Annotated in this window: 47 protein-coding genes and 1 riboswitch (2 of these 48 running past the window's edge); of the genes, 26 read left to right on the top strand and 21 right to left on the bottom strand. The window is 39.0% G+C overall.

Annotation, left to right across the window (positions count from 1 at the left end):
* Positions 1 to 703: the 5' portion of a peptidyl-prolyl cis-trans isomerase gene (locus ACYQ3A_RS08640; RefSeq protein WP_459896899.1), read on the bottom strand. 581 nt of this gene lie to the left of the window's left edge; only the first 703 of its 1,284 coding nucleotides appear in the window; the start codon lies at positions 701 to 703; its stop codon lies beyond the left edge, outside the window.
* A 54-nt stretch (positions 704 to 757) separates the two neighbouring features.
* A complete protein-coding gene (locus tag ACYQ3A_RS08635; RefSeq protein WP_459896898.1) occupies positions 758 to 1,726 on the bottom strand; it encodes an ADP-ribosylglycohydrolase family protein in 969 nt (322 codons plus the stop codon).
* 82 nt (positions 1,727 to 1,808) lie between these two features.
* Here ACYQ3A_RS08635 and metG point away from each other — a divergent pair, with 82 nt between their 5' ends.
* On the top strand, positions 1,809 to 3,386 hold the full coding sequence (metG, locus tag ACYQ3A_RS08630; protein ID WP_459896897.1) for a methionine--tRNA ligase: 1,578 nt from the start codon (positions 1,809 to 1,811) through the stop codon (positions 3,384 to 3,386).
* A gap of 34 nt (positions 3,387 to 3,420) precedes the next feature.
* On the opposite strand, the gene ACYQ3A_RS08625 is transcribed toward metG, so the two are convergent.
* Positions 3,421 to 5,523: a hypothetical protein gene (locus tag ACYQ3A_RS08625; RefSeq protein WP_459896896.1), complete on the bottom strand. Its 2,103-nt coding sequence runs from the start codon at positions 5,521 to 5,523 to the stop codon at positions 3,421 to 3,423.
* 59 nt (positions 5,524 to 5,582) lie between these two features.
* On the opposite strand from ACYQ3A_RS08625, the gene ACYQ3A_RS08620 reads away from it, so the two are divergent.
* From ACYQ3A_RS08620 to ACYQ3A_RS08605, 4 genes are read left to right on the top strand one after another with little or no spacing between them, the layout of a single operon-like run.
* Positions 5,583 to 6,365, top strand: coding sequence for a sugar phosphate isomerase/epimerase family protein (locus tag ACYQ3A_RS08620; RefSeq protein WP_459896895.1), 783 nt, complete (start codon positions 5,583 to 5,585; stop codon positions 6,363 to 6,365).
* Positions 6,334 to 6,867, top strand: a complete 534-nt coding sequence (gene def, locus ACYQ3A_RS08615) for a peptide deformylase (RefSeq protein WP_459896894.1) — start codon at positions 6,334 to 6,336, stop codon at positions 6,865 to 6,867. Before ACYQ3A_RS08620 ends, def begins: the two co-directional genes overlap by 32 nt.
* An 18-nt stretch (positions 6,868 to 6,885) precedes the next feature.
* Positions 6,886 to 8,499, top strand: coding sequence for an NAD(P)H-hydrate dehydratase (locus ACYQ3A_RS08610; RefSeq protein ID WP_459896893.1), 1,614 nt, complete (start codon positions 6,886 to 6,888; stop codon positions 8,497 to 8,499).
* On the top strand, positions 8,492 to 10,441 hold the full coding sequence (locus tag ACYQ3A_RS08605; RefSeq protein WP_459896892.1) for a sensor histidine kinase: 1,950 nt from the start codon (positions 8,492 to 8,494) through the stop codon (positions 10,439 to 10,441). Before ACYQ3A_RS08610 ends, ACYQ3A_RS08605 begins: the two co-directional genes overlap by 8 nt.
* On the opposite strand, the gene ACYQ3A_RS08600 is transcribed toward ACYQ3A_RS08605, so the two are convergent.
* From ACYQ3A_RS08600 to ACYQ3A_RS08565, 8 genes are all read right to left on the bottom strand, one after another.
* Complete coding sequence (locus ACYQ3A_RS08600) at positions 10,438 to 12,018, bottom strand: DEAD/DEAH box helicase (protein ID WP_459896891.1); 1,581 nt, start codon at positions 12,016 to 12,018, stop codon at positions 10,438 to 10,440. The two genes, ACYQ3A_RS08605 and ACYQ3A_RS08600, sit on opposite strands and share 4 nt — an antisense overlap.
* A complete protein-coding gene (locus tag ACYQ3A_RS08595; protein ID WP_459896890.1) occupies positions 12,015 to 12,422 on the bottom strand; it encodes a DUF8076 family protein in 408 nt (135 codons plus the stop codon). The genes ACYQ3A_RS08600 and ACYQ3A_RS08595 overlap by 4 nt, the downstream gene beginning before the upstream one ends.
* A 21-nt stretch (positions 12,423 to 12,443) precedes the next feature.
* Positions 12,444 to 15,185: a DUF1156 domain-containing protein gene (locus tag ACYQ3A_RS08590; protein WP_459896889.1), complete on the bottom strand. Its 2,742-nt coding sequence runs from the start codon at positions 15,183 to 15,185 to the stop codon at positions 12,444 to 12,446.
* Positions 15,182 to 15,697 carry a hypothetical protein gene (locus ACYQ3A_RS08585; RefSeq protein WP_459896888.1) on the bottom strand — a complete coding sequence of 172 codons (516 nt, stop codon included), beginning with the start codon at positions 15,695 to 15,697 and terminating at the stop codon, positions 15,182 to 15,184. The genes ACYQ3A_RS08590 and ACYQ3A_RS08585 overlap by 4 nt, the downstream gene beginning before the upstream one ends.
* On the bottom strand, positions 15,694 to 16,911 hold the full coding sequence (locus tag ACYQ3A_RS08580; RefSeq protein WP_459896887.1) for an HD domain-containing protein: 1,218 nt from the start codon (positions 16,909 to 16,911) through the stop codon (positions 15,694 to 15,696). Before ACYQ3A_RS08580 ends, ACYQ3A_RS08585 begins: the two co-directional genes overlap by 4 nt.
* Entirely contained in the window at positions 16,902 to 17,807 is a 906-nt protein-coding gene (locus ACYQ3A_RS08575) for a PglZ domain-containing protein (protein WP_459896886.1), read from the bottom strand. The genes ACYQ3A_RS08580 and ACYQ3A_RS08575 overlap by 10 nt, the downstream gene beginning before the upstream one ends.
* Positions 17,797 to 19,182, bottom strand: coding sequence for a hypothetical protein (locus ACYQ3A_RS08570; RefSeq protein ID WP_459896885.1), 1,386 nt, complete (start codon positions 19,180 to 19,182; stop codon positions 17,797 to 17,799). Before ACYQ3A_RS08570 ends, ACYQ3A_RS08575 begins: the two co-directional genes overlap by 11 nt.
* Before the next feature lie 77 nt (positions 19,183 to 19,259).
* A complete protein-coding gene (locus tag ACYQ3A_RS08565) occupies positions 19,260 to 20,243 on the bottom strand; it encodes a DUF499 family protein (RefSeq protein WP_459896883.1) in 984 nt (327 codons plus the stop codon).
* Between the two features lie 325 nt (positions 20,244 to 20,568).
* Between ACYQ3A_RS08565 and ACYQ3A_RS08560 the strand changes: the two genes are divergently transcribed.
* Positions 20,569 to 21,153 (top strand): flavodoxin family protein, encoded by a 585-nt coding sequence (locus tag ACYQ3A_RS08560; protein ID WP_459896882.1) that lies wholly within the window; start codon positions 20,569 to 20,571, stop codon positions 21,151 to 21,153.
* Positions 21,078 to 21,878, top strand: a complete 801-nt coding sequence (locus tag ACYQ3A_RS08555) for a DUF72 domain-containing protein (protein ID WP_459896881.1) — start codon at positions 21,078 to 21,080, stop codon at positions 21,876 to 21,878. Before ACYQ3A_RS08560 ends, ACYQ3A_RS08555 begins: the two co-directional genes overlap by 76 nt.
* Here ACYQ3A_RS08555 and ACYQ3A_RS08550 read toward each other — a convergent pair.
* The 8 genes from ACYQ3A_RS08550 to ACYQ3A_RS08515 all read right to left on the bottom strand — a co-directional run bounded on the left by ACYQ3A_RS08550 (position 21,852) and on the right by ACYQ3A_RS08515 (position 29,936).
* Positions 21,852 to 22,667: a metal ABC transporter permease gene (locus ACYQ3A_RS08550; RefSeq protein WP_459896880.1), complete on the bottom strand. Its 816-nt coding sequence runs from the start codon at positions 22,665 to 22,667 to the stop codon at positions 21,852 to 21,854. The two genes, ACYQ3A_RS08555 and ACYQ3A_RS08550, sit on opposite strands and share 27 nt — an antisense overlap.
* The gene (locus ACYQ3A_RS08545) at positions 22,667 to 23,509 is read right to left on the bottom strand and encodes a prohibitin family protein (protein WP_459896879.1); all 843 of its coding nucleotides are present in this window, start codon (positions 23,507 to 23,509) and stop codon (positions 22,667 to 22,669) included. Before ACYQ3A_RS08545 ends, ACYQ3A_RS08550 begins: the two co-directional genes overlap by 1 nt.
* Complete coding sequence (phoU, locus tag ACYQ3A_RS08540) at positions 23,496 to 24,197, bottom strand: phosphate signaling complex protein PhoU (RefSeq protein WP_459896878.1); 702 nt, start codon at positions 24,195 to 24,197, stop codon at positions 23,496 to 23,498. Before phoU ends, ACYQ3A_RS08545 begins: the two co-directional genes overlap by 14 nt.
* A gap of 17 nt (positions 24,198 to 24,214) precedes the next feature.
* Positions 24,215 to 24,676: a hypothetical protein gene (locus ACYQ3A_RS08535; protein ID WP_459896877.1), complete on the bottom strand. Its 462-nt coding sequence runs from the start codon at positions 24,674 to 24,676 to the stop codon at positions 24,215 to 24,217.
* Positions 24,676 to 25,659 (bottom strand): NAD(P)H-dependent glycerol-3-phosphate dehydrogenase, encoded by a 984-nt coding sequence (locus tag ACYQ3A_RS08530; RefSeq protein ID WP_459896876.1) that lies wholly within the window; start codon positions 25,657 to 25,659, stop codon positions 24,676 to 24,678. Before ACYQ3A_RS08530 ends, ACYQ3A_RS08535 begins: the two co-directional genes overlap by 1 nt.
* Positions 25,660 to 25,661: 2 nt before the next feature.
* Complete coding sequence (locus ACYQ3A_RS08525) at positions 25,662 to 26,003, bottom strand: putative Se/S carrier protein (RefSeq protein WP_459896875.1); 342 nt, start codon at positions 26,001 to 26,003, stop codon at positions 25,662 to 25,664.
* A gap of 13 nt (positions 26,004 to 26,016) precedes the next feature.
* Positions 26,017 to 27,483, bottom strand: coding sequence for a glutamate--tRNA ligase (gene gltX, locus ACYQ3A_RS08520; protein ID WP_459896874.1), 1,467 nt, complete (start codon positions 27,481 to 27,483; stop codon positions 26,017 to 26,019).
* 359 nt (positions 27,484 to 27,842) lie between these two features.
* Positions 27,843 to 29,936 (bottom strand): heavy metal translocating P-type ATPase, encoded by a 2,094-nt coding sequence (locus ACYQ3A_RS08515; protein WP_459896872.1) that lies wholly within the window; start codon positions 29,934 to 29,936, stop codon positions 27,843 to 27,845.
* A gap of 370 nt (positions 29,937 to 30,306) precedes the next feature.
* Here ACYQ3A_RS08515 and ACYQ3A_RS08510 point away from each other — a divergent pair, with 370 nt between their 5' ends.
* From ACYQ3A_RS08510 to polA, 12 genes are all read left to right on the top strand, one after another.
* Complete coding sequence (locus ACYQ3A_RS08510) at positions 30,307 to 32,832, top strand: homocysteine S-methyltransferase family protein (protein ID WP_459896871.1); 2,526 nt, start codon at positions 30,307 to 30,309, stop codon at positions 32,830 to 32,832.
* 65 nt (positions 32,833 to 32,897) lie between these two features.
* The gene (locus tag ACYQ3A_RS08505) at positions 32,898 to 33,419 is read left to right on the top strand and encodes an adenine phosphoribosyltransferase (RefSeq protein ID WP_459897448.1); all 522 of its coding nucleotides are present in this window, start codon (positions 32,898 to 32,900) and stop codon (positions 33,417 to 33,419) included.
* Positions 33,420 to 33,583: 164 nt separating this feature from the next.
* Positions 33,584 to 35,530 (top strand): transglycosylase domain-containing protein, encoded by a 1,947-nt coding sequence (locus ACYQ3A_RS08500; RefSeq protein ID WP_459896870.1) that lies wholly within the window; start codon positions 33,584 to 33,586, stop codon positions 35,528 to 35,530.
* A gap of 77 nt (positions 35,531 to 35,607) precedes the next feature.
* Positions 35,608 to 38,040, top strand: a complete 2,433-nt coding sequence (gene gyrA / locus ACYQ3A_RS08495) for a DNA gyrase subunit A (protein ID WP_459896869.1) — start codon at positions 35,608 to 35,610, stop codon at positions 38,038 to 38,040.
* Positions 38,033 to 39,313 (top strand): serine--tRNA ligase, encoded by a 1,281-nt coding sequence (gene serS / locus ACYQ3A_RS08490; protein WP_459896868.1) that lies wholly within the window; start codon positions 38,033 to 38,035, stop codon positions 39,311 to 39,313. The genes gyrA and serS overlap by 8 nt, the downstream gene beginning before the upstream one ends.
* 14 nt (positions 39,314 to 39,327) lie before the next feature.
* On the top strand, positions 39,328 to 39,762 hold the full coding sequence (locus ACYQ3A_RS08485) for a prepilin-type N-terminal cleavage/methylation domain-containing protein (RefSeq protein ID WP_459896867.1): 435 nt from the start codon (positions 39,328 to 39,330) through the stop codon (positions 39,760 to 39,762).
* Positions 39,759 to 40,151: a type IV pilus modification PilV family protein gene (locus ACYQ3A_RS08480; RefSeq protein WP_459896866.1), complete on the top strand. Its 393-nt coding sequence runs from the start codon at positions 39,759 to 39,761 to the stop codon at positions 40,149 to 40,151. Before ACYQ3A_RS08485 ends, ACYQ3A_RS08480 begins: the two co-directional genes overlap by 4 nt.
* A complete protein-coding gene (locus tag ACYQ3A_RS08475; RefSeq protein ID WP_459896865.1) occupies positions 40,151 to 40,711 on the top strand; it encodes a PilW family protein in 561 nt (186 codons plus the stop codon). The genes ACYQ3A_RS08480 and ACYQ3A_RS08475 overlap by 1 nt, the downstream gene beginning before the upstream one ends.
* A gap of 129 nt (positions 40,712 to 40,840) precedes the next feature.
* Complete coding sequence (locus ACYQ3A_RS08470) at positions 40,841 to 42,181, top strand: pilus assembly PilX N-terminal domain-containing protein (RefSeq protein WP_459896863.1); 1,341 nt, start codon at positions 40,841 to 40,843, stop codon at positions 42,179 to 42,181.
* A gap of 93 nt (positions 42,182 to 42,274) precedes the next feature.
* A complete protein-coding gene (gene bioA, locus ACYQ3A_RS08465) occupies positions 42,275 to 43,600 on the top strand; it encodes an adenosylmethionine--8-amino-7-oxononanoate transaminase (protein WP_459896862.1) in 1,326 nt (441 codons plus the stop codon).
* Between the two features lie 42 nt (positions 43,601 to 43,642).
* On the top strand, positions 43,643 to 44,989 hold the full coding sequence (murC, locus tag ACYQ3A_RS08460; protein WP_459897447.1) for a UDP-N-acetylmuramate--L-alanine ligase: 1,347 nt from the start codon (positions 43,643 to 43,645) through the stop codon (positions 44,987 to 44,989).
* A 1-nt stretch (position 44,990) separates the two neighbouring features.
* Positions 44,991 to 47,510, top strand: coding sequence for a DNA polymerase I (polA, locus tag ACYQ3A_RS08455; protein ID WP_459896861.1), 2,520 nt, complete (start codon positions 44,991 to 44,993; stop codon positions 47,508 to 47,510).
* Here polA and ACYQ3A_RS08450 read toward each other — a convergent pair.
* A complete protein-coding gene (locus ACYQ3A_RS08450) occupies positions 47,507 to 47,827 on the bottom strand; it encodes a NifB/NifX family molybdenum-iron cluster-binding protein (protein WP_459896859.1) in 321 nt (106 codons plus the stop codon). The genes polA and ACYQ3A_RS08450 overlap by 4 nt on opposite strands.
* Before the next feature lie 158 nt (positions 47,828 to 47,985).
* On the opposite strand from ACYQ3A_RS08450, the gene ACYQ3A_RS08445 reads away from it, so the two are divergent.
* From ACYQ3A_RS08445 to ACYQ3A_RS08425, 5 genes are read left to right on the top strand one after another with little or no spacing between them, the layout of a single operon-like run.
* Positions 47,986 to 50,337 carry a TolC family protein gene (locus ACYQ3A_RS08445; RefSeq protein ID WP_459896858.1) on the top strand — a complete coding sequence of 784 codons (2,352 nt, stop codon included), beginning with the start codon at positions 47,986 to 47,988 and terminating at the stop codon, positions 50,335 to 50,337.
* Positions 50,334 to 51,515, top strand: a complete 1,182-nt coding sequence (locus ACYQ3A_RS08440) for an HlyD family secretion protein (protein WP_459896857.1) — start codon at positions 50,334 to 50,336, stop codon at positions 51,513 to 51,515. Before ACYQ3A_RS08445 ends, ACYQ3A_RS08440 begins: the two co-directional genes overlap by 4 nt.
* Positions 51,472 to 52,170: an OmpA family protein gene (locus ACYQ3A_RS08435; RefSeq protein ID WP_459896856.1), complete on the top strand. Its 699-nt coding sequence runs from the start codon at positions 51,472 to 51,474 to the stop codon at positions 52,168 to 52,170. The genes ACYQ3A_RS08440 and ACYQ3A_RS08435 overlap by 44 nt, the downstream gene beginning before the upstream one ends.
* Positions 52,163 to 53,668, top strand: coding sequence for a TackOD1 domain-containing metal-binding protein (locus ACYQ3A_RS08430; protein ID WP_459896855.1), 1,506 nt, complete (start codon positions 52,163 to 52,165; stop codon positions 53,666 to 53,668). Before ACYQ3A_RS08435 ends, ACYQ3A_RS08430 begins: the two co-directional genes overlap by 8 nt.
* A complete protein-coding gene (locus ACYQ3A_RS08425; RefSeq protein WP_459896854.1) occupies positions 53,665 to 54,996 on the top strand; it encodes a glycosyltransferase family 2 protein in 1,332 nt (443 codons plus the stop codon). Before ACYQ3A_RS08430 ends, ACYQ3A_RS08425 begins: the two co-directional genes overlap by 4 nt.
* Here ACYQ3A_RS08425 and ACYQ3A_RS08420 read toward each other — a convergent pair.
* Positions 54,986 to 55,936 carry an NAD-dependent epimerase/dehydratase family protein gene (locus ACYQ3A_RS08420; protein ID WP_459896853.1) on the bottom strand — a complete coding sequence of 317 codons (951 nt, stop codon included), beginning with the start codon at positions 55,934 to 55,936 and terminating at the stop codon, positions 54,986 to 54,988. The genes ACYQ3A_RS08425 and ACYQ3A_RS08420 overlap by 11 nt on opposite strands.
* Positions 55,937 to 55,977: 41 nt before the next feature.
* Here ACYQ3A_RS08420 and ACYQ3A_RS08415 point away from each other — a divergent pair, with 41 nt between their 5' ends.
* The gene (locus ACYQ3A_RS08415; protein ID WP_459896852.1) at positions 55,978 to 56,649 is read left to right on the top strand and encodes an O-methyltransferase; all 672 of its coding nucleotides are present in this window, start codon (positions 55,978 to 55,980) and stop codon (positions 56,647 to 56,649) included.
* A riboswitch (molybdenum cofactor riboswitch) is annotated at positions 56,649 to 56,770 on the top strand. (Overlaps the previous gene by 1 nt.)
* A gap of 61 nt (positions 56,771 to 56,831) precedes the next feature.
* Positions 56,832 to 57,671, top strand: the 5' portion of a protein-coding gene (locus tag ACYQ3A_RS08410; RefSeq protein WP_459896851.1) for a porin. Its footprint extends 351 nt past the window's final position; 840 of the gene's 1,191 nt are visible here — the first part of the coding sequence; the start codon lies at positions 56,832 to 56,834; its stop codon lies off the right edge, out of view.

Here is a 57,671-nt window from a genome sequence, read left to right as displayed (position 1 = left end):
TCTCTGCCAATTTCGAAAGAACGTAATATGTAACTGCTTCTCTAAGATTTTCCTGTGATGAATTCTTAGAAAGGATAGGCTTCACATCTTTGTAGTGAACGGTTATTCCATCGTAGGTTGCAACAATATCGTTTAGCATGTAACTATCCTTCTGCTTAAATTTAATTTCCTTCTCTATTTCTTCTAAGATCTGATTTCTCTTTGATTGGAACTTTTGAGCCTCAAGGTTTATTCTGATAGCTTTTTTAAGCTCTGGTGTAACTTTCTTTCCTTTGTAGTATTTCTCGATGGCTTTCTGGAGCTCTTCATCTGAAACCTTTACATCTCCAACTTTTGAATTCAGATACCTGTAAGCAAGTTGCTTTATCTTGAACTTTTCAAGTCTCTTTTTTACTTCAGGGTTTTCTAAGAATCCTTTTTCCTGTGCATAAAGAACTATCAATTGTCTATCAACTATCTTTTGAAGCAGTTTTTCTTTTCCCTTTTCTCCAAAGTAATACCGTTTCATAACCCATTTAGGGATTGAATCTTCGATTCTTTCGTAATAAGCAACGGTTATCGTTTTACCATCAATTTTTGCCAGAGGTGTTTCTGAAGTACAAACCGGTTCTTTTTTAGAAATTGTCTCTGAACTGTTATTGCTGGGATTTGAGCAACCAGCAAGGAGGGAAATGACGGTTACAGCGGTTAGAAGCTTCTTCACAACAACCTCCAATATCGAGAGATAAGAACATTCTATCACAAATAAATAAATTGCTTAAATTCTCATCTTGTCAACCAGTTTTTTTACCACAAGATCAAAATAACTGCTGTCTTCTAAGGACTCTATCCAGTCCTGAGGAATGGCTGAAACTCCGAGATAACCCCCAACAATCCCGCCTGTGATGAAGGCAATCGCGTCTGTATCGCCACCGAAATCTCCATAAGAGTTAACAGCTTTAAGGATGGCGTTTCTAAAATTCCTGCTGTTTTCCATAGCCAGAAAGAGTGCTATTGAAAAGCTCTCAGGAGCAAAACTTCCATTTCCAAGAAGCAGTATGAGGTCATCAATAGAGTCGATTTCCTTTAATATTGCCTGAGAAACCATATCAAGATAAGCTCTAACCATCTCTGTCTGGGCAAAGCTTTTCAGGATTTCAATAAATCCAAACCTGTCTTCTTTTGTGGCAAAAATTACTCTTCCACCGATAACTTCAGACACTGCAACCGCCAAAACCCCTGCCGTATCGAGAAGGGCTTCATCATCATGGGTTATTGAAGCTATTCTTATCCCATCCTCATAGGCATCGTAACTGCTATCCCACCTGAAAATCCCTGCTGCAAAGGCTGGAATTGCTCCATCAATATCGGCACTCTTTACCCTTGCCTCAGTTGGATCTACTCCACCAGCATAGGCAAGAGCTGCGTTAACGTGGGAACCTGCAGGATACCTATGGGACTTCTCATCTTTCACCCATTCAATTAACTTCTCTATGTAGAGCTCCTCATCGAAAATTCCCTTTTCAGCGTAAACCTCAAGAGCAATGAGAAATATCTGGGTTTCGTGGGAATACTGACCTTTTTTAAGAAAAGGACAGACAGAAAGAGGCGATGGCTCTGCAAATCCTATGATTGGTCTCCCATAGGCTTTCTTCACAGTCTCTCTGTCCATCTCCTCAACAAGAGTTCCCAAAGCGTCTCCAATTGCAGCACCAAGGACAGCACCTTTTATCTTTTCGTAAAGCATTTTCAAACTCTCCCGAATGAATTAGGATTTTATGAGTGGGAATTATAATTATAGAATCACAATCCAAAATGGAGGTTTGAAGTTGGAAAAGTTCTACGTTACAACACCAATTTACTACGTCAACGATAAGCCACACTTAGGGCATGCATATACAACAACTGCTGCAGATATCATTGCAAGGTTTAACAAATTCTTAGGAAGGGATGTTTTCTTTTTAACAGGAACAGATGAACACGGGCAGAAGATTCAGCAGGCTGCCGAAAAGAGGGGAATGACTCCAAAGGAGTTTGTGGATACTCTTGTCCCGAAGTTTAAGGAGCTCTGGGAGAAGCTCAACATTTCCTATGACCACTTTATAAGGACAACAGACCCTGAACACATAAAAGCTGTTCAATACATCTTCAAGAAATGTTACGAAAACGGAGATATTTATCTTGGAGAGTATGAAGGCTGGTACTGTATCCCTTGTGAAACCTACTACACAGAAAAGGATCTTCTTGAAGGTAAACTTTGTCCAATGTGTAAAAGGGAAGTTGTAAGAGTCAAAGAGGAGAGTTATTTCTTCAGGCTCAGCAAGTATCAGGACAAACTTCTGGAACTCTACGAGAAGAATCCAGATTTTATAGCTCCCGACTTTAGAAGAAACGAAATCGTTAACTTTGTGAAGCAGGGACTTAAAGACCTATCTATCAGCCGAACAAGTTTTACATGGGGAATTCCTGTTCCGATTAACGAAAAACACGTCATTTATGTCTGGTTTGACGCCCTTACAAACTATCTGACAGCAGTTGGTTATCCAGAGGATACAGAGAGATTAAATCACTACTGGCCTGCAGATCTTCATCTTGTTGGAAAGGATATCCTCAGATTCCACACAGTCTATTGGCCTGCTTTCTTAATGTCTGCCGGACTTGAAGTTCCGAAGAGAGTGTTTGCCCATGGCTGGTGGACTGTCAACGGCGAGAAGATGAGTAAATCCAAAGGAAACGTTGTTGATCCATTTGAACTTGTTGAGAAGTTTGGTGTTGATCAGGTAAGGTTTTTCCTCTTTAGAGAGGTTTCCTTCGGACTTGATGGAGACTTTACCTATGAAAAGCTTGTTGCAAGGATAAACGGAGAGTTAGCAAACGATCTCGGAAACCTCTTTAATAGAACTCTTTCAATGCTCAAGAAGTACAAAAGTAGCATTGTGCCGGAGCCAAAAGGCGTTGAAGATGAACTGGATGTTAAACTGAAAAACAAAGCCCTTGCAACCGTTTCAAAACTAAATGAGCTCATACCAAAAGCAGAACTTACAAAAGCTCTCGACGAAATCTGGCAGTTCGTCTCTTTCGTAAACTTCTACATTGACAGAAGAGCTCCCTGGTCACTGAACAAAGAAGGAAAAGAAGAGCTCGATAGAGTTCTCTATAACATGGTTGAGGCGTTAAGGTTCATAACTGCTTTTGTGTATCCTTACATGCCTTCTTCTGCTGAAAAGATGGCTGAGATGTTGAAACTCGGTAAAAAGGCTGAAGATTTGAGGATTTCAGAATTTGAAGAGTGGGGTGGAATAAAGCCAGGAATTGAGCTCGAGAAGGGAGGTATTCTCTTCCCAAGGGTTGAGTACAATCCAGAGACTGGAGAGGTTTCAATAGCTAAGACAAAGAAAGGCAAATAAATGGTTTGAGGGGGATTTATCCCCCCTTTTTCTGTTACCACTCCAAGTCAAACCTTAAACCTTCGTAATAAGAGTTATTATTCCCTACTGTTCCGACCAGAGAAAGCTTACAGAATCTCCCAGGTTTTAACGATATGACAATCCCTCCTTCTTCACCTACATAACTACCAGAAAACCGCAAAAGTCTATCGTAGAGGAGCTTAATTTCCGGTTTTAGCCTATCGATTCGTTTTAGTCCTGTTTTTAATTCCCTCGAGACAGTCAGTTTGGCAAATCGGACATCACTTTCCCCAGGTCTATAGATGTAGCTATCATCTCTATGGTATTCTCTTAGACCAAAAGTGCGAAAGGCTTTTGAATAAACCCTATAAAGTCCATAAAACCTTAGTCTATAAATATTAAATTTCCCTGAAATGAAACTTCCCCAGCTATTATCGGTTTCTGTTCCATATTCTTTCAAATAACCAAATTTCATATTTTTGCCCGTATAACCGAAGGAGTAAATCGAGTTAAATTCGCTCCTGTTGGTCCTATAAAGGTAAGAGAACACAAAATCCTTATAAGGAACTGTCAGGTAGAGGTAGTGAAACTTTGAGCTTCCTTTTAAAGTTTCTCCGTGCTGCTCGAAGAAATAGCCTCCAGAAACTATTCTGCTAAAAGAAATCCCAGTCAAGTTTTCAGAGACAAAACCTAAGATTGTTAAATTTTGAAGACCAAGAATTAGATTTTCCCTGCTATAACTTACTTCCTCAAAGTGCCACAGCTTTCCATGGTTCTTGCTGTACTTGAAATTGTCTGCTGTATTTCCCCAAACAACATAGTCAATCTTTGAGTCCTTTCCTGTTGAAACCTTCAGTTTCAAGTTGTCAGATTCCAAAGTTAGCTTGTAAGTTGAGTGCCAAAAGCCAACGTGTCTTGCTTCTTCCCACCCTTCATAACCGTTCTGGGGTCGATAAAACCTTTTAGAAAAGTTCCCATATTCACCAAGGATGTTAAAGTAATTTTTAACTCCTATATTAAAGCTGTTACTGTTATATCTAAGAGGAGACGAAATGCCCCACCTATAGCCACCGTAAAAGAGATATGCTCCACTCTTTCCAACAGCAGTCTGGAGAAACAGAGAACCTTTAAAGAGAGGATAATCAACTTCCCCTCCCACTTCGTTACCTATCAGTTTACCGTTTGAGTTTTCTAAGTGAAGTCCATAAATCTTGAAATTAAACCGGTTAAGTGAAAAACCATAAGAAGCTTTTAGAAACTGAACATCAGAAAATGAAGGTCTGTATAAAAGACCAATCTTTCTTAACCCTTCTCCAAAACCGTAAGAGGTAAAGTTCTTATCACTATAACCACCAGAAAGTGAAAAATTACCGTAGTCAAGTTTGGCATATATGGCAGGATTGCCATTTTCAAGAGCTCCAGAAAGGAAAAAAGAAAGATTTTCATTTAATTGATAGGATAATGTTCCTAAAACAGCATTTTTGTTTATACCACTACTATTCCCCATTGCATCAGAAATCCTTAAAACGGAAAGGTTAAATGTGTAGGAATCTTCCTTTAGCTCAAAGGTAGGACCAAAAACATCTACGTCATCTTCTTCTTCACTGTTAAATAGAAGGTAATTTCCTTCATACCCTGCAATCTGGTTCCACGTAAACGATAGAGAGTTATTCAACTTGTACGTAAACTTTCCACCCCAGAGATAGTCGTAGAGCAGTGGAAAAAAGTTAAACTGCTGCTTTCCAGCGGTTAAGGTTAGCTTTTCCAGAATGAAGTGCTGCTTTTCAAGGTAGAGTTCTTTTACATTAAAAGTTTTAATACCGCCACTAAACAACTTATCCTCTTCTGAAGAAAAGAGAGAAATGTAGGGAGATTTTGTGTTTCCAGAGGTTATGGAAAGTTTAAATTTTGCAGTGTTTTTTATGGTAAAGAGGTTTTCTATATCCAACTTGTAAATTAGACTGCTCTTTTTTTCATTCCATCTCTCATATCCCGATTCTCTTCTATAATTCCCTTTAAAGTTACCAGTGATAAATCCTGTCTCTCCTTGAAATTTAAAGTCTGTATTAGAACTTTCTGCATGGGTAGGAATGAAAAAGAGAAGAGCAGGGACAATGAAAATAATTCTTGATTTCATTTGTCCTCCGGAATAGCTTGGACTCTATTCAAATTCTACAATAAAGTGATGGAGTTGAAATGAAGATTGTGGGTCACGTATCAGGCAGAGAACTGGTTAAGGGATTTGACACCGCCAGAAGGATAATTGAGTTCGGCATTGGAGTAGAACTCCAGCTAACATCTAAAATCCTTGACTCTTTTAACTTAAAAGAGTATGGGAAATTGCGAAAGTTAGCAGGAACAAAACCTATAACAGTTCATGGTCCTTTTTTGGATCTGAATCCAGGAGCTACTGACAGTTACATTCTGGAAGCTACAAGGAAAAGATTCGAGGAAACTCTTATTGCAGCAAAGGTATTAGAGGCTGAAACTATTGTTTTCCATACAGGTTTCCACCCGGCTAAAACTTACCCAATTTACGATACGTGGCTTAAAACTGCCGTTGAAACATTTAAATACGTAGCAGAAAGAACTCACTGCAGAATTGCACTTGAAAATGTCTTTGATGAAGTTCCAGACCACCTTGAAAGACTTCTTGAGCAACTTCCCGAAAACGTTGGAGTGTGCATAGACATCGGGCATCTCAACCTCTTTTCGAAAGAGCCTTTAGAAGTCTGGATTGAGAAATTCAGAGATAGAATTTTTGAGTTTCATGTCCACGATAACAGTGGAGAAAATGATGAACACGGGAAGATAGGAAGCGGAACTTTTGATTTTGACAGTTTCTTTAAACTGTTAAAAAAGATTCCTGATAACTATATATTTAACCTTGAGAATAAAAGACCTGAAGATGTAGAAGAGAGTTTAAAAGTAGTAAGGAGGATGATGAATGATCAGAGAAATACGAATCTACCCAGATGAAGTTTTAAAGAAAAAAGCTGAAACCGTAACAGATTTTAACGAAGAGATCAGACAGATCGTTAACGACATGTTTGAAACAATGTACAAAAGGGGTGGCGTCGGGCTTGCCGCAAATCAGGTGGGAATTTTAAAGAGGATAGTTGTCATCGACCTACACTCTGGGAAGGAGAATCAGGGAAAAGAACAGATTGTTCTTATAAACCCTGAGATAATTGCCCTTGAAGGAGAAGAGGTAAAAGAGGAAGGATGCCTCTCCCTCCCTGGACTCTACAAGAAGGTAAAGAGAGCTGCATACGCAAAGGTTAAGGCTCAGAACCTTGATGGTGAAGAGTTCACAATAGAGGGAGAAGGACTCCTTGCAAGAGCATTTCAGCATGAAATTGACCATCTTAACGGAATTGTCTTTATAGACAGGCTTTCACCACTCCAGAAGAGGCTTGCACTTGAAAAGTACAAAAAACTTAAAAGAAGCTATGAAAGGAAAATGGCAGTGAAGAAGTAACCGAACGAGGAGGGAGAGATGAGGGTAACAACAGCGGAGGAGATGAGAAATCTTGATAAGGAAACTATTGAAGTTCTTGGGATACCAGGCATTGTCCTGATGGAGAACGCTGCAAGGGGTGTCGTATCTGTAATTTACGATAAAGTCAAGGGGAATTCTGTAGTTGTTGTATGCGGTAAAGGCAACAATGGTGGAGATGGATTAGCAATAGCGAGAAATCTCTATAATCTGGGATACGATGTTGAAGTTATCCTGACTGCTGAGATAGAGGAACTTAAGGGAGATGCGAGAACGAATGCAGAAATTCTTTCAAGGCTTCCAGTCCCAGTTCACGTTGTAAAGGATTCCACAAGGCTTGTTGAAGTTTACTCTCTTCTGAAAGAGGCAGATTTTATAGTTGACGCCATATTTGGAACGGGTCTTTCAAAACCTGTTGAGGGCTTTTATAGAGATCTGATTGAAGTGATAAACAAAGCAAATAAGACTGTTGTCTCTGTTGACATTCCATCGGGACTCTCTTCAGATACTGGAGAGATAATAGGCACTCACATTATAGCTAATATCACGGTTACCTTTGGTTTCCCAAAGATTGCCCACATACTGCCTCCTGCCTGCTACTATGTCGGGGAGCTATTTGTTGTCGATATCTCAATTCCAGAGGATATCCCGTTCCTGCTCGGTCCTCAGAGGTACATACTGACTTTTGATGAAGTCGCTTTTACCTATCCAATCAGGGAGATAATGAGCCATAAGTACACCTATGGCCACGTTGCAGTTATTGGAGGTTCGGCTGGAAAAACAGGAGCTCCCTGTATGAGTGCGGAAGCTGCTTTAAGGACAGGTGCTGGACTTTCAACGGTCATAGTCCCAGCCTCACTTAACACAATATTCGAAGTTAAATTGACAGAAACCATGTCAATTCCTGTTTCTGATGCCGGTAGAGGATACTTTGGAATAGACACTCTCGACAGAGTTGTTGAAACCGTTGAAAAAGGAAAGTTCTCAGCAGTTATTCTGGGACCAGGTCTTGGAAACGAACCAGAAACCTTTGAATTCGCCCGCAAAGTTGTAAAGGAAGTAACCAAACCCCTCGTAATTGACGCAGACGGTATTAACGCTATTGCTGAAAATCCTGAGATACTTAAAGCTAAAGAGCAAGAGATAGTCATTACTCCCCACATTGGAGAGTTTTCAAGACTTACAGGACTTTCAAAGGAAGAGATACTCAAATCTCCACATGAAAAAGCAAAGGAGTTTGCCCAAAAGTTCGGTGTAACAGTTGTCCTCAAAAGCGGAAGAACCGTTGTAGCGACACCAGATGGAAAGGTTTACATAAACGTTATAGGAAATCCTGGAATGGCTACAGCGGGAACGGGAGACGTTCTTTCCGGGATTATTGGAGCTCTTCTTGGAATGGGAGTAGAGGCTGAGGATGCAGCCAAATTTGGAGTATTCTTGCACGCCTTAGCTGGAGACATCGGAGCTCAAGAATTAAGTCAGGAATCACTGAAAGCTTGTGACATTATAGATTTTCTTCCCGAAGCAGTTAAGAAAATAAAGGAAAGAGAGATTAATCCTACAAAGCACAGAGAACCTTTTGTAACAAATATTAGAGAGATAGTAGGTGTTTAGAAAAGTCTTTAAGATTCTCCTTCTCTTTGTAGGAATCATTCTTATAGGTTACTTTGGAATTAGCTTTATCTCCTCCTTTTCGGGGGAGTTCTACCTCAACAATCCCGTTTTTCACATTCTTTTTATCTTTATACTGATACTGCTGACAGTTCTCTTTGCAATTTTCATCAGGAATCTGGTTCTCTTCTTTTTTCCCCACTTTAAAACAAACTTGAGGCTTAAAATTTTCACCGCTTTTGTTCTCTTAATTTTGGGACCTGCACTTTTTACAATTTTCCTCTCAAGTGGTGTTGTAAACAAAGGTCTTGATAGGCTTTTGAGAATTCAGGTAAAGAGAATTGTGGGAATCTCAGAAGAGACTTCAGATCAGTTTATCAAATTCATAGCAGATGACCTGAAGAGGAAGATTAATCAGCTTTCCCATAGGAGAGTCACGTCTCATACACTGAAAGTTTACGGAATAGATGGATTTCTTAGAGCCAATGGAAAAATAGTCAGGGTTGGAAATATACCAATTTCTAAAGAGGAGATAAAGGCTTTAAGGAAATTTAATAGTTACTCCTACATAGATAAGAAAAGCAAAGAGATAATTGTCTGTCAGAAAAATTCAAATCATATCTACTGTGTTTCAAAAGAACTACCAGAAACTTTAGTGAAGAACATTACAAAAATAAAAGAGCTCCACACCAATTATGAAACACTTGTAACCTATCAGATTCCAATAAAAACTCTCTACACTTTAGCCTTTGGAATGATGGGACTTGCTGTCCTTTTCGGAGCTCTATGGTTTGCAAGGTACTTTGAAAAGAGAATAACAATTCCTATTGAGGCTCTCTATAGAGCAACTCAGAAGATCTCTAAGGGCGATCTTAACGTAAAGGTGGAGGAAGAAGCTTCAGACGAACTCAAACACGTTATAACAGCATTCAACTATATGGTCGAGCAATTGAGAGCTCTCAAACGATCCCTTGAAGAGAGCCGCCGATATATGGAGAAAATCCTCAACAATATCTCTCCAGCTATCATAACGTTTAACCATGAAGGAGTTATAGTTTCGTGCAACCAGTCGGCAAAGAGACTTTTCGGACTCCCCAACAAGAACAAAGGGAATTCCGTCTGGAATCTCCTTTCCCAATATCCGGAACTCAAAAAAGTAGTGGAACAGATGATAGAGTCTGGAATCAGGAAGACGGAAGTCAGAGAGGAAATAGGTGGCAGTGAAAAGTTCCTTGCAGTTGAACTTATAGTCTCTCCTGAAATTTCTGATAGAATCCTAATTGTGGAGGACGTTACGGACTTAGTTAAAGCTCAGAAAGCTCAGGCGTGGAAAGAGGTGGCAAGGAGAATTGCCCATGAAATCAAAAATCCACTTACCCCGATTACGTTAAACGCTGAGAGGATAAGACGGCAGTTCAAGAAAAGGAACCCTCAAATTGAGGAAATTATTGATAAAGCTGTAGATTCCATACTTGCCGAAGTAGAGGTTATAAAGCGTCTTATAGATGAGTTCAGAAGATTTGCAAGACTACCTCTTCCTGAAAAGAAGATTACAAATATCAATGAACTGATAAGAAGCACAATTGAACCTTATGAAAACAAGATCAAAATAAACTTCAATCTCGAAGACATTCCCCAGATTCCTGTTGACAGAAGTCTTATGAGGGAAGTTTTCACAAATCTTATAGATAACAGCATTGAAGCAGGAGCTACTGAATTTAACGTTTCCACAACAACCAAGGATGGTAAGGTTTTTATTGTATTCAGAGATAACGGACCCGGAATTCCTGAGGAGATAGCGGACAAGCTCTTTGTTCCTTATGTCTCTACAAAAGAAGAAGGTTGGGGACTGGGACTATCGATAGTCAAGAAGATAGTTGAAGATCACGGAGGGAAGATCTACACAGTTGATAGAAATACCTTTGTTATTGAGCTTCCAGTTTAGTAATTTAGCTTAATCATTTCAACTTTCAGAGCCTCTTTTTCAAAATCTGCTAACTCTTCTTCTAAAAAAACATCTCTCTCAACAAAATTTGCAAATATAACGTATATTTTAGAATATTCCTTTGACGGTGACTTACGAAGGATTCTACCCATTCTTTGTATCCATTGTCTCACACTGCTTGTACCAGCCACAATGATTCCTGTTTCCGCTGCAGGTACATCAAATCCTTCATCTAAAGCCTTACATGTTACGAGGATATTTATTTCTCCATCTTTGAACTTAGATATACTATCTAATCTATCCTTTAGATTCATTTCAGAATGATAGACACCAACGGAGAAATTGTTTTTCCTCAGGAATGCATAAATATACTCTGCAAACTTTATCCTTTCGTGGAATACAAGTACTTTTTCCGAGCGTAAATTTTCCTTACAAAACAACCACTCTAAAGCATGCAATTTAGAAACTGATTCATGAATTATTGATTTTCTCAGGTTCAATAAACCAATGTATCTTCGGATATTCTCATCACCGGTCCGCACATGAAGCTCATTCAACTTTCGAATAAACTCATCATGAGGTAGCTTTCTTAATTCTGGATAGCACAACTTTAAGAAATTCCTTAACTTTTTAACTTCTTTCGTTAATCGCCTGTATTCCAAAATCTCCGTAGGAGTAAGAGTTACCATTACTTTTATGATCTTGTATGGAGGAATGATACCATCTATCAGAGCATTATTATATGTGTAAGAATAAATTACTCTGCCGAGATTTGGTACAAGTTTCTCTTCAAATCCCCAATCTCCATGACGTTCTGGTGTAGCTGAAAGCCCTAAAGTGTAGGAAAACGGAACTTCAAATATTTTTGAATTTTCCTTACTACCGTATCTATGACATTCATCGGCAATCAAAAATATGTCATTACCCTTATAAAATTTCTCGTAATGCTTTTTTAAACATTCTCTTGCAGAGTTTATAACGTAGATCACTAAGAGTTTATCTTTTACGTTTTCTTTTTCTTTTCCGTAAAATACGCCTATTTTTTCTCTTGGTATATGAAGCTTGTCCGTTATCTCAATTAACCACTGATCAAGGAGGATTGTCGTAGGAACAACGATAATTGTTCTCAGACCTCCATCCCTGTATGCCTCCGAATTAAATAACTCTGAAATAAGAGAAAGAGCAAAAATTGTTTTTCCTGCCCCGGTAACTACTTTAACAATTCCTTTTCCTCCATTTTCCCACCAAGCTTTCTTAGCCTCTTTTTGCCATCTGTAGAGTTCAATTGAAAGCTTCCAAGGGAAATCTATAAGTTTTCCAGAGAAAAATTCCTTTACAACCGATCTACATATACCACAATTAGATCTGTCACATGTTTTTTCAAAGTTCCTTATAGAAGCTAACCTTGTTAATGCTTTTTCCAGATTAGATGTAATCTCTGTGGAAATTTGTTCTGATTTAACAAGTTCCCAACCTGCTTTTTCAAGAAAGAAAGCTGTATCATCGAGTCCAAATGTTTTAGCCCTTCTTGCCAGATGATGGAAGTACCATCCTTCCCAATTGTTGAAATTTATCATGACTGCAAGTTTAATGGTGCAATGAAGTGTTTTAAGTCCTTTTGTTTTACTCTACCAAAGATTGGATAAAGTCTAAACCGCTTATTTTTGTAATTTACCACTGGTTTTTCAGAGTCTTCTATAATCTCAATTTTTCCATCAATAACAATCTGAATTATGTAATAATTTCTTGTTAAGAAATTTGCAGCATCTGTTAAAAGATGCCAGACCTTTCTTGAGAGTCTATCAGGATTTTTCGAACGGTAAAGCATTTCCTCTAAACCATAAACTGCAAAGTCACGAGGTAATTTTTTCTCTCTATAAACCTGTCTTAAGAATTCAACTATGCTCATTCTATCCTTAAAAAGTTCATTTTTACATTCCTTTTTCTCCAATATGTTGAAACCTATATCCATTCCACTCATTTATCCCCCTTTTCAATTCCATCATTTAAACCACTTAGGAAGATATTTTAATAAATCTTCATAAGTTTTATCGTTTTCTATCTCATAAAGAAATTTAAGGGTCTGAATCACAGATTCAGAAGCCCAAAAATTTTTCTCGTCGTCGCTTAAAGATTTTTCAAACTTGATAATCGTGCCTTCTTTCCAGAGATTATACAAATAATGAACTCTATCGATAGCGGAAAGCTCCCTTTTTAATTTTATGATTTCTGCTCTTTCTTTTGGTGTTAGAATTAAAAGCTGATTTCCTTCCTTTTCCACAAGTCCTGATTCTAAAACTTCTTTCATTGGAATATTTCTCATTCTTAGTGCCTTACTTAAAGAATCGTAGGATACACTTGTTTTCCCGGCCATATAGAATAAATACACCGCTGTAACTGTATCCGTTTCTGCTGCTACCTGATTGAAGCGAGTATGCAAAAGTTGGGAATCAACGATCTCTCTTATTGAAGATAAGGCTTCCTCTATAGATATCCTTTTACCTTCCTTGTAAACTTCAGGATAATATTTAGAGTAAAGTTCAAGGCATTTTCCTATGGTTATGACAAATATATCTTCCTGCGTCTGGTTCCTTTTCCTTGATTCCAACCGTTTTATCTCATCCTGAACCTTGAAGTAAATCTCATCTTCTATCTGTGACCAGTGTTTCCTTTCTGGTTTTTCAGTTCTTTTCCTACAAACAATAACCATGTCGTAGCGGACATTTGCTTTCTGGAAGATGTGAGTTGAAGTGCTTTTCTCCGATTGAACAGGATAGATGGCTGAAATGTAAAAGCCAGCATTGAGAACCGATTGTAAAACAGCACCCCATGCTTTTTCTTCCTGATGGTGAAATGTAAAAACCATCAAACCGTTATCTTTTAGTTTTCTATGTGCCTCTTTAAAAATAGCTGTTAAGCTCTCAACAAAGTCTTTTTCGTCCTTACCCTGAACTTTGTTGACGACTGCTTCTGTAGCGTTTGGAACATGCTCACTTCTAAAATGCTCATACTTATCTTTTAAAGCCAACCGAAGCCATGCGTAAAAGAATTCTGAAAGTTCTGAGTACATTACGTTACCATAGTAAGGTGGATCAGTTATAACTGCATCAATTGATTTATCGGGAATATTAAGGAAAGAAGAATCACCACAAGTTATTAGTACATTAGCATTGTTGTCTTTAAAAAGGTTTCCAATCTCTCCTATAATTTGATTTTTCATCGATTTTTCTAAAGTTCTTCCTCCTAAAATATACTTTTCAAAAGGTATTAAGTTGAATCTTTTTCCAGATAAAATCTTACTAAAGATGCTTACAAAGGTTCCGAGACCATACTTACAACCCCACAAATTATTTTCTACAGGATTAATAGAAGGATGATACGCATGTTTACTAAACAATTCTTTGAGCTTGTTCGCAGTTCTATTATACTCACAAAGCATATTTTGATAATTTAAGTCATCTGAGAATGCAACTATCAATAATTCTCTGACGTTTTCATCTATATCTAGTTCTAAAATTGCTTTTAAAAGTTTTCCAAGACTCAAAAGTTGTCTCTCATTAAACATATCTTTCCAATATTTATAACCATGATTCTCTATAAGCCTTGGATATGTTTCCTGTCCTTTGGGAATTTTCGTATCAGGAATGTACTTTCCAAGCCAAATTTCTTCTACACTTTCAAACTCTTCCTTTGCTTTTCCAAAAAGATTTAAATCAAAATCATCAGCCTGCTTATAACTCTTTCTTCCGCAATATGGACAAAAGTATTCAACTGCATAAAGCCTTTCTCTTGGCTTCCCAGTTTTCTTTATCGTTTCCACGATAACGCTTTTTTGTCCACAGCCAGGGTTTGGACAAGTGTAATATTTTCCCTGAACATTTCCACTCTTATCTGGATTAAATTCTTTCTCGCATTTTGGACATTTTGTATTTTTTCTGTAATCATCAACAACAAAAATATTTCCACAATCTGGACAGATTACATGGTAACCTTTCTTGTCTCTTGTTCTTGCAAGCATATAACCTCTAAAAAGCGGAACTTTCGTTCCACAGGCAAGGCAGGGAACTTCCTTTATCCAGAAGTAATACATCGTATCTGCAAAGATGTTTTTTCTTATCCTCATTGGGTTCTCAAACCAGTACTGCTCATAAACTTCCCCTGGGTCATTTGTAATCTTTAACTTCTCAATTACTTCTTTTAAAACGTCCTCGGGCTTTCTATTATGAATCTTTGCGTATTCTTCTAAACAATGCGGACAAACGGTCTTATAATACCTTTTAATTTCATCAGCAACCTGATTTTCCAGTTTCTTAAAAGACTTCTTCAAGTCGTCAATATCAACTGGCTCAACAATCTTTTTGACCAAGAACCATGCAACAGGATTTAAATCCTGAGCAACTACCTTACAGCCTGTTCTCAATGCTTCAACAACGGTAGTTCCTCCACCCATCATAGGCTCTAAAACAACTTTACCACCAAAGTCAACATCTTTCAGATACAAAAGCCATGGATTTTTAAGTTCTTCCTTCGTTACTTTTCGCCATCCACCCTTTACCTCGTCAAAAACCTTCGTGTTTTCATCAACAAGTGTGTAGAGCATAATTGTTCTGAAAACACTTCCAAGTCTCCTTGCCCACCATTTATGAATAAAAAGTACAGGTCTATACTTTTCCTTTGCATGTGCCTCTCTTTCAGCTATCTCGTTAACCTGTTCTATGGGAAAATCTCTTTCAATTGGTTTCATGCTATGCCTTCTTCTCTTAACTTTTCTAAAGCTTTTTCAATTTCGTTATCATGAAAATGGGGTTTTACGGTCCTCATGAGTCTTTTTATTTCAGAGTCGTCATTAGTTAACTTGGCAAAATAAAGAACAGTGCCAAATAATTCCATTTCTCTTACATTCTTTTCTCCAATAAGAGAGAGAACTTTAACTACCTTCTTAACATCTTCATCACTTTCTAAATTCTTTAAATTGCTCAAGAAATTTTTTCCCGCCCCTGTAATCTTAATCTGATAGCCATATCCCTGTGGATTGTAGTCAATACTTATCAATCCAACATCATGAAGATAATCTATATCATTCGCTAATTCTTGAGAAAAGGGTCCGTAAAGATAGAGCCTGTATTTATATCCGAGATTAACCTTTAATCCTTCTTGGAGGATGTAAATACCTTTCTGTAAGAATGTTTTACCTACCGCCTTACCAGTCTTATTTAACAATTCCAATATGGTTGCTAATCTTTCCAGGGTGTTCATTGTATCCTCCTCCTTTCTCTGTCGAGAAACTCTTTAACGTACTGTGATATTTCTTCTCTTTTTTCCGACGATGAATATATACGCCTCTTTTTTATAGGTTTCAAGGACTCAATAAGTTTTGAGACGTCGTGCAAAAGTTTTAGTTCACCGTTTAATAATACTCCTATGTCAGATTTTTCAAATTTATAAGGAGATTTATCCGCTCTGTCGAAATAAAAATCGGTTTCATTAAAATTTTTCTTTAGCTCAGATTCCAACCAGTTCCATAAAACCTCTTCTTGAGGAGAGGGATGATCTGAACTTTCTATATCAATTTTCCTAAAAAAACCTCGCTTGAGGAAAACTCTTTCGAAGTGTGAGTTAGAAATGAACGCCCAACTAATTAAATGATAGTCATTGAATCTTAGATATTTATCAACATCTTCAGGAAAATGTTCTAATCCTTTTGACTGAAGATATTCCTTTATCAACAAGGATAAATGAAAGTCAAAAATTCTACGATTCTTATGATAGTAAACCTCTGTAAACATAAAGTATCTTGCAAGTAAAAACTGCTCAAGTGCATGTATTCCACCTTCTTCCCAATATAAATTACGTTCATCATCATAACACAGAGTTTCTAAGATCCGTTCCAAGTCGAATCTTCCATACATTACACCTAAGAAATACGAATCTCTTAACAGGTAATCCATCCTGTCAATTCCGGCCTGTCCAGTGAGTAAAACAGCAAACAAGTTGTCTAAGGAAGAACTCGGTTTTCCTTTTCCAGTAATGATAAAAACGATTCTTTCGATGGCCTCTTCTCCTAAATCATTTTTGATAAGTTCTGCTATTTCTGTTTCTTCAATGATTTTCTTCCCCATCAGCTCGTGATCGATTCCTTCTCTAAAAAGTCCCATATCCTCACCCACATGAGAGAAAGGAGCATGACCTATATCATGCAATAATGCTGCTAACCTAAATACTTTCTCATCCATTTCACTTATATCTAAACTTTTCAAGAGTTTGAGTCTTTCAATAATCCGCGAAGAAAGTAAAAGAACTCCTAAGGAATGTTCGAATCTTGTATGAATTCCACTCGGGTATACCCATGAAGTTGTCCCAAGCTGGTGAATAAATCGTAGTCTCTGGAATGGAAAAGTTTGAATAATCTTAGCCTCTAAATCATTTAGCTGAATAAAACCATGAATAGGATCTCTGATATTTAACCCCACTTTTCCACCTCCAGCACAGGCACAAAACATTCCATAAGGCTTAAGCCACCATGTATGTAAATACTATATTTCCCGGAAACAGGCCATGAATAACGAGACTTTACTACATAGTAACCATTAAATCCTTTGATATATCCTTCTCTTTCTAAATCTCCATCAACTTCAATTTCGTCCATTCTTATAAATCTTTTACCACCAAACGTCTTCTGGAGTTTTTTCTTCACTATATCTTGAACAGAAAATATGAAGCCTGCTTCAGTTCTTAGGTATCCGTGATCAGAAGTGATGATCAATTTTTTGGTTTTAACTTTTCTCAGAATTTCAAGAATTATTTTTTCAGTGGTTTTATACATTTCTTTAAGAGAAGAAATTACAGTTTGTCCCACCTTTATCTTATCAAGCATTACATCTGGAAAATAAGACCAGATTAATTTTTCATCGCCAGAAAGCCGTATATTTTCTGGATTATTTATGTTTAAAAATTCACTAATAGATTTTCCTATTTTCTCTCTAAAAATCTCTGTATCTGAGGGTAGAGCTGATAGGTTTAAACTATGCTTTACTTTATACCCTTCAATTTCCAATTTCCTATGAAGGAGTATACTTTCTCTTAGACTCATTCCATCCATTACCACAATCACTTCATCTTTGTACATTTGAAAAACGTTTTTTCTATTTAAACAAGCTTTTGCCAACAGATCATAAAATTCCCAGTATGCTTTTAGAATAAATTCTTCAAAATCTTTCGCTTCTTCTTCTCCTTTATAATAATAATCTTCGATACTATTTTCTTTATTGGATGTACTGAACCATATTTCTAAAAGTTTTCCCCCTATAATCGAAACCGGATCTTTACTTTCAATTAGCTCAGCAATAAAAGTATTTTCAATCTTCATCCTCCTCTCTCCAGAGCACTATTTCCGCCGAGATTTCACATTCTTCCTGGGAAGGAAATTGCTTAATAAATTTCATAATTTCCTTCTTTGAAATGTTCTTTCTGAATTTGTACTTAATAGAAATTTCCTCGAATTCATCTTTTTCGCTCGTTCTAGCTTCTACTTGACTAAGAATTACTCTCGGAGAATTCCCTCCAAGAGATAACTTTTTTCTGTTTCTTCTGTTTACTTCTTGTGGCTCAACAAAAACACTGTGATCTTCTGGGTTATTAGTTTCAGAATCTAACTTGGGTAGAACAGAGTATAGATTTTCATCCTCTTCTTTTTCAACTTCAGGTGCATATTTCGGATGAATGATAACGTAAGATGGTTCTATACTTCTTGGTGATTCGTCGATGTACCACTTACCCCTTTCACCTTGAATTATTATTCTTTTATCTTTGTGTAAGTTTCTTATAGCCATATAGATAATTTCTTCATCCAAAATAAAAGGATATCTCCTGAATTTTTTAAAGTTGTTAACAATTTCTTCCACTCTTACACCGCTTGGTTTATCTTTTATTTCATCAACAATGAAATCAGCACACAAATCCGGATCACTATTTGCTTTTTCTCTTATAGAGTTTACATCTGGAGTTATACTAATTGTTCTAAAATGCAGTTCTCCTCCACGATCCACCCACTTTATCATATACCCATAGAAGCCTCTTAACTTATCTGAGATGTTCTTTCTTTCTTCATCAATAATTCTTTTCAGCTTTTCTTTTTCTTCTTTTTCCTTTATCTGACCCGCTAAACTTTCTGCTGCTTTTAATCTCTTCCCTTTTTCGAGTACTTCAAAAGAAAAAACGGAATTTACCTCAGGTAGTATAAGTATATATGTATTCTGCCATATCTTTCCCTTGTAAAACTCATTTAATTTCTTAGCTAGCTCATCTTTCCTTGCTAATGATTCCGTCCATATAATAATCTTGGTTTTGCCATTATCAGGAATTTCTTCAAAACCATAAATAAAAACTCTGTTTTCAAAAACATCTTTTTTGATTATTTCCACAATCTTACTTTTGACACTGTCTTCATCTACCTTTTCTCTTTCTTTTTCAAGCAAAGCATAAATGTTAAGTTCGTGCTTAAATGAATAAATTCCATTCTTCCTATGAAGGTAATAAGGTTTTCCATAGATGTTTTCCAAATCCATTAGTATTGAATTTAAAGTGTGCCCTTCCGTCGGACGAAATACAGACAATAGAACATCTGATTCTGTTGCTCCTTGTTTTTTCTCATTTAATGTAAAAATCAAAATAGTTTTTAATATTTCCTTAGCAAATCCTATATCTTTGACTCTCTCTAAATCAAATCTGTATTTTTCGGTCAACTTTAAATCTATTCCTCTGAATGCGTTCTCATCAATATCAGTTAGTAAAATAAGATCTCTCTTTTCGTAAGTATCTCTTACGCATCTGCAAGGACGTTTAGCATTCCTCTTACATCTTGTCTTTCAGTTGCAGCCTCGTAAATCTGAAAGAGAGTATCTAAAAGCAAAGGATGAAAAGGATATGTTCTCATCATTCTTCGTTTATAGCTCACTAAGTCATTAATCTCTATAGGCTCAGAATAAGCATCAATATAATTCTCTACTACCCTTCTAATCTTATTGTCTTCTACAGCTTCTATATTTTCAAAAAGACGGTGAAGGATTACTTTCTCTCTGTCTTCTATTGGACTAACATCTATTCTTACTGGTTTTGTTCTATTGAAAATTTTCTTTAGTCCTTTCTTTTCTTCCAGGAAAGTTATGAAAACGAATAAATTCTTATTAGGATCTGACGCTACTTCCAGTAAATGTTCTAAAAAAGTTTCATTCTGTTCAATAAGGTGAGACTGTGTTTCTGGATCGAAAGCACCATACCAGTTTTCTATTTCGTCTATAAAGATGGCGACGGTACCTTCACCGATTACTTCTTCAATTTGATCAGTTGTCGGGAATCTCTTTATTTCACAAAGCAGATCTTCTTTTCCTAAAAGTTTAAAAATAGGTTCCCACAAATGATCAACGTCGTACCTTCTGGTAGAAACAATAATAGATTTACTTTTTTCAGGAAGTTCAGCATCTATTTTCCATTGTTTCCCCCAGGTCTTTGCTAAGTCCGGATTATTAAATAAATGATAGAGTGTTATTAAAGTATGCGATTTCCCCGAACCATAAGGACCTACAAGTAAGAAACCTCCCTGATTTGACTTTCCTGAAATCTTTTCTTCTATTCTTTCAAGAACCCTTCTTATTGCAACAGAAGGATAAGTGATACTTAAGAACTTTTGTGGGTTATTTTCCAACCTTTGTTCTTTTGCGTCAATTTTATGAGTCTGGATAACTCCTTGAAAAGCCCCCTTTACAACCTCTTCCCGCACAGTTAATATGTCCTTTATGCGCAACATCCTTCTTCTCCATAAGAATGTCAATAAAAAATTTCTCCTAATTATACCTTTCAAATATTCAAAATCTCAGTCTTGATATGTTTTATTATATACAAAATTACATATTACATAGTATAACCTGTTACCTAAAGATCTTCTTACATAATAGTTAGAAAGCTATTGCAAGAAGATATACGTTTTTAAGTTGACCCGAAGTTGAAAACTTCTGCTTTGAGGTTGTTTTCAAAAAAAGAAAGGCTAATAATGTAATTACAGATGAATCTTAGAAAGGGAACTTAGTACATAATTTAAGTTAAAATTTTTTAATCCAACTCGGAGGTGAAAGATGAAAGTCCTTGCCATTAACGGATCCCATAGGAAAGGCTCAACGCTTATTCTCCTTGAAGAAGCTCTAAAGGAACTCCAGGATTTTGAAACGGAAATAATCTCCCTCTCCGACTATGATCTGGAGTACTGCAAGGTCTGTAACGCCTGCAAGAAAAATGGTGGTATATGCATTGTGAAGGACGGTTACGAAGAAATTGCAGCAAAGATGAAAGAAGCTGACGCAATAATTGTTGGTTCTCCTGTCTATTTTGGTTCAATCACAGGAATGTTAAAAACTCTCTTTGACAGGTCAAGAACACTGAGGATAAACTGGGATCTAAAGGATAAGATTTGTGCAGCAATAGCTGTAGGTGCAACAAAGCACGGAGGACAGGAGCATACACTTCAAGCAATTCACTCCTGGGCTCTTATTCACGGAATGATCTTAGTAGCAGACTCAGATCCAACCGCTCACTTTGGATGTGCTGCTATTGCAAAGCAGGTCGATGACACATTTGAGATAGACGAATGGGGACTCCAGACAGCAAGGAGCGTTGGAAAGAGAGTAAGGGAGGTCTTAAACCTGATCAAAGAAAAGAGATGATTTTCATCGGAACAAGCGGTTTTATGTACTGGGGGTGGAAGGGCATCTTCTACCCCTTTGAACTTCCACCATCTAAGTGGTTTGAGTACTATGCAGAACACTTTAACGCGTTAGAGGTAAACTCCACTTTCTACAGGTTGCCGGTCAAGTCCTCAATCAAAAACTACAAAAAGAAAGCTCCAGAGCTCACCTATATCTTTAAGCTTTACAGAGGAATAACCCACTATAGACAGTTAACGGACGAGAATGTTTCTCCATTCTTCATGATTAAGGAAATCCTGGGAGAGAATCTTTACTCCCTACTTGCACAATTCCCAAGGAGTTTTAAACCGTCTGAAAAAAGTTTTGATTTTCTGGTAAACCTTTTTGAAAAGTTCAAAGGTATAGAGATCATAGTTGAACTGCGGGCTCCAGAATGGTTAGAACACTTAGTTTTTTTCAAGGAGAAGAAAATTCCTGTGTGCTGTTCTGACTTTCCTCAAAGCCTTAATTGGCTGAAAGAGTGTGTCCAGACGGAGAAAACAGCCTACTTCAGGTTTCATGGAAGGAGAAAACTTTACAGCGATTCTTACACAGATGAGGAGCTCAAAGAATTTGCAAAAAAGATAAATGTGTCCCATTCTGAAAATAAACTCTGCTTCTTCAACAACACAAGCAGAGGTTACGCTGTGGAAAACGCCTTAAAACTCAGAGAGTATCTAAACCTTTCTCTTAATAACAACTGAGAAGAGGAAAATCAGAAACGATAAAAAGGTTATTGCAGCACCGGAAGGTATATCGAGGAGAAAGGAAAGAAAAATCCCAAGGAAAGAGGAGAGAAATCCGAAAAGCACCGACAGAAAGAAAAAGCTGTTGTAATTCTTTGCAATCTTAAAAGCAGAGGCAGCAGGCATCACAAGGAGAGAAAAGACCAGCAGAACTCCAACCGCTTTTATCGATAGAGTAACTGCAAAGGCAATGAGAAGATAAGCTAAAAAGGTCAGCAGCTCAACATTGTAACCAGATGCTTTTGCTATATCCTCACTAAAAGTTGTCAGGTATATCTCTTTCCAGAAAAAACTGTAGAAGAAAAACGTTACTAAGGCGACAAGAATCAATAGAGAAATGTCCAGATTACTGACAATCAGAGGACTTCCAAAGAGGTAGGAGAGAGCTTCTGAGCTGTAACTGCTGGAGAAGCTTAAAAACATTACAGCAAGTCCCATACTCGCTGCAAAAAGAATTCCGATGGTTACATCGGAGTGAATCTGCTTTTTAGTGCTCAGGTACCAGAGAACAACACCTGCAACAAGTGTGAAGAGAAGTGCAAAAAGTATGGGAGAACTTCCAAGGAGAAGCCCAAAGGCTATTCCCGCAAAAGCAACGTGGGAAAGCCCTGCTCCGATGAAAGCCATCTTCCTAAGAACAACGTAAGAACCCACAGCGGAGCACACAATTCCGGAGAGAATGGCTGAAATGAGGGCTTTAACTCCAAAACTGTAATGAAGATAAACAAAGGGATTGTGGAGCTCCATCACTTTCCACTGTTCTTTTGGAGATTCAGCATCGGTATAAGCTTGTTATCGTAAGGAGTTATGATGAAAGTATTGTTTGGACTGCTTGCCAGTTCTTTAAGAGTTTGAAGATAGTACCACTGGAGATACTTTTCAGAAAGAGAGTTTGAAATTATCCTGTTTGACTCGGCAATACCTCTTGCTTCCGTTATCTTTCTCTCTGCCTCAAGCCTCTCTTTCTCAATCACAAACTTCATCTTTTCCGCTTCTTCTTTTGCCCTCAACTTTTCTTCAATCTTTTCAACAACCTTTTTAGGAAGGTTCACATCTCTCAGAAGAACATCAACAACCTGAATGTTTGCCCTCTTTAGCCTCTCCTTCACTCCATCGTAAATCCTCTTCTGGAGCTCCCCCCTCTTTGTAGAGTAGAGATCCTCTATCTTATACTGAGCAACAACATTCCTAACAGTTTCCCTAACTATCGGTACAATAACTTTATCAGCAAAGTTAATTCCATAGTTCTTATAAATTTCATCCGCCTTCTCAGGTATTATCCTGTAAAGAATTGTTACATCAAGCCTTACAGGTAACCCTTCAACGCTCAAAGCAGTAATCGGATTCCTGGTTTTATAAGTCATATCTATCTTCTCAACCCTTGTAGAAAAGACAACAACTCTTTCAATGCCAGGAATTACAATGTGGATTCCGGGATAGAGCTCCTCCTTTGAAACCTTACCGAGCCTCAGCTTTACACCAACCTCACCGGCATCAATAATCTCAATGGCCTGGGTCAAAATAAGAGCTACAGCAGCAACCCCGATTACTAACGCTGTCACAAAAGTGGCGGATTTACTCCTCTCCACTCTTCTTCTCCTTCAACTTCTTCAGATACTCCTGGGCTTTCTTGTGCTTCACCACATCTCCTGTCTTGTAGTAGATTGCATACTCTGCAATGTTTGTCGCGTGGTCTCCAACCCTTTCAAGAGCTTTAACCACAAGTATAAGCCTGACAGCTATGGCTCCATTTTCAGGGTTCTTTGTCGCAATATCTGTCAACTCCTCAAAGAGCCTCTCATAGAAGCTGTCAACGATATCATCTTTATCTATCACCTCTTTTGCCAGCTCTATGTCTCCCCTGAGAAGAGCCATTATTGAATCCTTCAGCATATCACTCACTATCGTCAGCATCCTTGGAAGGTCAACGTAAGGCTTGATTGGCGGGTATTTGGAGAGATGAATCGCAGTCTCACAGATATCTCTTGCCAGATCTCCAACCCTCTCAAGGTCAACAATACTCTTCAGAATAGAGACAACAAATCTCAGATCGGTCGCCTCAGGAGAATAGAGAGCAAGTATCCTTACACACTTCTCCTCAATCTCAAGCTCCTTCAGATCAATCAATCTATCGTACTGGTAAGTAATTTCTGCTTTTTCAACATCTCTCTCAGTTAAAGCTTCCATGGCCTCAGTTATTATCTTTCTGGCCATGTCCGCCATTTCTATAAAGTTTCTCTTGAGTTCATCAAGATCCTCTATGTAGCGCTCAATCATCATTCCCTCCAGAAAATTCAGTCAAGCTGTAGGTAAAGTACTGAAATAAGAATATCAAAGGTTCTGTTAATTCTCTCATCAAAATCTTGAACTTTTGCAACCGAAAGGTTTTTCTCTATCTCCTCAATAGAGAAGGAAAGTTCCTCTCTCCCTTCTGGCGCATTAGCCCTGTAGTAGATGAGCTTCTCCAGAAACGGGAAAAGGTAGTTCTTTACTACATACGAGTAAATTCTTCCACCTTCAGAGGAAAAGTCAATTCTCCTATTGATGGATACTATTGTCTCTATCTTTGACTCTAATTCCTCATCGTAGAGAAGGCGTTTAAATTTCAAAAGTCTCTTTTCTATTTCATCCCTTAAGGTTGGGATTTCATAGCTTCTGTTAATTTTCCACTGAGGAAGAATTCCCTCAATCCACCTGTTTGCCTCTTCCTCAAAAGGAAAGAGTTCATCTTCCCTTCCAAAGTTGCAACAGCCCATCAGTGGTTCTCCTCTTTAACGGGACGGGAGAGAAGATCATCCATCACCTCTTCTGGATCCATCCCTTCATGAACAACCCTGTAAACCGCCTTGGAAATCGGCATCTCCACACTGTACTTTTCCGCCAGTCTGACAACAGCCTTTACAGTGTGAATTCCCTCCACAACGTATCTCTCATCAACTTTTCCTTCTCTCCTACCAATTGAGAGACCAAACTGTCTATTCCTTGAGAGTTCTCCGGTACAGGTAAGGACAAGATCACCAAGCCCTGAAAGTCCGTAAAAAGTCTCTTCCTTTGCTCCAAGCGCCTTTCCCAATCTCTTTATCTCGTGGAGTCCCCTTGTTATCAGAGCAGCACGGGCATTATTTCCAAGTCCCATACCGTCTGAAATTCCCGTAGCAATTGCTATCACATTCTTCAAAGCTCCACCTAATTCAACACCTTTTATATCTGTGGAGGCATAAAGCCTAAAATTCCTTGCATTTAAAACCTTAACAAGGTTTAAAACTTTTTCCTCATCAAATCCGGCAACAACAGCAGCAGCGGGAAGCCCTGCCGCAACCTCTTTTGCAAATGTTGGACCTGAAAGAATGTAATAATTATCTTTCCTGCCAAAAACCTCTTCATAAACTTGAGAAAGGGTCTTGAGCGTCTTCACTTCAATACCTTTACTGGCACAGACAATCTTCTGGTCTCTGATAAATTCCGAGATTCCCTTCCAGAACTCCCTTGTAAACTGGACTGGTATAACAGAGAGAACAATCTCTATCGGTTGAGAGAAAACCTCTTCTATGCTGGAAGTAGCTCTAACAGTTTCAGGATAGGTAAAATCTTTGAGAAAAACAGGGTTCTCTCTCTTATCATTAATACTCTCTGCAACCTCTCTTTCCCTGCACCACTGGACAACTTCAAGACCTAATCTTCCAAAATGGATGGCAAGAGCAGAACCCCAGCTTCCAGATCCCAGAACGGCTATTTTCACGACTATTTCACCTCTTCAAACCTGTTACCGACTCTCTTGAAGACGCCCGAAACGAGAATCCCTTTTTCTCTAAGGTGTTTCAACAGCCTGTCCTTATCCTCTTCCTTAACAAGAACTCCGACTCCACATCCTTCAAAAATCTCATCGGGAATGGGAATCGAAACCGCCTTGAACCCTTTCAGGTACTTCTCAGCCTTCAGTCCTTCAGGAATTGAGGGAAAGGCTATGCAGTAGTCGTACGTCTTAAAGAGTCCTGAAAGGCGCAGAAAATACTCCTTTGCATGAAGCCTTATCCCTGTAGCTATGAAGAAAAGCTTTTCCCCAAAACTTCTGGCTTCAGCCATTCTATCTCCACCATTAATTGGATTTTTCGGTAAGCTGCCTAAGGCTATTTTCAAGCCTTCTTAAGACTCTCTCTTTTCCAAGAAGCGAAACAAGTATATCCAGCTCAACACCTTTCATTTTACCTGTTAGACCAATTCTCACAGGCATGAAGAGATTCTTTCCTTTTGCTTTGAGCTCTTTACCTACCTCTTTAACAGTCTGCTTGAAAATCTCTGGTGTTAGCTCTCCTTCAAGGGCCTTCATCCTGTTATAGAAGTTCTCAATCACATTCAATCTTGTCTCATCTTCAAGGACAAACTCTTTTGCATCTCCTTCCACTTCAAACTCATCCTTCAAGAACATCTCCATATAAATCGGAGCATCCGCTAAAACAGTGAAATACTCCCTTGTAACTTCAACAACCCTTTCGAGCCATGCTCTATCATACTTAGAAACATCATAACCAGCTTTCTCAAGGTAAGGAATAACAAGATCTGTCAGTTTATCAATTGGATAGTTTCTGATATAAACCTGATTCATCCAGTTGAGTTTAGTTGTATCAAAAACGGCAGGAGCACTGTTGACATCTTTTATGTCGAATCTCTCAATAAGTTCTTCCATTGAGAGAATCTCTTTTCCATCTTTCGGATACCAGCCAAGAAGAGCTAAAAAGTTTGTAAAGGCTTCAGAGAGGTAGCCTTTATCTCTAAACTCTTTAACGCTGGTTGAACCGTGACGCTTTGAAAGCTTGCTTCTATCTGTTCCAAGGATCATCGGCAGATGGGCAAACTGTGGAACAGGAAAACCAAGAGCTTCGTAGAGAAGAATCTGCTTGGGGGTGTTGGAAATATGGTCTTCACCCCTGATCACATGGGAAATCTTCATAAGAGCGTCATCAATCACAACAACAAAGTTATAGACAGGCATCCCGTTGGAGCGAACAATCACAAAATCGCCACCAAGCTGTCTGCTATGAATCTCTATTTCTCCTTTAATGAGATCGTTAAACTTTATAATCCTGTCTTCTGGAACCTTAAACCTCAAAACAGGCTTTCTACCTTCAGCTCTGAGTCTCTCTTTTTCCTCTTCAGACAGATTTCTACACTTTCCCGTGTATCTTGGCGGCTCTCCCCTTTCTAGTTGTTCTTTTCTCATTGCATCGAGCTCTTCAGGTGTACAGAAGCACTCATATACAAGACCCTTTTCCTTCAGCTCTTCAACGTACTTCTTATAGATATCAAGCCTTTCAGACTGTCTGTAAGGGCCATACTCTCCACCAACATCTGGTCCCTCATCCCAGTTGAGTCCCATCCACTTCAAAGCTTCATAGATTACATTTACTGCCTCTTCGCTGTGTCTCTCAATATCAGTGTCTTCTATCCTCAAGATAAACGTTCCGTTGTTATGCCTTGCAAAGAGAAAATTGAAAAGAGCAGTCCTTGCATTCCCCACATGCATGAATCCTGTAGGACTCGGCGCAAAACGAACCCTAACAGACATCAACTCCTCCTGTTGAAAATTTAAAATCTAAAACCCAATCTGCTATATGCTGCTTTAAAGTATGTTTCGCATAAGAATTTTACCAGTTTAGGAATTCTGACACTGTACAATATTCATGTAATCTTTTTCTTCTTGTTGCTACAGAAAATTTTAAGTGAACTATCCCTCGCGGATATGTAAAGTAGAGAAATTCTTCCGAACTTCTTTCTTTACCATAAACTTATAAGCTCATCAAAAAACTCCCAAGACCAGCAGTCTCTTTCAGAGGTTTTATCCTCATTATTAGTATTTCAAAACAAACAGACTAACATTTACCGGCTTGCTTAGAATTAGAAGAAGTTGTCCCCATGTTTTTGTCTTCATTTCACCACCTTAAGGAGTTTCGCATTTATTGCCACTATAACAGTACTCATTGACATGAGTACAGCCCCTATTGCCGGACTAAGTAGAATACCTGAATTATAGAGTACACCAGCAGCAAGAGGAATAGCAACTGCGTTATATCCTGTTGACCATATCAAGTTCTGAACCATCTTTTTATAAGTACTCTGTGCAAGATTAATGATAGAAACTACATCCCTTGGATCATTTCTTACAAGCACTATATCTGCAGATTCAACTGCTACATCAGTACCTGCTCCGATGGCAATACCCACATCTGCCTGCACTAATGCTGGTGCATCGTTCACTCCATCGCCAACCATTGCGACAACCAGACCACGGGATTGAATCTCTTCAATTTTTTTCGACTTTTCATGAGGTAATACCTCAGCAAAATATTCATCCAATCCGATTTCCTTTGATACCCACTTGGCAACTTGTTTATTGTCTCCTGTAAGCATCATACACTTTATGCCCATCTCTTTCAGTTTCGATATTGCTTCCTTAGATTCGGGTCTTACTATGTCAGCAAGTCCAATAGCCCCCTTTAGTTCACCATCTATTAAGACATATACTACAGTCTTTCCTTCGGACGCTATTTCTAATACTTTTTTATCCCCAACATTAATGCCCTTTTCTCTTAAGAAACCTGGACTAACAACCATAACATGCTTTCCATTAACCTTGCCTTCTGCTCCTTTTCCTGGAATTGCCTTGAATTCTTCCACTTTCATGTATCCATTGGATGCAGTAACTATAGCTTTAGCTATAGGATGTTCTGAATGCAGTTCAATAGAAGCTGCATACTTTAGAATTTCTTGTTCGGTAAGATTATCTGAAAAGTTAATTACATCAGTAACTCCAAATTTTCCCTCTGTCAGAGTCCCCGTCTTATCAAATACTACTGCCTGTAGATTTCTTGCTCTTTCAAAAGCAGAACGATCTCGTATAAGGAAACCATTTTTTGCTGCAAGAGCAGTTGAAACTGCAACTACTAAAGGAACTGCCAATCCAAGGGCATGAGGACAAGTGATAACCATAACGGTAACAGTCCGCTCCAAGGCAAATGCTATGTCCTTATTCATTATTGCAGTCCATACAAAGAAAGTAATAGCCCCTCCAGATAGAGCAATTATTGTTAACCAAACTGCAGCACGATTTGCCAGATCTTGGGTTTTAGACTTACTTTCTTGTGCTTTCTTTACAAGATCAATCACCTGAGATAGAAATGAATCTTTCCCTGTTTTCTTAACTTCAACCTTAATTGACCCTTCTCCATTGATAGAACCACCTATAACTATACTGCCTTTCTTTTTCGGAACAGGTTTACTTTCACCAGTCAGCATAGCTTCATTTACTGAAGTCTCTCCTTCAATAACAACTCCATCTGCAGGAATCTTTTCACCTGGCTTTACAATTACTATATCTCCCGGTTTTAGTTCTTGAAGAGGAATATCCTTCAAAGTTCCATCAGGCATAAGTTTGTGAGCTTTTGATGGCATTAGTTTGGCTAACTCTTCTAATGCTCGAGAAGCACCCATAATGGATTTCATTTCAATCCAGTGACCAAGTAACATGATATCTATCAAGGTTGCTAATTCCCAGAAGAAGATTTTGCCTTTTAATCCAAATACCACCATACTGCTGTACAGGTAAGCGGTAGTTATCGCAATAGCAATCAGGGTCATCATTCCAGGTTTTTTTGTTTTTATTTCTTTATAAAAACCTTTGAGGAATGGATATCCCCCGTAAAGATAGATCAAAGTTGATAATCCAAAAAGAACATAAAGATCTCCTGGAAAGCTTAGTATTTCTTTAATACCCAATAAACTCCGGATCGATGGAGATAAAATCAAAACAGGTACTGTCAGTATAAGAGAAATCCAGAAGCGTCTTTTAAAATCTTCTACCATCTGAGCATGGTGATTGCTATGATTCATATGGGGTTTTTCATGATCTGAAGACCCCATATCATGATCGTGTTTCATGGAATGATTCATTTTATGTCCCTTATGCCCTCTATCTTGTGTGCTCATATCATGATTTTTAGTATGTCCCCCTTTGTTCTTCATAATAAATTCTCCTTCATACTGTCCCGTTTAATGGTTTAAAATGGTAGTAAACCACAAAATTCCTTATTCATAATTTACAGCAAACCATTAAGACTACCTTAGAAAGAGTTTATCAAATCCTTTGGCCTTTAGGACATAAACTCACCAACAGTATTCTGTCATAAAGATGTTTTAATTGTCATTCTGAACCTGCTTTAGCAAGTGAAGAATCTCTAAGGATTTCAAGCAGAGATTCTTTGGACTTCGTTTTCAGAATGACCACAAATAGCAACTTAACGACTACCAAAGTAACAATACATACAGTGAAATCTAACAAATGTAATTTAATCAGGAATATATTTTCCACTACAAACCACTCTGGAGGTTTTCGTTGGCAAAAAATCCTTTCAGGGATTCAGAGAAGATATGGGTTCTCGATGGAGCAATGGGAACAATGCTTATGAAGAAAGGCCTTGACGTTAACTACGCTCCAGAACTTTTGAACATCAGAGAACCTGAAATCTTAAAAGAGATTCACAGGGAATATGTGGAAGCTGGAGCAGACATCATAGAGACAAACACTTTTGGAAGCAACAGAATTAAACTTTCCCACTATGGACTTGAAGATAAGGTAGAAGAGTTAACTGCAGCAGGAGTAAAACTTGCAAAAGAGGTCGCCGGCGATAGAGCTCTCGTTGCTCTATCCGTCGGACCAACTGGGGTTTTTGTTGAACCTGTCGGAGATTACAGCTTTGATGAGCTCATTGACGTTTTCAAAGAACAGATAGAGGCTGGAGTTGAAGCTGGTGCAGATCTTATCCTCATTGAAACTATGTCTGATACAAAAGAGGCAAAAGCTGCTGTAGTTGCCGCCCAAGAAGTTTGTGATTTGCCCGTAATAGTAAGCATGACCTATCAGGCTGATGGCAGGACTCTCCTCGGAACACCACCTGAAGTATCAGCAGCAATCTTTGAAGGTTTTGGTGTTGCTGCTATCGGTGCAAACTGTTCCCTTGGTCCCGAAAGTTTCGTTGACCTTATCAGGAGGATGGCAGAAATCACAGATACTCCAATTATTGTCTATGCCAATGCAGGACTTCCCGTCTTAAAGGATGGAAAAACCTATTATCCAGAACCTCCTGAAACTTTCAGGAAATATGCCGTTGAATTTGTCAAAGCAGGAGCAAACATAATCGGTGGCTGTTGTGGAACAACTCCAGATCACATAAGAGCCATTAAAGAAGCGGTAAAAGACCTGAAACCAGTAAAAAGAAATCCTATCAAGGGATTAAAGGTTACAAGCAGAACAGAACTTGTTGTAGTTGGAACAGGATATCCAACAAGAATAATTGGAGAGAGAATAAACCCTACAGGAAAAAAGAAGCTTCAGGAGGCTCTGAGAAGAGGAGATTTTTCCTTAGTAAAGGAAGAAGCTAAGAAACAGGTAGAGGAAGGAGCAGATATTCTTGACGTTAATGTTGGAGTTCCAGGAATTGATGAAGCAGAAGCAATGGAAAAGGCAGTAAGAACAGTTATCGAGACCGTTAATGTTCCAATAATGATAGACAGCAAAGATCCTGAAGCTGTTGAAAGAGCCCTGAAAATGTGTGATGGAAAACCCATCGTTAACTCCTGTTCAGGAGAAGAAAAGGACATAAAGAATATCCTGCCTCTTGTAAAAAAATACGGAGCCAACGTTTTGGCTCTTGGAGTTGATGATGAGGGATTGAAGGAAAAGGCAGAAGACAGAGTTGCAGTTATTGATAAGATAATTAACGAATGTCAGAAAATCGGGATACCAAAAGACTTTGTAATAGCTGATGTTTTAAACCTTGCAGCAAGTGCTATGCAGGAAGCAACTAAAGAAACCCTTAAAGCTATCAGAATGATAAAAGAAAAACACAATGTTGCAACAACACTTGGAGTCAGCAACGTCTCTTTTGGACTTCCAGCAAGGCCACTCATTAACTCAGCCTTCATGGCAATGGCAATAGAAGCAGGTCTTGACTCAGGTATAGTTAACCCAGGCGATTCCAGAATGGTTGAAACAATTTACGCCTCAGACGTTCTCACGGGTAAAGATAGAGGAGCCATCCGCTACGTTGAAAAGTTTCAGAACTACAAGCCTAAGGCAGAAGACAAAGAGTGCAGAGAACTCCTGAGAAAAATCTGTCAGGTCTCCTGTGCATTTCTTGAGGGAAAAAAAGTTAGCATAGATGTAGAAGGCGAGAAAAAGGCTGAAGAAAAAGTCTCAAAGGATAAAGAGGAGAATGGAGTTCCTCCCGGTATTCTTGGAGAGATTTTTAAGAAAGTCATAGAAGGAGACAGAGAAGGAATAACAAAACCTACAGAAGAAGCCCTCAAAGAGTTTGAACCGATGGAGATAAGTGATAAGGCTCTAATTCCTGCCCTTGACGTTATTGGCCAGAAGTTTGAAAAGGGAGAAATATTCCTTCCTCAGATGCTCCGCTCAGCTCAGGCAGTTCAGTCTGCATTTGAGATTCTGAAGAAGGAGATTAAAAAGAGAGGCGGAGACGTAAAGGTTGGTGGAAAGATCGTTATGGCAACAGTTCACGGAGATGTCCACGAGATAGGTAAAAACATAGTAATTACAATGCTCGAAAACAGCGGATTTGAAGTCATTGACCTTGGAACAAACGTCCCTCCTGAGAAGATAATAGAAACAGCAAAGAAAGAAAGTGCAGACGTCGTAGGATTGAGTGCTTTGATGACAACAACTCTTCCCGCAATGGAAGAAACCATAAAGAAAATGAGAGAGGCAGGGCTAAACATCCCTGTAATAGTTGGTGGTGCAGTTGTAACACCGGATTATGCAGAGAAAATCGGTGGTTATTACGGTGAGGATGCCCAAGAAGCTGTTAAAATAGTAAGGGAACTTTTGAACATCTCAAATTAAACAGACCTGGAGGGAAGCAAATGGAAAACTATCTTAACGAAACTGATCTCAACGTTCACAAGGAGATAGAAGAGCTTAAATCTCTTATCAGAGATATCCCGGACTTTCCGAAACCTGGAATCATGTTTAAAGATATCACTCCTCTTCTCCACAAACCCTGGGCATTTCAAAAGATAATTGACTACATAGGAAACAGGTATATAGGACTTGGCATCGACATTGTTGCAGGAATAGAGTCAAGAGGCTTTATCTTGGCTTCAGCCCTTGCATACAAAATAGGAGCTGGTCTTGCAATCATTAGAAAACCAGGAAAGCTTCCATACAAAACCATAAGTGCAACATATACACTGGAGTATGGAGAAGATAAGATAGAAGTTCACGAAGATGCAATTCAAGAAGGAATGAAAGTTGTCCTTATTGATGATGTCCTTGCAACAGGCGGAACAATGAGCGCAGCAATTGACCTTGTTGAAAGACTTGGAGGGAACATAATCAGTATTGATTTCCTCTTAGAGTTAACATTCCTTGGTGGAAGGAAGAAGATAACGGACAGAGGCTATCCTGTATTTTCGCTTATAAAGTTTTAATTTTAGTGATTACTAAAACTCTTTCTCAGAAAATTGGCTGGAAATTTAACCCTTTTTAAGGTGCGCCCCGGCGCACCTTATGTAACTTTGAAAATAGAAGTCAACAAAACTATTTTTTTCTTATTCAAAGTCATCTAAAATGAACTTAGAACTGGAGAAATACGGTGATAAAGATAGTTTTACCAATCTGTTTCGTTGTAATCTCTTTTGTTAATGCTTTTGCATCACCAGAATACAAGGAAAAGCTATTACCAGACTTTGCATCAACAGTATATGATAGAGAAGAACATATTATTGGCTTTTTCTACACTGGAAAATTCAGGCTTTATGCTCCCTATAGGGAAATACCTGATATCCTAATTAAAGCAGTTATAACAGCAGAAGATGAGCGTTTCTTTGAACATAAAGGCATAGACCCTCTGGGTATCCTCAGAGCAGCTATAACTGACATATCAAAAGGAAAAGTTGTCCAGGGTGGAAGTACGATTACTCAGCAATTAGCGAAACTAATATATCTATCTCCCAAAAGAACAATAGATAGAAAATTGAAGGAGCTCGCTCTCGCAAGAGAGCTGGAAGAGAAACTGACAAAAGATGAAATTCTTGAACTCTATCTCAACTACGTTTACCTCTCAAACGGTGCATATGGTGTAAAAGCCGCTGCCTGGACCCTATTTGGAGTAACAGACTTAAAGCAGCTTACACCTGCTCAATGTGCATTGCTGGCAGGAATTATCAGAGGTCCGGAATACTACAATCCTTTTAAATACCCTGAAAGAGCAAAGAGAAGAAGAAACTTCATCCTCAAGAAAATGCTTAAAGCAGGTTACATTTCAAAGCAAGAATACGAAAAAGCCATAGAAGAACCACTTACACCTTTAGAAAAACCTAACAGACCAAGAACGGCAGGTTACGACCTTGATCTTGTAAAGTTTGAAATAGCAAGAAAAGGAATAGTTCCATACAATTCCATCTTCTCCAGAGGTTACACAATAAAGACAACAATAGACGAAGAAATTCAAAACTTTGCTCAGGAAGTTCTTTCAAAATACGACCAGAAGTATTCAGAACTCCATAAACTTGAAGATCTTCAGTGTGCAGGAATGGCAATAAACAAAAAGGGAGAAGTCCTGTTCGTTGTTGGAGGTAAAGACTACAAGACGAGTAAATTCAATAGGGCTTTTCAAGTACTAAGACCGATAGGCTCAACGGCTAAACCGATAACTTACTTAACCGCTTTTCAGAATGGATGGTCTCCGCTTGACTATATCTCTAATGAGCCACTGGAGATACCAACTGGTCAAATTGATAATGAAACTGGAGAAGAGAAAATCTGGAAGCCGGAGAACTATTCAGGAAAGTTCTCTCCATTTATTCAGGTAAGAAAAGCTCTAATGAATTCTGTAAATGTAGCAACCATATATCTTGCAATGCACTTTCCGCAAGATGTAAGAAAAAACCTGATTACTTTTGAACTTATAAAGAAAGACGCACCTTTTGATCTTTCATATGTTCTGGGAAGTTTTCCTGGTAACCTTTACAGAATTGTAAGAGCTTATTCAGCCATCCAGGATAACGGAATTTTGAAAGAACCTTATGTGATAAGAGAAGTTAGAACTAAAGAGGGAAATAAAATCTACCGTGGATATCCGACAATCAAGCCTGTTTCCGATCCATTCTCAATTCAACTTTTAAGATCAATTCTTCAGGATGTAGTTAAAGAAGGAACGGCGAGAAGAATTTCTTACTTGACCAACTGGTTCGATGTGGCAGGAAAGACAGGAACAACAAACGACTTTAGAGATACATACTTTACAGGATTCACAACATCATTCATCATGAGTGTCTGGTTTGGAAGAGACAGTTACGAAACCATGTGGAGAGGTGCTACAGGAGGAGGAGTAGCTGCACCCCCATGGGCTGAAATTGCAAAGAGACTCTGTTCAAAATACGGCTGTGGGCAGCTTGAACCTCCTTATGAAGAAATAGTTAAAAACTATCCACCTCCGACTCATTTCCCTGAAGAGGAAATGAAGGAAATTTACTACGATGAATTGATAAACTCAACAGATGAAGCAAATGATGAAAGAGCAGTAAAAACTATCAATTAGAATATCGGGCTGGGTATCAAAAAAGTGGCGTTAAGTCAAGTGTTATAATTGCCACACAAATTTATGGAGGTACTTCCGTGGAGAAAATAATTCCTGTTCCTATAGAAGATGAAATGAAACAGTCCTACCTGAATTACGCAATGAGCGTAATTGTAGGTAGGGCATTACCGGATGTTAGAGATGGATTGAAGCCTGTTCATAGAAGGATTCTCTACTCAATGTATCAGCTTGGTTTATATCCAGATAAGCCTTACAAAAAAAGCGCGAGAATCGTTGGAGAGACCCTCGGTAAGTTCCATCCACACGGTGACACAGCAGTTTACGATGCTCTTGTCAGAATGGCTCAGGAATTCTCAATGAGATATCCACTTATTGATGGACAGGGTAACTTTGGTTCTATTGACGGTGATTCCGCAGCAGCTATGAGATACACGGAAGCAAGGCTTTCAAAGATTTCAATGGAGCTTTTAAGAGATATAGAAAAAGAAACTGTTGATTTCAGACCCAACTTTGATGAAAGCTTAATGGAACCAGAAGTTTTACCTGCTCGCTTCCCGAATCTCCTCGTGAACGGTACATCTGGAATAGCTGTTGGAATGGCAACTAACATTCCTCCTCACAATCTTAAAGAGGTCTGTCGAGCAGTTAAGTATATGGTTGACCACGAAGAAGCTACAACTGCCGAACTCCTCCAGTTTGTCAAAGGTCCTGATTTTCCCACAGGAGCCGAAATCATAAATCCTGAGAACTTGCAAAAGATTTACGAAACCGGACGGGGAAGCGTAACAATTAGAGCAAAACACTCCATTGAAGAGGTAAGAAAGAAAACAGCCATCGTAATTACTGAATTGCCTTATCAGGTAAATAAGGCTACTCTCATAAAGCAGATTGCAGATCTTGTCAAAGAAAAAAAGATAGATGGAATTTCTGATATCAGAGACGAATCTGACAGAGAGGGAATCAGGGTAGTTATTGAACTGAAAAGGGATGCAACACCTGAAGTTGTCTTGAATAAACTCTACAAATTTACCCCTCTTCAGACAAACTTCAACTTTAACATGATTGCCCTTATAAATGGTGAACCGAAACTTTTAAACCTCAAAAGTTACTTGAAAGAGTTCATCGAGTTTAGAAGAGAAGTTATCCTTAGAAAAACCGCTTATGAGCTAAGAAAAGCAGAAGCAAGACTTCACATTTTAGAGGGTCTAAGGATTGCTCTTGAAAACATTGATCGAGTAATTGAAATTGTCAGAGGTTCTGAAAGCCCTCATATTGCTCAGGAACTCCTCGAAAAAGAGTTCGGCCTTTCTGAAAAGCAGAGCAAAGCAATCCTTGATATGAGGCTCCAGCGACTTACTGGACTTGAAAGAGAAAAGATCGACTCTGAGTATGAATCTCTCAAAAAAGACATTGAATACTATAAATTTGTTCTCTCAGACAAAGAAGAACAGAAGAGACTCATAAAGGAAGAGGTTGATGAAATCATCAAGAATTACGGTGATGAGAGAAAAACAGCCATAGTTTCCAAAGAGTCTGAAATTGACATCGAATCAATGATAGAAGAAGAGGAAGTGGTAATTTTCCTTACCCACAAAGGCTTTGTTGCAAGGACTTCTGCAAAGAGCTACAGAACTCAGGGAAGAAGTGGAACCGGTGTCAGAGGAATAAAAACCAGAGAAGGGGACTTTGTCAAAGATGTAATTACTGCATCTTCAAAAGACTACCTCTTAGTATTCACAAATCAAGGAAAGGTTTATTGGTTGAAGGCTTATGAAATACCAAAAACAGAAAAATCAACCCGTGGACAGTCAATAAGAAACTTCCTTCCGGGAATGTCCGGAACAGAAGTTGTATCAAGAATTATCCCTGTGAAAGATTTTTCAGAGAAAAAAGATATCTTCTTCGTCACCCAAAGGGGATACGTTAAAAGAACACCTCTTTCCGAGTTCTCCAATCCACGGTCAACAGGAATCAACGCTATAAACCTTGAACCAGGCGACAGACTCGTTTACGTTGGACTTGTCGATGAAAAAGATAACCTCCTCCTCATTTCAAAGGGTGGAAGAGCCATAAGGTTCCACGTTCAGGACGTTCGCCAGATGGGTAGAAGTGCAAGAGGTGTTAGAGGAATGCTTTTAGATCCTGAAGACAGAATTGTGGCTGGAACTGTTGTCCAACCTGACGATGTTTACCTACTAATCGTTATGGAGAAAGGATACGGAAAGAGAGTATTACTTTCTGAGTTTCCTCTCCAGAGAAGAGGTGGTAAAGGATTGATTGCCGCTAAACTCAGTGAGAAGAGCGGAAAGATAGTTGACGCAACTACTCTAAAAGATGAAGAACCTGTAATAATTGTTTCAAAGAACGGAAAGATCATTAGAGTAAATAGCGGTGATATTCCCGTTTACGGCAGACATACAAGGGGTGTAAGAATTCAGAGACTCTCCGACGACGATGTAGTTGTATCAGTTTCAAAAGTTCAGGAAGAACTGGAGGAAAGCAATGATTGACATAAAACTTGTTAGAAAAGAACCAGAAAAAGTTAAAGAGCTTCTCTCCAGAAGAGACAAAAAGTACGCTGCAATGGTTGATGAGCTCCTTGCTGTCGACAGCGAAAGAAGAGCTATCATCTCAGAAGTTGAGGAACTAAAGGCAAAAAGGAATAGATATTCAAAGGAAATAGGGAAACTCTTCAAGGAAGGAAAGAAGGAAGAAGCCCTTAAACTGAAATCGGAAGTAGAAGAGATATCCGAGAAGATTGTAAGCCTTGAAAAAGACCTTGCAGACGCAGAGAAAAGGTTTGAAAAAATAATCCTTTCAATTCCGAACCTGCCTCACGTTAGTGTTCCTGTTGGCGAAGATGAAGAAGACAACGTAGTAATCAGATACTGGGGTGAAAAGCCACAGTTTTGTTTTGAGCCTTTACCTCACTGGGATATCGCAAGGGAACTTGACATTCTCGATTTTGAGAGAGCCACAAAGCTCGCAGGTTCAAGATTTGTTATTTACAAAAAGTGGGGAGCAAAATTAGAAAGAGCTTTGATCAACTTCATGCTTGACCTTCATACAACAGAACATGGTTATGAAGAGATAATCCCACCTTTTCTCGTCAACACAAAGACGATGACTGGAACAGGACAGCTTCCGAAGTTTGAAGAAGACCTATACAAGATTGAGGGTGAAGATCTCTGGTTGATTCCAACAGCAGAAGTTCCCCTGACTAACATCCACGCTGGAGAAATTCTTTCGGAAAAAGAACTACCAAAGTACTATACAGCTTACACTCCATGTTTCAGGAAAGAAGCTGGAGCTCATGGAAGGGATGTTAGAGGAATAATGAGGCTCCACCAGTTTAACAAGGTTGAGCTTGTTAAAATCGTTCATCCGGACAAGTCTTATGAAGAACTCGAAAAGCTCGTTAGAGAAGCCGAGAAAGTCCTGCAGCTTCTTGGTCTTCACTACAGGGTCGTGGAGCTCTGCACGGGAGACCTTGGATTTTCTGCTGCAAAAACTTACGACATTGAAGTCTGGATACCTTCACAGAATAGGTACAGAGAGATTTCCTCTTGCTCAAACTGTGAAGACTTTCAGGCAAGGAGAGCAAAGATAAGGTTTAGAGACAAGGATGGTAAAACAAGGCTTGTCCACACACTTAACGGCTCAGGTTTAGCTGTCGGAAGGACTGTAATTGCAATCCTTGAACAGTACCAGCAGGAGGATGGTTCCGTTATCGTTCCAGAGGTTTTGAGAGATTACATTAAAGTCGACATATTAGCTGGTTGATTAAGGTAGATAATTTGGAATCCAGAAAAGGTTTTACACTTGTTGAACTATTATTTGTCATCGTAATAGTTGGAATTCTTTCTTCCCTGGCAGTATCGAGTGTTATCAATTGGGTACATAGAGTCAAAGTTAGAAATTTTGCGGAAGAAACACTTTCTGATTTGGAGTGGGCAAGAGTTTTAGCTTTCAAAAAGGGAAGCAGTAAAGTGGAATTTCAAAACGATAAATACCTGATATACGTTACATCTGATTCCAGCACTCCGATTAAGGAGAAAGTAGCTCCTGAAGGAATTACCATTATAACTAATCTGACTTCAGGAGAGGTAGAATTTAGAAGGAACAAACTTCCCGATAGAGCTGGAAGTATTAAAATAAATGGTTTTGGAGTCGAGTATAAGATAGTTATCAATCACATTAGTGGAAGAATCTACTTAGAAAAAACGCAATGAAAAGAAAAGGCTTTTCAATTATTGAGGTTTTAGTAGCGCTGGCTATTTTCTCTATAGCCATTCTCGGGATTGGAGCTACAATACTCTACAATATCAAATTCGCAAAAATAAATAGATTTAGAGAGTTAGCTTGTTATAAGGCTGATAGACTTCTAAACTATCTGTCTTCTCTTCCTTATACTAATCCCTGTCTTGACATTGGGAATAGAACCTGCGAAACAGACACCGGAGCCTGTTGTAATGGTTTGGCAGGGGATCCAGGAGTTAGCTATTCCGTAGAAAACTTGGGAGTGGATACAGATATTAAGAAAATATCGGTAACCGTGAAGTTCAAAAGTGGTGATTACGAAGGAGAAGTTTCTCTCGAACAGATTAAAGGAAACTGGTAATGAGAAAAGGATTTACTTTAATAGAACTTCTCGTTGGAGCCTTAATAGGTATCATAGTAATTGGAGCTACCGGTTTTTTCTTTTCTTATGGCTATCGTTTGATTTTAAATACTCTTTCTACCTCAAGAGGTAATATTTCTATTTTTCAAGTAGTGGAAATAATCAACTCTGACTTGAGAAAGGCAGGGTATGGAATAGAGGATTCAACCACTTATCACCCTATCGACTGGGATTCAGGAAAACTTATTATTAGATACGTTGATTATGAAAAGAATGATATAGATTGTGAAAATGAAACTTTCGGAGACAATAACACCCCTCAGTGTGATTACGTTATTATCTATCAACTTAAAAATAATAACCTATATAGGTCTGTTGATGAAGGAGCAAACGGTAACAGCTCTTCTGCTCCTATGTTCGATGGAAACCTGATAAAGATAGAAGGTTTCTTCGTCTCAATAGATAACACAACTCATGCAGTAGAATATACTATTAACAGCACAACTCAGGAAGGAAATTTCACGATAGGAGATACAATTATCTGTAGAAACTGGAAATAAAGGATATTCAGTTAAAAGTTTTTTGAATTCCCCCTTCGTAAGGGGAATTCTCCTGTCCCCTTTGAAAAAAGGGAAAACGTTTTAGCAGTTTTTGAAGAGGAATGCCAAATAAAGTTTCAGAGTTCGGTTATGAAAGCAAGAAAAGGTTTCATACTTGCGACAACACTTGCAATTATTACCATTCTAACAGTAGCGGGAGTCATTGGTACATACATTGTAACGAAAGAAACAAGATTGACTGTTGACACTTCAGACTCTATAAAGGCTTTAAAAGCTGCTGAAAGTGGTGTGGAAATAGCATTAGCAAAGTTAAAAAAAGGAGAAATCCCCTCTTCTCCTCTCAACGGAACTATAAATGGTGCGACCTATGAAGTTACAGTTAGTGAAGTGAGTAGTGGATATTCTATAGTTTCTGTAGGTGAAAAGGACGAAGCAGAAAGGACAATAAAAGTATTCGTACAAAAAGTAGGTACTTCCTTCTACCCATTTGCAATTAATGGAGAACTTAAGATAAATGACTTTAATGACCTCGGTTCGGGTGGATGGACAGAAGCAATAGTAACCGTCAAGGAAATTCCTAACGAGCTGAGAGAAGCTTTGGAAAATGCTAATTTTACTGTAAATATAAGATCCATTGATATTAATCTTCCCAAAGTCGCAGATTTAGACACTTCCAATTTTTACCCTCCTGAAAGTGAGTGCGATTACGGTAATTACAATGCAAATGCAACTTACAGTGAACTACATTTCGAGGATCAAAATGGAGATGGCAAAATTGTAGTTTGCGGTAAGAACATCACCTTAGACCGTACTTTAATTCGCTTTAATGATGATTTAACAGTGGCAGCAACAGGTAGTATATATTTTACTCCAAACACAACGCTGAAGAAGGACACAGGCAGTACTTCTAATCTCAGTCTCATTGCTGGCGGAGAAATGGTATTTGACAGGAACAGTAATATTGATTTTGCTGGAGCAGATGCCGGTTTTAATATACTAATTTACGCAAAAGAAGGTATTGTAAGTGAAGATACAACCGGTCAATGGATTTCTATATCAGGAAATCAAAATACAGAAAATACATCTAATCTTCTCATTTTGACCCCTGGAGAAATAAAAGTTAATAGAGATCTTGTCGATGACACTGCAGTGACGAGGAAGGATGTAAATTTCCTAATATGGGCAGACAAAGGAATCTATAGTAGCAACGGAGGATTTGACATATCTGGTCATTCAGAGACAGTAAGAAATTTTGCTGTTATTGTTCCAGATGGAAACGCCACCTTTGACCGTTGGCAATTTACTGGTAGTGAAGATAGAAGTGGCTTGACTTATGAAGACATAATTAACTACTGTGATGATGATACAATCCCCGACTTTTATAGAAATATCTTCTGTCAATTAAAGGATCAAATAGGAGGCAGTTCTTCGAGAAGTAGAATGCAAATAAAAAGTTGGAGAATTTATTAGAAATGTAATTCTTCCTTGCTTCTTCAAAACTCCTGACTTCGTTATAGCCAATATTATTTTATTCTCCAAAACTCTAACTTTCAGGAGGTTGTAATGAAAGATTATCCAATCTGGCATCCATGTACACAGATGAAAGATCATGAAAAGTATCCTCTTATAAAGATTGTCAAAGGAAAAGGAATATATCTTTATGACGATAAAGGTAAAAAATATATCGATGCTATATCTTCATGGTGGGTAAATTTGTTCGGGCATTCCAATGAAAGATTAAACAATGCTTTAAAACAGCAGGTTGAAAAGTTAGAACATGTCATATTCGCAAATTTCGTTCATGAACCCGCCTTAAAGTTAACTGAGAAGTTACTAAAAATCGTTCCTAAACCTCTTTCTAAGGTTTTCTTTGCTGATAACGGTTCAAGTGCCGTGGAAGTGGCAATGAAGATGAGTTTTGGCTATTTCAAAAACAAAGGAGAAATAAGAAACAAATTCGTTTATTTGGATAGTGGATATCATGGAGAAACCTTAGGAGCTCTATCAGTATGCGGAGAAGAGCTGTATAGTGAGATGTATAAGGAAATTATGATTAGTAATATCAGAATAAAGGGTCCTGATTGCTTTAGATGCCCTTATGGAAAAGATAGGGACACCTGTGATGCAGAATGTTTTGAGTTTATGGAACAGGCTTTATTGCAGCATAAAAAGGAAATCTGTGCAGTTTTAATTGAACCCATTGTCCAGTGCGCTGGAGGTTTTAAGATTTATTCTCCAAAGTATTTACAAAAGTTAAGAAGCTTGACAAGAGAGCTTGGAATTCATCTCATTGCGGATGAAATTGCCGTTGGTTTCGGGAGAACTGGTAAAATGTTTGCCTGTGAACATGCAGGTATCACTCCAGATTTTATGACCCTATCCAAAGGAATTACGGGAGGTTATTTACCACTGTCAGTGGTTTTGACTACGGATGAAATATACGATGCCTTTTATGATGATTACACATCTCTTAAAGCCTTCTTGCATTCACATAGTTATACTGGAAATCCACTTGCTTGTGCTGTAGCAGTAGAAGTTCTTAATATTTTCGAAGAAGAAAATATTCTGGGAAAGAATAAAGAAAAATATCAATACCTGCAGAAAAGAGTCAAGGAAAAATTTTCAAACTATAAGTTCTGTGGAGAAGTAAGGTATAAGGGATTTATCGTAGCAGTAGAACTTGTGAAAAATAGGGAAAATAAAGAACCCTTTGATTGGAAAGAGCGGATAGGATTTCAGATTTATAGAAAGGCTCTTGAGAAGGGAGCTCTCCTCAGGAACCTGGGAGACGTTATCTACTTCATGCCTCCATACGTTATTGAACTTGACGAGATTGATAAGCTTGTGGATATTGCATATAGTGCAACGAAAGAGGTACTTGGTGAGTAGTGAAGAGTAAGTAGTAAGAGGTAAAGAGTGGAGAAAGTAAAAGTGAATGGAAAGTTAAAAGTGCATATTGTGGGAATTGGTGGAATTGGAATGTCTGGTATTGCCCTTGTTTTAAAGGGGCAGGGGTATGAAGTTCAGGGGTCGGATATCAAAGAGAGCTCCATGGTTAAAAAACTTAAAGAAAAGGGAATAGAAGTTTTTATAGGTCACAGAGCAGAAAACGTTCACGGTGCAAGTCTCGTAATTCACTCTTCAGCAGTAAAGCCTGACAATGTGGAGCTTCTTGAAGCAAGAAGACTTGGAATTCCCGTTATCCCACGAGCTGATATCCTATCGGATATAATGCGTTTTAAGGAGGGAGTAGCTGTAGCAGGAACTCATGGAAAAACCACTACCAGTTCTATGATAGCAACAGTTTTCCACATGGCTGGGCTTAAACCAACTATCTTAGTGGGAGGAAGACTCTCTATTCTTGGTGGAGTCAATGCTCAAAGCGGTGATGGAAACTGGCTCGTGGCAGAAGCTGATGAGAGTGATGGAACATTTTTAAAGCTTACGCCCACGATTTCTGTTATTACAAACATAGATGCCGATCATATTGACCATTATGGCTCTTTTGAAAATTTAAAGAGAGCTTTTGTGGAGTTTGCCAATCGGGTTTCCTTTTACGGAAAGGTTTTCCTCTGTGGGGAGTGTCCTAACATCAGAGGAATTTTGCCAGAAGTGTACAAAAGAAAGGCGATTTATGGATTTAATGAAGAGTTTGATCTCTATGCGGGAGAAGTTACCTCCATGGGACTTGGCTCAATATTTAATGTTTACTATAAACAGAAAAAACTTGGAAGGATTAAGCTAAACGTCCCAGGGAGACACAACGTTTTAAACGCCCTTGCTGCTGTTGGAGTCTCTTTAGAAGCAGGAGTTCCTTTTCCTTATATTGCAGAAAGCCTTGAGGCGTTTAGAAATGCCAGTAGAAGAATGGAACTGAAAGGAACAGTTAATGGAATCACTTTTATTGATGATTATGCTCATCATCCAACGGAGATAAAAAGTTCCTATGAAGCTCTGAAAACTTCCTTTCCAGAGAGAAGAGTTGTTGTTCTTTTCCAGCCACACAGGTTTTCTAGGACGAGCCTTCTCTGGAAGGAGTTTGTTGAAGTTTTGAAAGAGATAGATAATCTTTACATTTCTGATATTTATCCTGCTGGTGAAAAGCCTATTGAAGGTATCAATTCAAGAAAGCTGGCAGAAGAGTGTGGTGCTGTCTATGGAGGTTCCCTCCAGGAAGCCTGCAAGACTATTAACTCCGTGCTGAAGCCAGGAGATGTTTTCCTTTCAATGGGTGCTGGTGATGTAACAAAAGCCTTTGAGCTCATCACAGGAGCGTAGTATGGATAGTAAAACCGTTTACCTTTTTGATGGGACAAGTCTTGCATATAGAGCTTTCTATGCAATAAGGGATCTTTCAACCAGTACGGGATTTCCCACAAATGCTATATATGGCTTTATCAGGATGTTTCTCAAGCTCTACAAAGACTTTAAACCAGAGTACGTTGCTGTAGCCTTCGATGTAGGAAAGAAGACCTTTAGAAACGAGCTCTTAAAGGAGTACAAGGCAAATAGGAAACCTACTCCTGATAACTTCAAGGTTCAACTTCCCTACATAAAGAGGTTTTTAAAATGTCTCGGGGTTACCGTTCTTGAAAAAGAGGGTTACGAAGCTGATGATATCCTTGGAACTGTTGCTAAAAATTTGGCATCGGAAGGGCGCAGAGTTTTTATAGTTACTCCCGATAAAGATATGAGACAGCTCATTGATGAAAAGATTTCTGTGATTGCGATATCAAATAAAACTGGGCTGAAGAAAATCTACGATCTTGAAGCATTCAGGAAAGAGTATGGAGTTAATCCACAACAGATTCCAGATCTTTTTGGCCTTGCAGGGGATTCAATCGATAACATTCCCGGTGTTCCGGGGATAGGAGAGAAAACAGCTAAAAAGTTAATTGCCGATTTTGGGAGCCTTGAAGGTCTCTATGAAAACCTTGATGAACTAACTCCAAAGAGAAAAGAACTTCTGGAAAAGTTCAAAGAGCAAGCGTTCTTAAGCAGAGAGCTTGCGAAGATCGATACAAACGTTCCCATGGATGTTTCTCTTGAAGACCTGAAGGTAAAGGAACCTGAGGGTAAGTGTCTCGGTGAAATACTGAAAGAACTGGAGATGAAGAGTATAGTTGAAGAGCTAAAAAAACTCTTCCCCGGTATAGACTTTGGAGAATTTGATGAAGTTGAGAAAAGCAAACAGATATCCAAGGAAGAGATTAAGAAAAAAGTTCAACCTGTTGACCTCTTTTCAAGTCCGGAAGTTGCACTTATCCACGATGTAGATCCCATTGTTGCTGTTGATGAAGGGTATGTAAAAATTGATTTTGAGGAGATTCCAGATTTTCTGCCAGAAAGAGGAAAGATTTACACTTTCAATCTGAAGTCTCTCTACCATAGAATGGGAGAAAGAATTAAGAAGTTTCCTTTTGTGGATCTTTCGATCTGTGAGTACCTTCTGAATCCTCTCCAGAAGGGTTATTCGTCAAAGGATATCTTGCAAAGAAGACTTGGAATTATGAGCCTTGATGACATAAAGGATTACGCTCACCACACTTTAAATGCTGGAAGGGAGATACTAAAAGAACTGAAAAAAAAAGGTCTTGAGAAACTTTACAAGGAAATAGAACTCCCTCTGATTTACGTTCTTTATAAAATGGAGAAAAGAGGGGTTCTCTTTGATAGGGAATATCTTGAAAGCTTTGGCAGGGAGCTTGATGAAAAAAGCAAAAATATAGAAAGGGAAATCTTTGAAATAGCAGGAGAGGAGTTTAACCCTAACTCTCCAAAGCAACTTGCAAATATCCTCTTTGAGAAGCTCAGGCTAAAACCTCTCAAAAGGACTAAAAGTGGATACTCCACAGATGTGGAAACCCTTACCAGCTTAGCTTTAGAAGGACATAAGATTGCGGAGCTCCTCCTTGAGTATCGAAAATTAACAAAGCTCAACAGCACTTTTGTAAAAGGAATTCTCAAACACATGGACGAGATGGGAAGGGTTCACACAACATTCATTCAAACTGGAACGGCAACGGGCAGGCTCTCAAGTGCTGAACCCAACCTGCAGAACCTTCCCGTTTCAGATGAGATCTCAAAGAAAATCAGATATGCTGTAACTGCACCGGAGGGCTATACCCTTGTCTGGGCTGACTACTCTCAAATTGAGCTTCGAGTCCTTGCCCATCTATCGGGAGATGAAAAGCTGATTGAAGCTTACAGAAAAGGTAGAGATATTCACACAGAAACAGCTTCCCATCTTTTTGGTGTTTCACCTGATGAAGTTGATGAAAAACTCAGAAGAGTTGCCAAAACAGTTAACTTTGGAATCATCTACGGTATGAGCCCCCACGGTTTGTCAGAACGTCTTGGAATTCCAGTGAAAGAAGCAGAAGAGTATATAGAGCGTTATTTTGAAAAATTTCCACGGGTAAAGGACTACATAGAAAACACCTTGAAAGAGGCTTACGAGAAAGGCCACGTAAAAACAATCTTTGGAAGAGTGAGACCTCTTCCTGAGCTACGATCTTCAAATCGGAACATAAGAAGCTTCGGGGAAAGAGCTGCGGTAAATGCAACCATTCAGGGCTCTGCGGCAGACATAATGAAACTGGCGATGGTAAAGCTTTATAAAAAGTTAGAGAAGCTTGGAGCTTATATGGTTCTTCAGGTTCACGATGAAATAGTGATTGAAGCACCGGAAGAGAAAGCTGAGGATATTGTGCAAACCGTCAAAGAAACGATGGAAAATGTTATAGAACTTTCAGTTCCACTGACGGTTGATGTAAACGTTGGAAAGCACTGGAGTTAATCTTTTTCTTTAAGGAATTTTTCAATTACTTCCTGTAGCGTTCCGGTGGTTCCTGTTTCTATCTCTATTCCAAACTGGTCAAAGAAGAATTTTGCCTTTTCTCCTATTCTTCCGGCAATGACCTTCTTAACACCGTAGCCAGCCAGTATTTCTGGAATCATACCCACACTGTGTTCAATAGATGGGTTGGCGAAAATATCAATTTTTGCTTCTCCTTCTTTGAGGGTAACTATTGCAAAGTAAGGAGATCTTCCAAAGTGTTCGCAAATTGGAGCATCAAGCCCAGAAGTGTTTTCAACGGGAATGGCAATTTTCATCGCTTCCTCCTGAGTGTTTATTTATTGCTACTGTTTTCCCTTTCAATTTTATCTAATCAAAAATCAACCTCACGAAACATCAAAAGAATGACTGATTATGTGACTGTTTTCCCCAGTTTTTGCTAAAATTTCTCCAACCAGAAGGGTGAGGGGTACTCTTGTATACAATTAAAATTTTATTATGTTTTTGTTTTCTACTTTCCGTACCAGCTTTTGCAGGAAAGTTTGTATCGGATTTTCCCGTCGGTAATGGTTTTCAGACAGTATCTCTTTACTACCTTGAAGAAAAAGTGCTTAACAACAATCTCCTTTTAAAGGACAAAGAGACGGAGATAAAGATACTTCAGGAGAGTCTTGAAAATTTCAAAGGGGAAAACCACGGAGATGTTTCAGTTGGTTTGACTTACTATCCATCTTCTTCTTATTCAGATAACATTATTGGATACAAATATGGAATTTCCGGCAGGTGGAGATATCCTCTTCTCGGTCAGTATGGAGACATGAAATTTAAAGAGGAAGAATTAAAAACTCTCATTAACGTAAAAAAAGCAGAATATGAACGATTAAAGAACAAATTACTTTACGATTTACGCAGCGCCTACATGAACTACTACTACAGCTATATGGTTGAGGATAAGCTCAAGAATGCAATCTTTGAGCTCCAAGACATTGAAGCACGATTAAAGGAGCGCTACAACAGGAAACTCTCACTCTGGACAGATGTCTTGACTGTTGACACTCTCATAACAAAACTCCGAGCCACTCTTGCAGGGATTTACGAGAACAGATTGAAAAGTCTGGCAAGAATAAGGACTTTGATTGCAGATCCTTATCTTCCCGATTTTGTTCCACAGCTTGAGTACGATAAGAACTTAGTTAATCTTTACCTACCGCCTTCAAACGAGCTGGTTGAGTTTGCTAAGGAGCACAGGAAGGACATAGAGTTTGAAAAGAAGGCTTACGAACTCCTGAACAGGGCTGCCAAAAACTATTCGGACACCTATCCTAAGGCCTGGGTGAGTGTTCTCGGTTCTGCAACCTCTTACGACCTAGACACCTTTGATTCTGGAATAGGTTTTTCCTTAGATTTCTCCTTCCCATGGAGGAAGTCTCAGGCAGAGAAGGCTCTAAAAGCAGAGAGAAAGCTAAGGGCACAGAGGGAAGGCATCCGGGTAAAGCTTGCAAAGACAGAGCTCATTACTGCCATTCAGAATGCCGTGAGCAACTTTGAGATTTACAGAAGCAAGTACGCTGCCTTCAAACAGGAGTACGAAACGGTAAAACAGAACAGGGAAGTTTTTGAAAAGAGACTGAATGCCGGATTGTACAGCGGAGGGGACGGACTCATAAAGCTGGCTTCCCTCATAAACCAAGAGGTTGGAAGTTATAATCTTATGATGGACAGCATGAAAAACATGCTTGTCCACTACTTTTCCATTCTGAACTCCATTGGGGTTAGAGAGCTTCCCTGGATAATGCGGATGACTCCCGTTAACTATGTTTCCTACGTACCTCCTCCACGTCTCCAGACGGACATTTCTGGTGTTTTGCTTTTTTCCTATGTCTGGAGTTCTAAGAAGTTCCTGGGGAATCCATCCCTTGAGGCAGGTTTTATCAAGGAGTGTGAATCAATAGGTCTTGATGGCATTTACCTCTCTCTTGACGGTAAACAGATAAAGGAATTCCTCGGAACCTTTAAAGGAAATCAGAAATTAATGAAGTTTATCTCCCTTGCTAAATCCAGAGGTTTAAGCGTACAGCTACTACTTGGAGAAAACACCTGGATATACCCTGAAAACAGGGATAAACTGATAGAGATTGTCAAACTCTTCAACAGGTTCAACAGAATGGTTGGCGCGTATGGTTTCGACGGTCTGCACCTTGACATAGAACCCCACGCTCTGTCAGAGTGGAAGTTTGAAAGGGCAAAGTTGGTCAGTTTCTATGTAGAAACCCTTTCAGAAGTTAAACAGGTTTCAGAAAAGCCCGTTTTTGTAGACATACCTCCAGGCTATCTGAATGTTCCCTTTCAGGGGAAACCTCTGGCAGAAAAGGTTTTTCAGATTGCTGACGGCATCAATGTGATGGCGTATTCAACCAACATCAATTACTTGAAGCGTGTTTCATCGGATTTCTACAGCTTAGGAATGTCATACAGGAAGCCTGTTACCATAGCCCTTTCTGTTGAAAGAAATCTCAGCGACATGGAAAGCTTTTACCGTAGAAACATATCTAACCTTAAAAAGGCAATAAGGGTAATAAAAAACAGTGGAATAGATTCTGTAGCCTTTCAGGACTTTAAGAACCTTGTTGACTACCTCAAAGAAGTTTCGCTCAAGTTTGAGCGGACGTTCCTGGTTAATGTTTCTCTACCATCAAAACCTGCTAAATCTATAAAATCTGCCACCATTCCTAAGGTTCAGGGAATTGTCGGTGGTGTAAACGTTGAACTTAAGTTTTTTCACACTTTCTCCTTACCACGGAAAATCATCATCGGGCAAGAAAGATGAAAAGATTTACACTAACAAAAAAACTGAAAGAAAAGGCAAGTGCTCCCATTCCTACAGAGATAGAAAGACCTACAGAGAGGAAGGAACCACCACTCAGAAAGTGGTTTTTCAGAAGTTTTCTCCTCATTATCTTCCTTGGAATTGTCTATATAGTTTTTAAGGATGTTATATTCGTTGAGATAAAAGGACTTGTAAAACCGGAGAAAATAACTGTTAAAGCCCCGTTTGATGGTACCTTTATAGCTTTTGCCTCTATTGGAGATGTGGTAGAGAAGGATCACCTTATCGGAAAGATCTACAACAGTAAAGTAGAGTCAGGGATAAAATCCCTGCAGGAGACCCTTAAACTCCTTCTATCGTGGGAAGATAGATTAAAAGAGGAAAACTCTCTGAGGAGAAAACTTGAGAAGTTGACCCTCTCTACCAGAACCTACTCTTTATCTGATCCGATTACTCTTAGAAAGGAGCTCCGGTCTCTTTATAGAGAGAGGGAGAAGCTCGTTGAGATGGCTGCTGACACTGAAGAAAGACTCAAAAAGTTAAAAGCCCTTGTTGAGATAGGAGCCGCTACGGAGCTTGAAGTAGAGAAAGAAAAAGAAAAACTGATAAAGCTCAAAAGAGAAATAGATCGGGTTAACAGCAAGACAGCTCAGATTGAAGGAAAGTTAAAAAAAGCAAAGGAGTTAGAGAAGTTAATCAAGTCCCTTAAGGGCTCCCCTTCTCCCCTGATTACCTCTCTCTCTTCGATTGATTTTCAGATAGATAGGGTAAAGCAAAAGATAAACGAGCTTAGTTCCTCTGTCGCTCTATCCTTAATAAAGTTTCCATTTAAAGTTAAAGTTTCTCAGATTGCAACTACAGGTTCTTACCTTTCAAAAGGCGATAACGTGGTAACAGTCTTCAACATGAATAACTACTTTGTTGAAGCCTACTTCCCACCAAAAGAAGCAAAAAAGATTCACATAGGTGATCGCGTAAAAGTTCTCCTTCCAACGGGAGAGAAACTGGAAGGAGTTGTTGAAGCTTTTGAGCCAAACCTTATCCTAAAACCTAACGTCCTTGTTGGACCTCTTGAAAAAAGAACTCTTGTCCTACCCGTAAAGATAAAGCTGATAAACCAGGAGGGAAGGAGCATTGTTTACGAGAATATGCCTGTTACTGTTCTTCTTGGCGGTTAATGGAACCATTTACGCCCAGGAAATAAGTGTAGATTACAAGGTTTTGTCCCAGAGGGGGGAAATCTCCCGCAGAGTTGACGTTACTTTTTACTGCCCCTCTGGAAATATCAGAGACTATACTCTAACTGTTTCAGGAAAAAAGAACAGTATTAATGTTACCATCGGCTTTAAGGGTAAGAGCATAAAGGTTTTTCAGAAAACTGAAGAAGGACAGAAAATAACAAAAGCACTTCTGCTTACAGTTGATCCCCTTTCTGGAGAAATTCAGGAAAAGAGGAAAGTTTCATTCTCAAGAGGCAAACTCTCCATAAAAGGGCTTTCCGATAGTAGCGTTTACAGATTAACCTACGTAGTTGAGGACAACAGGAAAAAGAAGATCCTCATTCCACCTTTTGTTAAAATTGGCGATTCTCCAAAAAGCGGTGGAATCAGCTTTACCGTTCCTATCTTCTTTAACAAAGGTTCGTATAATCTTTCAGAAAAAGAACTTTTCAGGTTACAGAAGTTAAGACCGCTTATCAACACCTGTCGGGTTAAAATTACAGGGTATTCAGACAGCACGAAAATAGTAAAAACAAACGTTAAAACGAACGAAGAGCTTGCAAAATTAAGAGCCATCTCTGTTAAGAGAGTTCTGGAGGGAGAAAGTGATTGAATTTGAACAAATTCCAGTCGTGATATACGAGCATACACCTGAACTCATCCACCTAAAAGAGGAAACATCAGAGGGTCCTCAAGGACTACCGTTTGAGCTCCGCCCATTTTTTTCTATCTTTTCTGAGTCTATAATCTCGCCTTCAGTTAAAGATGCAGTTTTTGAACTAAAAAAGAAAAACCTTATGGTTGATCCTCACTTTTTTTACATCTTTGCGGAGAGGGAGAGTTTTCTGAACGAAAGCGTGATCTCAATAAGGAGGGATCCACTAACATCCCTTTCACCCATTTTTGTGAACATGACGCCATTTGGGGAGACCCTGGAGATAGTGGATGGAGTTTTCAGGGGTTTTTCAGATTCTATGATAAATAGGTCACGAGAAATATGGGAGGTTCTCAACAAGCTGAATCCTAACCCTTACGCTGTAACTCTTCCTGAAAACTGGAGAATCAACTACCTAAGATTCCTCCTCTCAAGGGAAAAAGATGAGGAAAGACCCTTCTTAAGCAGAGATTCCGTTTACGGTTTTACTTGGCCTGTTGCTTATTACATTCTGCGGACAAAAGAGAAAGGAAGGGAACTTGATGATCTGGAACTGCTTGAAAACCAAGGACTTGTTTCATCAGAGGAAGTAAACAAAACATCTCTCTGTCCTGCCTGCAGTTATTACAACCTCATATTTCGTGAAGTGTGCCCAGCCTGTGGGTCTATAAGGATAAGGTTGGTTGAATTCATACACCACTATTCATGTGGTTACATTGGTCCCGTTGAGGAGTTTATAAAGGGAGAAAAACTCTTCTGTCCAAAGTGTCACGAAACTTTAAAACACATAGGCGTTGACTACGATAAACCCCTTGAGAAGTACATCTGTGCTGACTGTAAAACCCGTTTCTTAGAACCAGAGGTTGACGTTTTGTGTGCCAACTGTAAAAAGAAATGGGCTCCAGAGGAAGTTATCAGCTCCTTTATAAAAAAGTTCATGATAACTCCTCTTGGAAAAACAGTGGCTGTTGAAGGGAAGCTACCCATAAATATATTTGAGGAACTCAGTGTCTCCTTAGGAGTGATAAATTTCAGTGCTTTTATGTACATCCTTGAGAAGTTTATGAGAATAAACAACAGGTATCCTGAAAGGCAGTTCTGCGTTGTTGCAATCCTTTTTAGGATAAAGGATGAAGTACTGGCAGAGATTCCCCTTAAAATAAGAACTTTTTTAAAGGACCTCGTTAGGATTATAAAGGATAACTCCAGAGAATCAGATATCATAAGTACTTCAGAAGAAAAATTTATTTTTATTCTCCTTCCGGAAACGCCACCAGAAGGAGGAAGCAGCGTAAAAGAGAGGCTTTCTCAGAAAGTGGAAAGGCTACTTAAGAAAAACAAGCTCTCAGACTTTGTTCGGTTTGTTGTCTCTTTAAGGTGTGTTCCTTTCCACATAAAGGCCTCTACAGCTCAAGAAGTTATTAACTCACTAATTAAAGAGCTTGAACAGTCATGATAGATTTCTTCTTTTCCTACTTTCACGCAGTATGGGTTTACTTTAACAACATTATTTTTAACACTTCTCTCCTTGAGAAGATAGTCCTTGTTCTTCCTTACATAGTTTTTGAGCTGCCTTTTGCTGTTGGTATGGTAGTTATCCTTATTCTAAAGTACTACTTCGGTTTCTTCCACAGAAGACGTGCAAACTACTTTCCAAAGGTAACAACTATAATTACAGCCTACAACGAGGGGGAAGATGTTTATAAGTCTATTGGCTCAATTCTCCACCAAGATTACCCCGGTTTCATAGAGATAATAGTTGTAGTTGATGGTGCAAAAAAGAATATAGAAACTTACAGAGCAGCAAAGAGGTATGAAGGTTACTACTCAGAAAAGAAAAGGCAGGTTATAGTCCTCCCAAAGTGGGAAAGGGGAGGAAGAGCAAGCTCTCTAAACCTCGGACTTAACCACGCAACGGGTGAGATAACTATGGCTCTTGATGGAGACACATCTTTTGACAATGACATGGTAAGAAAGGCAGTCTCCCATTTCTGGGATGATAAGGTCGTTGCCGTTTCGGGAAACCTGAGAATAAGGAACTGGGAAAAATCTGTAGTTACAAAACTTCAGTCTATAGAATATTCAATTTCCATATATATGGCTAAACAGTTCCTTGACGCTTTTGGACTCCTCAACAACGTTTCTGGCGCCTTTGGAATTTTCAGAACAAACTTTCTTCGTTCCATCGGCGGATGGGATGCAGGAACTGCAGAAGACCTTGATCTTACACTCAGGATAAAGAAGTATAAATCAATGTATCCGGACATAAAGTTTGCGTTTGCAGAAGATGCCATCGGTTTGACAGACGGTCCAGAAAACTGGAAAGGAATTCTCAAACAGAGACAAAGGTGGGACGGTGATCTGGTCTATCTCTTCTTTAAAAAACACACTTTTGCACTTAATCCTCTCCTGACCGGGTTAAAAGAGGCTTTCTACCTTTACTATGCAACGCTCATTCAACAATTTATCTTGCCAATTCTGGTTATCCTCTACTACATAAAGCTCTTTTTAAAATTTACCTTCGTTGAGGTTCTTGCTATCATTACTTTCATATACCTGATCTATTTCCTGCACACCTTTTTCCTCATGCTCTTTTTTGTAACCGTTGTATCGGAAAGGAAACACTGGGACGTAAAACTTATTCCCTACACAATCTTCTATCCCTTCTATGGATTTCTCCTAAGAATCAACTCCCTCTATGCTTACATTGATGAAGCACTGTTTGATGCCCACAGAAGGACGGGATACGTTCCCCCGTGGGTAGCAAGGAAAACTAAGTTTTAGTTTTTTCCCAGAGAAAAGTCCTTTCAAGTCCCTCTTTAAGGGAGTATTTAAACTTAAAGCCCAAAGCCTTCAGTCTGGATGTGTCTGCAACAGAACGCCTTATATCCCCTTCCCTTGGAGGAAGGAATCTCAGAGGGGGAATTTCCCCGGCTATTTCTTTCAGAGTCTCAAGCAAATCAAGGAGTGAGGTCTCTTTTCCCGTTCCGACGTTGTAAACGTTTCCCGACGTTTCCTTCTTCTCTTCTGCTATAAGTAGTGCTTTAACAACATCTTTAACGTAGATGAAATCCCTCGTTTGTTTCCCGTCACCGAAGACGTCTATGGTCACATCTTCCCCTTTCAGGTAGCGGAGAATTCTGTTTATGAAGATTGAAATGACTCCAGAATAGGGAGAAGAGGGATCCTGTCTTTCACCATAAACGTTGAAGAACCTCAGGGCTGTTGCTTTGATCCCATAGAGGTGAAAGCTATTTACAGTATATCTTTCGGAGGCGTACTTGTCCGCTCCGTAAGGGGTAATTGGTTTTACCGGCATATCTTCCCTCTTTGGGAACTCCAAAAGATCCCCATAGACTGCTGCTGAAGAGGCAAAGATAAATCTTTCAACTCTGTACTTTCTGGAAAATTCTAAAAGGTACATCGTTCCATCAAAGTTGACCCTGTGGGTAGTTACAGGCTCTTCTACCGATTTAAACACAGAGGCAACTGCTGCCAGATGGAATACTGTTTTAAAACTATAACTGTCAAACAGGTTTTTTAGAAGGTTCTGGTCGGTAATGGAACCCACTATAAGCTCTAAGTTTTCTGATTTTGGAAGATTTTCCCTCTTTCCTGTTGAAAGGTTATCCAGGACTACAACTTTTCGTCCCTGATTTAGTAGTGCTTCTACAAGGTGAGAACCTATAAAGCCTGCCCCTCCCGTTACGAGTGTAGTAGTCATAGATAGAACCTCCAAGCTTTAAATTGGTATATTATAGCGCTATGGAATTCAAAAGATGGCAGAATCTGAGCGAGATTGTCCTAGCTTACGTCGAGGAGTTTGTATCTGACTACAACCTTAGAGAGTCCGTTCTTGTTGAGCTGGAAGAGTTTGCAAAGGAAAACAAAGTTCCAATTCTCCTACCGTCGGCCGCGGCTTTCCTGCGGTTCCTTGTTTCAGTGTTGGAACCAAAGAGGGTGCTTGAGATTGGGACGGGAATAGGCTACAGTACGCTTAACATCTACTACGGTTATCCGGAAGCGAAGATTTTCACAGTTGATTCAAACAGGAAGAGAATCACCATTGCAAAGGAGTTTTTCAAAAAGGTGGGAGCTCCCATAAAACTCCTTGAAATGGATGGATTTGACGCTATTAGGGAATTCCTATCCAGAGGGAAAACATTTGATCTGATCTTCATTGACTCTGTAAAGTCGGAGTATCCGTTCTTCAATTACAAGGTTCAGTCTCTCCTTACAGACAGAGGCATTGCCGTTTTTGACAATGTTCTATTTAGGGGATATGTGGTAAAAGAGGATATCCCATCTAAGTATGAGCGATCTGTTTCTCTGTTGAGAAAGTTTTTGAAGGAAGTCAAAGAGTATCCTGGTTTTGAAACGTTCTTAATTCCAATAGGTGACGGATTATTATTACTAAAACGCAAATTTGTGTTATAATTTGCGCTGGGTTCCGAGTCTGACTACCTACGGGGCAAATGCCCTATGGGGTCAGACCGATAGGGTATGTCTGGAAACGGGCATGCCTCCCGGATTGGAAAGGAACCCAAAGAACCTGCAATTTAAGGGGCCAGTTCCAATCCGGGGCTGGCCCCTTAATTATTTTAGGAGGAGGTGTTAAGATGAGAAAGAGCTTACTCGCTCTGAGTCTCGTTCTTCTCTCTTCTCAGGCTTTTAGTCAGGAGGTCTCAAACGAAGAAATCCTCCAGAAGCTCCAGCAACTGGAGCAAAAAGTCAGCCAGCTTGAGGAAGAAAACAAAAAGTTAAAAAGTCTCCTCAAGAAATCTGGCTACACAGTGACACCCCGTAAGAGAACAGAAAAGCTCCAGGTTGATGGAAGAGTCCTATTCAGGTTCTCTCAAGCCGAAGATTTAGATGAAGGTGAAAACACTATATACGGTGACCCAGGAAATGGATTCATCATTAGAAAAGCAAGAGTCAAGTTCCACGGAAAACTAAACGATAACACCGGTTATATGATTCACATCAGAGCTGACAGGGGAAGTAACGTAGAACTCTGGGATGCTTACATTGACTACAAGTTTGACTCAATTCCTCTCTCTTTAAAAATGGGACAGTTTAAAGTTCCCCTTTCTATGTCCTACCTGAAGTCGGGAACAACTCTCTGGTTTCCCGAGAGACCTGTTGCAGTTAACAAAATTGCTCCTGTCTGGAGAGATGTCGGTATAGCAGCAACTTACGTTCCTTTAAAGAACTTGAAGTTTACTGCTTCTATCCTCAATGGAGAAGGATGGAGTTCTGACAAGGTTTATAACAAGGACAAGAAATATCTCTACACTTTTGCAGTTGATACAGTGCCAGTCAACAATGAAGATTTCAGATGGAGAGTCATAGCTGGATATGAAACAGGTTACGACAGATACTCTAAACTTGTCTATACAGCTTATAAAGCTTCTGTTGTAAAGAGAAATCTCTTTGATGTTGAAACAAGACTCGACATA

The sequence above is a fragment of the Desulfurobacterium crinifex genome, assembly GCF_054656775.1.
Note: the sequence above shows the minus strand (reverse complement) of the source record. Positions and strands in the feature narration are given on the sequence as shown.

Coding starts and splice junctions, on each gene's coding strand:
- ACYQ3A_RS08425 (WP_459896854.1), top strand. CDS start 53,665: ATGATAGATTTCTTCTTTTCCTACTTTCACGCAGTATGGGTTTACTTT.
- ACYQ3A_RS08595 (WP_459896890.1), bottom strand. CDS start 12,422: ATGAGTGGAATGGATATAGGTTTCAACATATTGGAGAAAAAGGAATGT.
- ACYQ3A_RS08525 (WP_459896875.1), bottom strand. CDS start 26,003: ATGGCTGAAGCCAGAAGTTTTGGGGAAAAGCTTTTCTTCATAGCTACA.
- bioA (WP_459896862.1), top strand. CDS start 42,275: ATGAAAGATTATCCAATCTGGCATCCATGTACACAGATGAAAGATCAT.
- ACYQ3A_RS08440 (WP_459896857.1), top strand. CDS start 50,334: ATGAAAAGATTTACACTAACAAAAAAACTGAAAGAAAAGGCAAGTGCT.
- ACYQ3A_RS08415 (WP_459896852.1), top strand. CDS start 55,978: ATGGAATTCAAAAGATGGCAGAATCTGAGCGAGATTGTCCTAGCTTAC.
- ACYQ3A_RS08565 (WP_459896883.1), bottom strand. CDS start 20,243: ATGTTGCGCATAAAGGACATATTAACTGTGCGGGAAGAGGTTGTAAAG.
- def (WP_459896894.1), top strand. CDS start 6,334: ATGATCAGAGAAATACGAATCTACCCAGATGAAGTTTTAAAGAAAAAA.
- ACYQ3A_RS08600 (WP_459896891.1), bottom strand. CDS start 12,018: ATGATAAATTTCAACAATTGGGAAGGATGGTACTTCCATCATCTGGCA.
- gltX (WP_459896874.1), bottom strand. CDS start 27,483: ATGTCTGTTAGGGTTCGTTTTGCGCCGAGTCCTACAGGATTCATGCAT.
- ACYQ3A_RS08585 (WP_459896888.1), bottom strand. CDS start 15,697: ATGAACACCCTGGAAAGATTAGCAACCATATTGGAATTGTTAAATAAG.
- polA (WP_459896861.1), top strand. CDS start 44,991: ATGGATAGTAAAACCGTTTACCTTTTTGATGGGACAAGTCTTGCATAT.
- phoU (WP_459896878.1), bottom strand. CDS start 24,197: ATGATTGAGCGCTACATAGAGGATCTTGATGAACTCAAGAGAAACTTT.
- ACYQ3A_RS08535 (WP_459896877.1), bottom strand. CDS start 24,676: ATGGGCTGTTGCAACTTTGGAAGGGAAGATGAACTCTTTCCTTTTGAG.
- ACYQ3A_RS08550 (WP_459896880.1), bottom strand. CDS start 22,667: ATGGAGCTCCACAATCCCTTTGTTTATCTTCATTACAGTTTTGGAGTT.
- ACYQ3A_RS08515 (WP_459896872.1), bottom strand. CDS start 29,936: ATGAAGAACAAAGGGGGACATACTAAAAATCATGATATGAGCACACAA.
- ACYQ3A_RS08620 (WP_459896895.1), top strand. CDS start 5,583: ATGAAGATTGTGGGTCACGTATCAGGCAGAGAACTGGTTAAGGGATTT.
- ACYQ3A_RS08420 (WP_459896853.1), bottom strand. CDS start 55,936: ATGACTACTACACTCGTAACGGGAGGGGCAGGCTTTATAGGTTCTCAC.
- ACYQ3A_RS08625 (WP_459896896.1), bottom strand. CDS start 5,523: ATGAAATCAAGAATTATTTTCATTGTCCCTGCTCTTCTCTTTTTCATT.
- ACYQ3A_RS08450 (WP_459896859.1), bottom strand. CDS start 47,827: ATGAAAATTGCCATTCCCGTTGAAAACACTTCTGGGCTTGATGCTCCA.
- serS (WP_459896868.1), top strand. CDS start 38,033: ATGATTGACATAAAACTTGTTAGAAAAGAACCAGAAAAAGTTAAAGAG.
- ACYQ3A_RS08635 (WP_459896898.1), bottom strand. CDS start 1,726: ATGCTTTACGAAAAGATAAAAGGTGCTGTCCTTGGTGCTGCAATTGGA.
- ACYQ3A_RS08560 (WP_459896882.1), top strand. CDS start 20,569: ATGAAAGTCCTTGCCATTAACGGATCCCATAGGAAAGGCTCAACGCTT.
- ACYQ3A_RS08590 (WP_459896889.1), bottom strand. CDS start 15,185: ATGAAACCAATTGAAAGAGATTTTCCCATAGAACAGGTTAACGAGATA.
- ACYQ3A_RS08470 (WP_459896863.1), top strand. CDS start 40,841: ATGAAAGCAAGAAAAGGTTTCATACTTGCGACAACACTTGCAATTATT.
- ACYQ3A_RS08610 (WP_459896893.1), top strand. CDS start 6,886: ATGAGGGTAACAACAGCGGAGGAGATGAGAAATCTTGATAAGGAAACT.
- ACYQ3A_RS08475 (WP_459896865.1), top strand. CDS start 40,151: ATGAGAAAAGGATTTACTTTAATAGAACTTCTCGTTGGAGCCTTAATA.
- ACYQ3A_RS08480 (WP_459896866.1), top strand. CDS start 39,759: ATGAAAAGAAAAGGCTTTTCAATTATTGAGGTTTTAGTAGCGCTGGCT.
- ACYQ3A_RS08575 (WP_459896886.1), bottom strand. CDS start 17,807: ATGAAGATTGAAAATACTTTTATTGCTGAGCTAATTGAAAGTAAAGAT.
- ACYQ3A_RS08555 (WP_459896881.1), top strand. CDS start 21,078: ATGGGGACTCCAGACAGCAAGGAGCGTTGGAAAGAGAGTAAGGGAGGT.